The organism is Chlamydiota bacterium, assembly GCA_016178055.1.
Lineage (GTDB): Bacteria > Auribacterota > JACPWU01 > JACPWU01 > JACPWU01 > JACOUC01.
Genome location: JACOUC010000061.1, coordinates 1 through 57,671 on the forward strand (window position 1 = coordinate 1; position 57,671 = coordinate 57,671).

At 42.3% G+C, this 57,671-nt stretch carries 36 protein-coding genes and 1 pseudogene (1 of these 37 running past the window's edge); 9 read left to right on the top strand and 28 right to left on the bottom strand.

Annotation, left to right across the window (positions count from 1 at the left end):
• The 4 genes and pseudogenes from HYS07_08960 to HYS07_08975 form a co-directional block, all read left to right on the top strand.
• On the top strand, nt 1-305 hold a 305-nt coding region (locus tag HYS07_08960; GenBank protein ID MBI1871307.1), incomplete at its 5' end, for a hypothetical protein.
• 852 nt (nt 306-1,157) lie between these two features.
• On the top strand, nt 1,158-2,333 hold the full coding sequence (locus HYS07_08965; GenBank protein MBI1871308.1) for an IS21 family transposase: 1,176 nt from the start codon (nt 1,158-1,160) through the stop codon (nt 2,331-2,333).
• A complete protein-coding gene (locus HYS07_08970) occupies nt 2,330-2,683 on the top strand; it encodes an ATP-binding protein (GenBank protein ID MBI1871309.1) in 354 nt (117 codons plus the stop codon). The genes HYS07_08965 and HYS07_08970 overlap by 4 nt, the downstream gene beginning before the upstream one ends.
• Nucleotides 2,684-3,127: 444 nt before the next feature.
• Nucleotides 3,128-3,356 (top strand): annotated as a pseudogene (locus HYS07_08975) (type II toxin-antitoxin system MqsA family antitoxin).
• Between the two features lie 203 nt (nt 3,357-3,559).
• On the opposite strand, the gene HYS07_08980 reads toward HYS07_08975, so the two are convergent.
• The 5 genes from HYS07_08980 to HYS07_09000 all read right to left on the bottom strand — a co-directional run bounded on the left by HYS07_08980 (nt 3,560) and on the right by HYS07_09000 (nt 10,020).
• A complete protein-coding gene (locus HYS07_08980; protein MBI1871310.1) occupies nt 3,560-5,002 on the bottom strand; it encodes a TolC family protein in 1,443 nt (480 codons plus the stop codon).
• Entirely contained in the window at nt 4,999-5,268 is a 270-nt protein-coding gene (locus HYS07_08985) for a hypothetical protein (GenBank protein ID MBI1871311.1), read from the bottom strand. Before HYS07_08985 ends, HYS07_08980 begins: the two co-directional genes overlap by 4 nt.
• Before the next feature lie 193 nt (nt 5,269-5,461).
• Entirely contained in the window at nt 5,462-6,211 is a 750-nt protein-coding gene (locus HYS07_08990; GenBank protein ID MBI1871312.1) for an efflux RND transporter periplasmic adaptor subunit, read from the bottom strand.
• Entirely contained in the window at nt 6,204-9,317 is a 3,114-nt protein-coding gene (locus HYS07_08995; protein ID MBI1871313.1) for an efflux RND transporter permease subunit, read from the bottom strand. Before HYS07_08995 ends, HYS07_08990 begins: the two co-directional genes overlap by 8 nt.
• 328 nt (nt 9,318-9,645) lie before the next feature.
• Nucleotides 9,646-10,020, bottom strand: coding sequence for a hypothetical protein (locus HYS07_09000; protein MBI1871314.1), 375 nt, complete (start codon nt 10,018-10,020; stop codon nt 9,646-9,648).
• Nucleotides 10,021-10,181: 161 nt separating this feature from the next.
• Here HYS07_09000 and HYS07_09005 point away from each other — a divergent pair, with 161 nt between their 5' ends.
• Nucleotides 10,182-10,619, top strand: coding sequence for a hypothetical protein (locus HYS07_09005; protein ID MBI1871315.1), 438 nt, complete (start codon nt 10,182-10,184; stop codon nt 10,617-10,619).
• Nucleotides 10,620-10,632: 13 nt separating this feature from the next.
• Here HYS07_09005 and HYS07_09010 read toward each other — a convergent pair whose 3' ends face one another.
• The 9 genes from HYS07_09010 to HYS07_09050 form a co-directional block, all read right to left on the bottom strand.
• Nucleotides 10,633-12,159, bottom strand: coding sequence for a NapC/NirT family cytochrome c (locus HYS07_09010; protein MBI1871316.1), 1,527 nt, complete (start codon nt 12,157-12,159; stop codon nt 10,633-10,635).
• 45 nt (nt 12,160-12,204) lie between these two features.
• Nucleotides 12,205-12,528 carry a cytochrome c gene (locus HYS07_09015; protein MBI1871317.1) on the bottom strand — a complete coding sequence of 108 codons (324 nt, stop codon included), beginning with the start codon at nt 12,526-12,528 and terminating at the stop codon, nt 12,205-12,207.
• 73 nt (nt 12,529-12,601) lie between these two features.
• Nucleotides 12,602-13,843: a cytochrome c gene (locus tag HYS07_09020; GenBank protein MBI1871318.1), complete on the bottom strand. Its 1,242-nt coding sequence runs from the start codon at nt 13,841-13,843 to the stop codon at nt 12,602-12,604.
• 19 nt (nt 13,844-13,862) lie between these two features.
• On the bottom strand, nt 13,863-14,513 hold the full coding sequence (locus HYS07_09025) for a hypothetical protein (GenBank protein ID MBI1871319.1): 651 nt from the start codon (nt 14,511-14,513) through the stop codon (nt 13,863-13,865).
• A 98-nt stretch (nt 14,514-14,611) separates the two neighbouring features.
• Nucleotides 14,612-15,589 carry a radical SAM protein gene (locus HYS07_09030; protein MBI1871320.1) on the bottom strand — a complete coding sequence of 326 codons (978 nt, stop codon included), beginning with the start codon at nt 15,587-15,589 and terminating at the stop codon, nt 14,612-14,614.
• A 3-nt stretch (nt 15,590-15,592) separates the two neighbouring features.
• Nucleotides 15,593-16,261, bottom strand: coding sequence for a Crp/Fnr family transcriptional regulator (locus tag HYS07_09035; GenBank protein MBI1871321.1), 669 nt, complete (start codon nt 16,259-16,261; stop codon nt 15,593-15,595).
• Nucleotides 16,262-16,457: 196 nt separating this feature from the next.
• On the bottom strand, nt 16,458-17,111 hold the full coding sequence (locus HYS07_09040) for a Crp/Fnr family transcriptional regulator (protein MBI1871322.1): 654 nt from the start codon (nt 17,109-17,111) through the stop codon (nt 16,458-16,460).
• 105 nt (nt 17,112-17,216) lie between these two features.
• Nucleotides 17,217-18,098, bottom strand: coding sequence for a 2-oxoacid:ferredoxin oxidoreductase subunit beta (locus tag HYS07_09045; protein MBI1871323.1), 882 nt, complete (start codon nt 18,096-18,098; stop codon nt 17,217-17,219).
• Nucleotides 18,082-19,839 carry a 2-oxoacid:acceptor oxidoreductase subunit alpha gene (locus HYS07_09050; protein MBI1871324.1) on the bottom strand — a complete coding sequence of 586 codons (1,758 nt, stop codon included), beginning with the start codon at nt 19,837-19,839 and terminating at the stop codon, nt 18,082-18,084. The genes HYS07_09045 and HYS07_09050 overlap by 17 nt, the downstream gene beginning before the upstream one ends.
• Before the next feature lie 198 nt (nt 19,840-20,037).
• On the opposite strand from HYS07_09050, the gene HYS07_09055 reads away from it, so the two are divergent.
• Entirely contained in the window at nt 20,038-20,259 is a 222-nt protein-coding gene (locus tag HYS07_09055) for a hypothetical protein (GenBank protein MBI1871325.1), read from the top strand.
• Between the two features lie 73 nt (nt 20,260-20,332).
• Here the strand turns inward: HYS07_09055 and HYS07_09060 are convergent, their stop codons facing one another.
• Nucleotides 20,333-20,809, bottom strand: a complete 477-nt coding sequence (locus HYS07_09060; GenBank protein ID MBI1871326.1) for a flavin reductase — start codon at nt 20,807-20,809, stop codon at nt 20,333-20,335.
• A gap of 21 nt (nt 20,810-20,830) precedes the next feature.
• Entirely contained in the window at nt 20,831-21,259 is a 429-nt protein-coding gene (gene mutT / locus HYS07_09065; GenBank protein MBI1871327.1) for an 8-oxo-dGTP diphosphatase MutT, read from the bottom strand.
• A 5-nt stretch (nt 21,260-21,264) separates the two neighbouring features.
• On the opposite strand from mutT, the gene HYS07_09070 reads away from it, so the two are divergent.
• Nucleotides 21,265-22,284: a DHH family phosphoesterase gene (locus tag HYS07_09070; GenBank protein ID MBI1871328.1), complete on the top strand. Its 1,020-nt coding sequence runs from the start codon at nt 21,265-21,267 to the stop codon at nt 22,282-22,284.
• A gap of 125 nt (nt 22,285-22,409) precedes the next feature.
• On the opposite strand, the gene HYS07_09075 is transcribed toward HYS07_09070, so the two are convergent.
• The 9 genes from HYS07_09075 to HYS07_09115 form a co-directional block, all read right to left on the bottom strand.
• The gene (locus HYS07_09075) at nt 22,410-22,679 is read right to left on the bottom strand and encodes a type II toxin-antitoxin system YafQ family toxin (protein MBI1871329.1); all 270 of its coding nucleotides are present in this window, start codon (nt 22,677-22,679) and stop codon (nt 22,410-22,412) included.
• On the bottom strand, nt 22,679-22,939 hold the full coding sequence (locus tag HYS07_09080; GenBank protein ID MBI1871330.1) for a type II toxin-antitoxin system RelB/DinJ family antitoxin: 261 nt from the start codon (nt 22,937-22,939) through the stop codon (nt 22,679-22,681). The genes HYS07_09075 and HYS07_09080 overlap by 1 nt, the downstream gene beginning before the upstream one ends.
• Nucleotides 22,940-23,354: 415 nt before the next feature.
• Complete coding sequence (gene trxB, locus HYS07_09085) at nt 23,355-24,299, bottom strand: thioredoxin-disulfide reductase (GenBank protein MBI1871331.1); 945 nt, start codon at nt 24,297-24,299, stop codon at nt 23,355-23,357.
• A 103-nt stretch (nt 24,300-24,402) separates the two neighbouring features.
• Nucleotides 24,403-29,217, bottom strand: a complete 4,815-nt coding sequence (locus HYS07_09090; protein ID MBI1871332.1) for a hypothetical protein — start codon at nt 29,215-29,217, stop codon at nt 24,403-24,405.
• A gap of 137 nt (nt 29,218-29,354) precedes the next feature.
• The gene (locus tag HYS07_09095; GenBank protein ID MBI1871333.1) at nt 29,355-31,403 is read right to left on the bottom strand and encodes a hypothetical protein; all 2,049 of its coding nucleotides are present in this window, start codon (nt 31,401-31,403) and stop codon (nt 29,355-29,357) included.
• A gap of 166 nt (nt 31,404-31,569) precedes the next feature.
• On the bottom strand, nt 31,570-32,127 hold the full coding sequence (locus tag HYS07_09100; protein ID MBI1871334.1) for a prepilin-type N-terminal cleavage/methylation domain-containing protein: 558 nt from the start codon (nt 32,125-32,127) through the stop codon (nt 31,570-31,572).
• 14 nt (nt 32,128-32,141) lie between these two features.
• Nucleotides 32,142-32,657 (bottom strand): type II secretion system protein, encoded by a 516-nt coding sequence (locus HYS07_09105; GenBank protein MBI1871335.1) that lies wholly within the window; start codon nt 32,655-32,657, stop codon nt 32,142-32,144.
• Nucleotides 32,658-32,836: 179 nt separating this feature from the next.
• Nucleotides 32,837-33,349, bottom strand: a complete 513-nt coding sequence (locus HYS07_09110) for a prepilin-type N-terminal cleavage/methylation domain-containing protein (GenBank protein MBI1871336.1) — start codon at nt 33,347-33,349, stop codon at nt 32,837-32,839.
• Nucleotides 33,350-33,379: 30 nt separating this feature from the next.
• Nucleotides 33,380-33,820, bottom strand: a complete 441-nt coding sequence (locus HYS07_09115) for a type II secretion system protein (protein MBI1871337.1) — start codon at nt 33,818-33,820, stop codon at nt 33,380-33,382.
• Between the two features lie 316 nt (nt 33,821-34,136).
• Here HYS07_09115 and HYS07_09120 point away from each other — a divergent pair, with 316 nt between their 5' ends.
• On the top strand, nt 34,137-35,213 hold the full coding sequence (locus HYS07_09120; GenBank protein ID MBI1871338.1) for a matrixin family metalloprotease: 1,077 nt from the start codon (nt 34,137-34,139) through the stop codon (nt 35,211-35,213).
• An 87-nt stretch (nt 35,214-35,300) separates the two neighbouring features.
• Here the strand turns inward: HYS07_09120 and HYS07_09125 are convergent, their stop codons facing one another.
• Together HYS07_09125 and HYS07_09130 are read right to left on the bottom strand one after the other, a co-directional pair.
• The gene (locus HYS07_09125) at nt 35,301-37,892 is read right to left on the bottom strand and encodes a hypothetical protein (protein MBI1871339.1); all 2,592 of its coding nucleotides are present in this window, start codon (nt 37,890-37,892) and stop codon (nt 35,301-35,303) included.
• Between the two features lie 250 nt (nt 37,893-38,142).
• Nucleotides 38,143-38,436 (bottom strand): hypothetical protein, encoded by a 294-nt coding sequence (locus HYS07_09130; GenBank protein ID MBI1871340.1) that lies wholly within the window; start codon nt 38,434-38,436, stop codon nt 38,143-38,145.
• Between the two features lie 404 nt (nt 38,437-38,840).
• On the opposite strand from HYS07_09130, the gene HYS07_09135 reads away from it, so the two are divergent.
• A complete protein-coding gene (locus HYS07_09135) occupies nt 38,841-40,100 on the top strand; it encodes an ATP-binding protein (GenBank protein ID MBI1871341.1) in 1,260 nt (419 codons plus the stop codon).
• 143 nt (nt 40,101-40,243) lie between these two features.
• On the opposite strand, the gene HYS07_09140 is transcribed toward HYS07_09135, so the two are convergent.
• Nucleotides 40,244-57,671, bottom strand: part of the annotated coding region (locus HYS07_09140) for a hypothetical protein (GenBank protein ID MBI1871342.1) (this coding region is incomplete at its 5' end). The annotated region continues 1,152 nt past the right edge of the window; 17,428 of its 18,580 annotated nt are in view.

The window sequence follows — 57,671 nt, forward strand, 5'->3', positions numbered from 1 at the left end:
CCATCAATCACGATATCAAGTCCCGTGTCACTTATTCTGTCATCATTCCTAAACTCAATCCCGATCAAATCTCTGATTTTATCTTGCGAGAGCTCGATTGCGTTAAACTCGGTCATCATACCTTCTGTGAGGATGCCCTCTGTCTTATCGCCAGGGCCAGCGAGGGTTTCCTTCGCCTCGCTCGTAATCTCTCCCTTTCTTCTCTCATCGAAGCCGTCCGTGACCGAAAAAAACAGGTCGATCTGGAGATCGTTAATCGCGTCCTCATTCAACCCCATTGGAGAAGCTCCCGGGATCTAGCCTAATCAGTCCTCTTTTTTCTTTGTTCCTTTTCTTTTTGTTCTTTGCTCTTACGGTTGGAATGATGACTTGGCTTTTTAAGTCATCATTCCAACCCCCCGCAGGTTGTGTCTCCTCGTTAGATCCCAAAAAATATCACAATGTCATACGCTCAATCGGCCCTATCATCATATCTGCCTTCTCCAAAACTTTTAGCAATTCGGCAAACTCCTCGTTTTACCCCCTCTTTCAAGACCATGACAATTTGGCTCGTTTACGATGTCAATTAAACAAAGCACAGTTAGAAATAATCCTGGTTATTTTTCTGGCCGGTACGAAGAACTTCGCACATGGAGAAAATCCCATCCGAAATATCAAAGTCAGTGGCGGGCTAAAAGACGTGAGATACAAGACAAGATAGCTGATGTAACGAACGTGAAGGCAATACGTTTAATGATACCGGTAAAACTCATACAAGGTGAGATACAAGACGAGATCCGACTTGTACGCCAATGTGGATGCGGGACGTGGGTGGCTGGGAGCATGAGCGAGATACAAGACGAGATGGCGGGTTAATGAGGGATCTTGTACGCTTGGGATCATGATGAGGCAGGCAAGAAGTTATTCGATCGTGGATCACAAGCTTTTGCATGGCGGGTATCTAGCCCGATTGAGCCATCGAGCTTTGGCCCTATATCTATTCCTTGTGGTGGCGGGAAACAGAGAAGGTCGGAGTTTTTACTCTCCTCGCTCAATGATGGAGATCCTGCGCTTAGATTCTGTAGGTTTTTCCCAAGCGCTTAAGGAACTTATTGAATGTCATTTAATCGAATACCGCATCCCCAACTTTTGGGTCAAAACTTTATTGGAGCCTGCTCATGGAAGAAATCATTCAGAAGATCAAATACCTCAAAGAGGTTCAAAACCTTTCGTTCCGCCAGATCGAGAGTCAAACAGGCATTTCTCGAAAGAGATGTTCGAAGATCTATTGCGGAATATTGGGAGAGAAAAGGAGTAAAAATTCTCTGCTGGATCCGTATCGGAGTCTTATTGCGCATTGGTTTAGCGAGTATCCAAGGCTTAAAGCTATTCAGGTTTTTGAACGATTAAGAGAAAGGGGAATAAACGTGAGCTATATGCGAGTGGTGCAATATACTCAAGGATTTAGAAAGAATAAGTCCAAGCTCTATTGGCCTTTAGAATTTCTACCCGGGGAAGAAGCCCAAGTGGATTGGTTCTTTGTAAATCACCCCAAACTTGGGAAACTCTCCGGCTTTGCTTTGATTTTGTCTTATTCCAGGTATCTCTTCGCACATCTATTCCAACGGCATTCCTTTGAATTTTTTATTGAAGGACACCTCATGGCGTTCCAATCCTTTGAGGGATATCCCAGGGCCTTTCGTTACGATAACTTAAAATCCGTCGTCTTGAAGAGAGATCCACTTAAACTTAATCCCAACTTCCTGGATTTCGCTCGCCATTATGGCTTTGAGATTCGCTTGTGTAACGTTGCTGCTGGCAATGAAAAGGGCAGGGTCGAACGCGTCATTCGATCTTTACGGGATACCTTCTTCAATACCGCCAACGATTTGAATACGCTTCAAGCCCTGAACCTTGCTCTTCATGAATGGGTGTTTAAGAAAAACCAAACCGTCCACCGCTCCACAAATCAAATGCCTGAAGCGCTTAAAAGTAAGGAAAATTTGAAGCCTCTGCCCCAAATCCCTTGGCCCAATCTCGTGATTCATCCCCCTAAACAAACAACCAAAACAGGGTTCTTGATCTTTGATGCCAACCGGTATTCCGTCCCGGATTATTTGTGCGGACATGCTCTTTCTTTGAGAACTTTTGTGGATCATATCGAAATCTACGATTCAAAATCAAAACTTTTGATCAATTTGATTGGTTGTTCAACCCCAAAGCCCCAAAACAAGACATCTTCGAGTTTCGTTCCTCAGATTGGATCACTCAAGGTGCCAATCTTGTTCTGGTCGGTGATGCCGGAATTGGAAAGTCCCATATTGCCAAGGCCCTTTGTTATGACGCAATCTTGAAAGGATATTCCACTTATTTTATCACGACCTTTGATTTGGTCTCCAAAGTCAAAAAGGCCGTTCATCCCTCTAATAAAATCGATTATTACGCGAAAATCATCAAAGTCCTATGTCTTGATGAATTAGGTTATGTCTTCCACCCCAAAGAAGATACCGACCTTATCTTCCAAATTATTTCAAAACGTTCGGAGTCTCTTCCCACCATCGTCACCACCAACCTGGCTCCGAAGAACTGGGGATCCATCTTCTCAGGGCCTGCGGCCTCGGCCATCCTGGATCGTTTGAGCTACAACGGTAAGTTCTTTACTTGGGAAGGGAGGTCCTATCGATTGGCTAAAATACGAAAGTAGAATCTTCTTGCATCAACACCGTATCACTCCCTCACAGCTCTGACTTTCAAAAGTCAGTCCAACACCTCTTTCTGCCCGCCCTGGGCCACCCCATTATTATTTCTGGGTCACTTTAAATTATTCCCTACACCCTCGGTTAGCAGCTCTTGATACATTTCCAAGGCAGCCCAAAATCAACACAACTGGCCCCAAACAGCAAATCGAGGTTGTCAATGCCAACAGAATTCTCAAGCCTTTTGCTTTCATCTAAAAAATCCTCGCCTGTCGAAAATCTCTTCTTTCTACTTGATCCTGTTCTCAAATTTTTTTCCAGATTCGAGATGAGAGCCCCCTGACAGCTAGATAGTTGGTAGGCTGGAGGGTTATCCCACCAGCCTACCAACTAACGGTTTATGAACCCAATGTAAAATTATGGGAAAGTGGTTTCGTGAAAAGGAGGGGCCGATGAGCTGCCCATTGTGCAAGGGAAAAATGGTGGAAGGGAAAACAACTCTTCCTTACGAGGATAACGAGAAAATGATCGTCATCAAGGATGTCCCAGCTCTTGTTTGCGAACAGTGCGGAGATAGCTTTATTGAAATGCCCGATTGCTCGTCAAGTAGAAATAATGCTCTCTCAGGCAAAACAAGATGGGCTAACCCTTGGTTTTGTCAGTTACCGCCAAGCTGCTTAATACTGTTTTTCCGCTCCTACTTTTTTCTATAATCCCCTCTTGCTACCTACTTCAAGGGACAATACGAAGCAAAATCTTTTGGATTTGAATGATGCATACACACCCCCCTCCCCTTGAGCTTAAAGTTTTACAAACTCACACAATCCCATTTTGGGGGTGACAGACCCTTTAGGATAAAAACATGATTTAGATCAGGTTGACTTTTATTTCGAATTTTCTCCAGGTAAATTGCCCGTACTCATTAGTAATTCAAATTGGGCCTTGTTGTATTCTGTAATGACATTCAAATAGTCTAATCGGGCCCGGGTTAGGCTTTCTTCGGCTTGAATCACTTCTAACGGAAGTCCGAGTCCTGCCACTTGTCTTTCTTCATTTAAGGCGAGAGACTCCTGGGCGTCTTTGACGCCTTGCTCAGCGATTTTCATCTGTTCTTCTAACGATTGAGATTGATCATAGAAAGACTTCACTTCATGCCCTATTTTTTTCAATACTTGATCCAGTTTTATTTCGGCTGCTCGAGCTTGGGCCGAGAGAAGTTTGCTTCTCCCCATATCTAATAATCCACCCGGACCGATTTTCCATTGAATCATGGCTTGATCAATTTCTTGATCCTCCCAATGACTCGGAACGGAACCAAAACCACCCCAACTCGTTTCCAAATTAATCTCCGGAATCAGAGGCCCCCAGGTCGCTCCCTTTTTTTCATACAGGGTTGCCTGAAGTTTTTCTTTGGCCTCTTCAACTTCTGGCCGCGATTGATGCGCCAGCTTTAAAAGTTTCTCTAAATCTTTTTCAGACACCATTTGAACAGGAATCATTTTTTCTTGAGCCGAATAAAGTTCCACCCGTGGATCTAAATTGAGAAGCAAGATTAATTGATTGGAAGTCTGCTTCAGGGCATTCTGAGCCTTCAACCACTCCAGTTGATTGTGACCCCACTGGGCCTTTACCCTCAGGAGATCTCCTTGAAAACCTCGGCCGTTTGTTACAAGAGCCTCGGTCTCTCTTAATAGTTTTTCTGAAATCTCGACTGAAAGTTTAAGCGTCTGAGCCATTTGATCCTCTTTGACAAGATCAAAATAGGCCTTTGCCGTCTTTAACAAAACCTCTCGTGAAGTTCCTTCAAGGAAAAATTGCGCAGCCTCATATTTCTTTTTCGCAGAAAGGGCTGAAAAGATGGCGTCTCCAAGGGGCCATTTCAAGTTCAGCGCAGCTCCTGCGAAACTATTTTGTTTTTCAACGTTAACAAAATTTCCCTCTGTTCCCTGAGTGAGCCCCTCCAAACGCCAAAAGCGAAATCCAGGACTTAAAACAGGTAAAAAACGCTCCGAGGCCAAAATCGCCTGAGCCTGAGCTTCGTCCAGGGCCGCCCTTGAGGCCGCAATATCCAAGGGACGATTCGTCGCAAGACGCAGGCAAGTATCCAGGTCAATGGGATATCGCGTTTGGCCGTTTGCTGGCTCAAAATCTGATTGTGTATCGGCATCACCGCTTTTTCCCGACACTTGATCATTCGTTTCAGGAACAAGTGACGTTGCCGTACAACCCATCAGAAATGATGCAAAGAAAATAAGCTTGGCCAGTTTTTTTATAAATAAATCCTCCTTCATTTTGATTTTTGCATTTTGATTTTTGATATTTTTCATTTTTGCCCCCTTTTTGTAACCCGCACTAAATCGCCATTAGAAATCAAATTCCTTCCGGAAATAACAACTTCATCCTGATCGCCCAGGCCTTCTGAAACTTCAATCTCAATCCCATTATCAAAACCAGTTTTGATGGGAATTTTTTTCGCTATTCCCTCTTTCACAACAAAGGTGAACATCTTATCTCCCTCTACCAAGAGGGCGGCCGCAGGAAGGGTCAAAACCTGAGCATGTTTTTCAAGTTCAAGCGTCACCCTCGCATACATCCCAGGTCTGATTTTTGGAGGGTCATTCTTAACCCAGATTTTGCAATAGACGCGTGAACCGAGACGCAAGAGCTTGAGCCAGATTGGCCTGAAGAAAACGGAGGCATGCAAAAATTTGCCTGTCGAGTATTTCTGAAGGTCAAGATGGCCAAGATCTTGCGTCGAATTCCGCGGCCTATTGCAAATTCTGGGTTTACACCTTGCTCCCTATTTTCACAAAAGGAACATCCACTTGGGCAATATCGATCCGAACCCTTAAAAGATCCACTTTCATCAGATGAAGCATCTTTGTCGAGCCCGATTGAACAAAGTCTCCCTTATCCACCCAACGGTCCATCAGAACTCCATCAAAGGGGGCCTTAATCGTAGAAAAATTGACAAGCTCTTGAGTCTTCTCCATCGTTGCCTTTAACACAGGATAACGTCCCTTCGTCACTTTCAATTCCGCTCGAGCCATCTCGTACTTTCCTTTCAGCTCATCGACTTGATTCTGAGAAATGAGATTCGGACTTTTTTTAATCAACTCTGCAGCCCTTTCATACTGCGCTCTTTTCCAAGTCCAGTCCGCCTTGGCCTTTTTGATTTCGAGGGGAGCCAGGCCGAGCGCGGCTTTCTGGGCTTCAAACTCCTTCATCAATTCAGGAATTTGAATTTGAGCCAAGACCTGTCCCTCCTTCACCCAAGAGCCGCGATCGACCTCCAAACGGTCGAGATAGCCACTGACATGGCCATAAATGATGACCTCTTGATCCGCCACCACATCTCCAGGAAGAACCAAAATACGACTCATGTCTTTCTTGAGGGGAATTTGCACCTCAACATGAGGTCGTTTTTCCAACTCCGAGGAAACATGATTTTTATCTTTTGAAATCAAAACCTTGATCAAGCCGACACCGACGATCAAAACAAAAAGAACAGCCAAAATAACAATGATTTTACGCATGATTTGCCTCTCTCTTTTTGAACATGGAATATAAAATCGGTAGAATATACGCAGATAAAACGGTCGATGAAAAGACACCGCCAATCACGGCTCGAGCCAGGGGAATATTGGCTCCCCCCGCAATGGCCATAGGGACAAGCCCCAACATCGTCGCCAGTGAAGTCATGAGAATCGGCCTCAAGCGAAGTTTTGAGGCTTGAAGAATGGCGTCATGGACCGTGGCTCCATCCACTAAAAGACGATTCGCAAAATCAACTCTTAAAACCGAAGAGGAAACTTCAATTCCGATGGCCATGATCATCCCCATCAGAGATTGAATGTTGATATGTATCCCCGTTAAAAACAACATCCACAAGACGCCCATGATCCCCAAGGGAACAGCAGACATCACAAGCAAAGGATCTTTCATCGAGCGGAATTGAACCACCATGACGAGATACACAAGCAAAATGGCAAGAATCAATCCAAAGCCTAAATCTCCAAATGAATCCTTCATGCTTTTAACCTCTCCTCGGCTAATCAAACGATAGCCTGAAGGAAGCCTTCCCTCTTTTTCAATTGCGCCCATCACGGTTTCTACCTCTTTGGAAACACTGCCCAAATCCCGCCCTTCTACATCGGCATAAACATCAATCACGCGATTGATGTTATAATGCGTCACCTCTGAAGAAGCAGAGGAGCGCTTTAGATGGACGAGATTGCGCAAGAGAACAGGCTCTCGTTGATGGGGTCCTGTAATCGGAACATTGAGAAGCGTTTCCAAATCCTTGAAATCCTTTTCAGGATATTGGGCGCCTATCCAATAATGGTTTCCGTTTTTCTCATCAATCCAGAAGGATTTTGAAAAACTAATCGATGAATTAAATGCCGTCACGACATTTTTCACCACATCGTCTGGAGAAAGTCCCAGTTCAGCCGTCTTACGCCGATCAATCTCAATTTTAAATTGAGGATAGTCCAGCCGCTCCTGAATCCGAACATCCACGGTCCCTCGAATTTTTTTAATGCGTTTTTTGAGTTCCTCTGCGATCCCGTAAGAAACATGCAAATCATTTCCCTGAACTTGAATATTAATCGGGGCCGACATCCCAAAATTAAGCGCAGAGCGAAGCATGCTATTAGGTTCGAAGGTAAATTCAATTCCGGGATAGTGATCCGTTAGGACTTGGCGCAATTTCTTCATGTAGACTCGGTCGCTCATGGGCCGATGATCAGAAAGTTGAACCAGCATAAAGGCATCCTGCGGCCCAGAATTGGGCGTATAGGCTGCGGGCCAGTCATTTAAAACCCCAATATTGGTAATGAGTTTACGCAGATTTTTTGGGCCGATCTCTTCTCGCACCGTCTCCTCGACCTGAGCAAGAATTCGCTCCATTTCATTGACCTGAGTCCCGGAATTAGCCCTGACCCGAAGGGTCAACTGTCCTGAATCCACTTGAGGAAATAATTCTGTACCCACGAAAAAAATTAAAACGAGCGATGCAAAAAAGGCCACCGCAACAAGGGCCAGTGCCTTTAGCCGAAAAGAAGACAGGACTCCCTCAAGAGACCGCATGTAAATGGCTTGAAGTTTTTCAAACGCATGAGCAAGCCTGCCTGCAATACCTCGCTCTTCTTGAGCATGCAACAATTTTTTGAAAAATCTCGCCGCACAGGCGGGGACAAGGGTCATCGCCATCACATAGGAAGCGGCCATGGCCAGCATCACCGCTAAAGCCAAAGGGGTAAACAAATATTTACCAATCCCCGTCAAAAAAATCACAGGAAAAAAAACAATGCAAACCGTCATCACAATAATCAAAACGGGCTTCGCAACTTCCAGGGCCGCATCCTGGGCCGCAATCGAAGGCTCCTTCCCCATTTTCAAATGCCGCTCTGTATTTTCGAGCACCACAATGGACTGATCGATGAGAAGACCGATGGAAATGGCCAATCCTCCAAGTGTCATAGCATCCACAGAATTCCCTGTAAAATAAAGACCGATTAATGCCGCTAGAATGGAGAGCGGCAAAGAAAGAAGAATAATCCAGGTCGAACGAAAACTTCTCAAAAAAAGTAAAATCATTATTGCGGCAAGCATTGTGCCTATGAGGCCTTCATGGACCAGATTTCGAATCGATTGGCGAACAAAAGTGGATTGATCGAAAACAACTTCGAGATCGACTCCCTTGGGCAATCTTGCATTCAATTCAGGAATCGCCTTACGCACCCCATCTACCACCTTCAGCGTATTGGCGCCGGGCTGGCGGTAAATCGGAACATACAGTTGTCTTTTCCCATCCACGCGAACAATATTAGACTGGAGTTCTGCACTGTCCTGGGCACGGCCAATGTCTTTCAGGAGGACAGGGGCTCGACCGTCTAACTTGATCGGAAATTCATTCAGGCCCGAGGCTTGAGGCACCATCGCATTCGATTCAATCTGATATTCGATGGGCCCCATCCGAGCACTCCCCGTAGGAATGAACACATTAAATTCGTGAATGGCATTGACCACATCCATGGGCGACAATCCCCTCGCCTGAAGTTTTTCTCGATCCACATAGGCTAAGATGCGGCGCAATTTTCCGCCATAGACCGCAGGGGCAATCACTCCAGGAATAGACTGCAGGCGATTGCGAAGCTGAAAATACGCAATGTCATAAAGTTGAGTCTCATTATAAATATCGCTTTTCACACTCATCAAACAAAGGGGAATCGAGGCCGTTGGATCGAAGGGCATCACCATTGGAGGAATGGTTCCCGGCGGAAGATAATAAAGATCGCTCATGGCATACGACGTCACCTGGGTCATCGCCAAATTGGGATCAATCCCCTCCCGAAAAAAATCTTTTACAATGCTCACCCCCAACATGGACTTGGCTTCTTGATGTTCAATTCCAACCGACTGTCCTGTCCAACGCTGCAATCGAGTAGAGATATCCCGCTCAATGGTTTCAGCCGGCATTCCAGGATAAAATGTCACAATCTGAACCGCAGGTGTCTTAAACTGTGGCAAAAGATCCGTCGGAATGCGGCCCATCACGGTCAGGCCCAAAACAAAAATGGCGATTCCCATCACAATCACGCCATAAGGATTTCTTAAAGAATTTCGAATTAAAAACATATATTCTCTCCTGTGTGGTTATTTGAAGCGCTTTCACCTGAAAATAGTCTTTAGTCATTCTTATACAATGACTCATGATAGCTTGTAGTCGCCCGATTTATCGGGCAGTCCATGCAACGGCCCCATAAATGGGGCGACTACAAGAGCGATTTTCATCCCCCTTTGTGTCGACCTCAGTCGGCATGAATGTTTCATAACAAGAGAAGGCCACGTGGGGTAGAAACACTTATAACTCCTTATGAAACCACTCTAATAAATTCGAAAAATGAGAAATAAAAGACTTACAAGAATAGAAGAATCCAGGCAAAGAAAGGACGCTGCCTGAATTTCAAATCAGGAGAGAAGAATGAAGAATAAACAAATGAAAATAGCTGGAAAAAATTTTTGGAGGAGACCGCTCGTTACTTTTCCAATTATTTCTTAAGTACTCAAAAAGATGTACCGCTTCTTTAAATGAGGGAAATATTCTTTTATACTTTTCAAGAGCCGTATTATTTTTTAAAACAATGGCCTTTTCAATGGGAGAATGTGACGGATCGCAATGAGGATGTCCAACCGAGCATAAGGCAGGAACAATTGCCCTAACCTGTTTCCTCCCTGGCTCTGGACAATGAAAATCCACATACCCTACCAGGGAATAGAGAATCACTATTCCCCCAAGAAAACCTATCATGAATTTCTTCATTTTAGAATGGGTATCCATAACACTCCCAATACACGAAAGTCTACTTCCCTTTCATTTTTATATCCAGTTCTATTTTCCTTTTTTATTTTCCTTTAGACGGCCCGTGTCGAATGGTACCATCACCTTGTTACAAAACAGTCTTTTTCAAAATGAAGAGAGTCTATTTCATTGAGGCGTAATTGAAAAAAGGATTAAAGCTTATTTTGGCAGCACTTTTTTTTGCATCTGAAGATCCTCGTCACCTGAATGCGAGAGAAGGATCCAACTTAGAACTGCATTACCTGATTTTCTATGATGATGCCTGGAATGATTTAAGCGAAAAGACAATTAAATCTGGAAACGAAATCACCCTTCAAATGAAATACACCCGTAAAGGTTTCCCAAAAAAATCCAAAACGCGCCTTAAAATTGAGATTTTTGATGCCCAGGGAAATATTGTATTGCAAGATCAAGAAATGCGACCTCAGATGGAAGGGACAAGAAGAGACCGTTACGCCTTTACAATCCCAAAAGGTTCATCCGGTCATTATTTAATCAGTACCACCCTTCAAGTATTCCAAAAGAGGCATGTCCTGGCCAAAATCTCCAGAACCATCCCCTTTGATGTTGTCAAATGATCCTTTCTTGCCCTCATCCCTCATACAAACTTCCCAGATCCGAATGGCATGTGACACAATCCATCTCCTCAGGTTCTATACCCAAATCCACAGGATGTTTGAATTTTTTCGCCTTACCCATGGGTTTATTTTCAGAGCCTGGCCCTTGAGATAAGATCTGATGGCAAGACGAACAATTTTTATCGATGGTCTTTCCTTCTTTTGTTTTTAGGTCTTCATTGCCATGACAGCGAAAACAGCTTTGATGCTCCATGTGACCGATGTTATCCGGATGCGAATCCCAACGGACCTTCATTTCAGGAAATTGGGTATTGCGAAAAATATTTTGAATTTCTGATATAGAAGCCTCTACCCTGTCATTCTCTTTATTCCAAATGTCTGGATATTCCGTTTGATAAAAGTTAGAAATTTTATCATGAATGCTGGTCAAGGCCGCATCGGTGGATTCATAATCTTCACTCAAAACCTTCACGGCCTCCCGTTTAATATAGGGCATTTCTTTATGAAGTCGTGAGGTCACCAAAGCCTCGTTTACAGCGGAAACGGGAGTCGAGAATCGGTGACTGGGCCGATTATGACAATCGATGCAATCAAATTTTCGGATCTCGACATCTTTCATTTTCTCGAATATCAACGGATTTGATTCTGAACGATATTCCTTCACCTCACCTGTAGATTGATGAGTCAATTTTAGCCAAGCAATCTCTTGGCGCTTTTCGTCGCGGGCAATATATTCAATATCATTGTCGGTATTCGTATGCCAGTGAACGCCCGTTTGATCTATGTCTCCGGGGGCTCCGGGCCCACTATCTACCTTCATGAGCATCTTAATAGGCCAATACGTGTTTGATTCATCACCCAGGAAATGGTGAAAAACCTTTTCCTTTGGAGAAAAGAAATGTTGAGGCCAGTGACATTGCTCGCAAGTCTCCCGTGCAGGTCTCAAATTCTTAACAGGGGTGGGTATCGGTTTCGGGTACTTTTCGGTAAAAAGAGAATAAACCTGATAACCTCCTGTAAATTTTGATTTGACATACCACTCGGCCCCCGACCCAATATGGCATTCCACACATTTGACACGCGCATGAGGAGAACGCTGGTAGGTCGTATATTCCGGATTCATCACCGAATGGCAAAGCTTCCCGCAAAATTCTACGGAATCCGTATAGTGATATGATTTGTAAACACCGATCATTGAAGCGATCACAAAAATCGAAGTGCAAATAATAAATACAAGAACCGCATTTCGATGCGTCTTACGCGAAAAGTCTAGATGAAAGGGGTGGGGTTCTCGACTGTCTTTTCCTCTTAATATCCGGCGTCTTTTCCATAACGCCCCCATGGGAATCAGAATGAGCCCTAAGAATAAAAAGGGGGGAAGAACGAGATAAGTCAATAATCCCAAATAAAGGGTTTTATGACTGACGAAGAGATCCGCAAGGTATAAAAGGGTCTCAATACAAAATATAAAAAAGGCGAGGGCCACACCAACGTAAGTGATAACATTGTAAAAATAGATCGAAAAACGATGCGGCTTCATTTTTTGAACGTCTTTCTTTCCGATCCCTTTATCAATGTTGCAGTCCTACTTCTTCGAAAAACTTCGTATGTATTGAACGATATGACTGATCTCATCATCGGGGACTTTTCCCTTAAATGCCGGCATTTTATTTTTTCCATCCCGAATAATAACAGTCAGTTCTTCATCCGTTTTCTTAAGATCCTTCAAGGGCAGAAGTGCTGGATCAATTTTTAAAGCCTTTCCCATCACAGGATTTCCTTCCCCTGTTTTCCCATGGCAAGATTTACACTTTTTGTCATAAATTTCCTGGCCAGGGATAGCGCCCGCGTTTACACAGGTGACAAAAAACATCATGAGCAAGAACCAAAACGCCCATAGAATTCCCATTTTTTGCCTCCCTACGTTAAAAAAAAGCAGGGATGCCCTGATATGAACCAGAGCACCCCCCTTGTATTATTTTTTAGAACATGGACCTGACGTGCACAAGCGCTTCATGCTTCTTGTTTGACTCAGACTCGAGATCAAACCGACCTGTTAAGCCGATGCGCATATTATCCCTGGGGAAATACCAGATTGATGGACTGAGTTTCGTATATTGAAGACTCGTCACATCATCCGAATCCACCCAATCGAATTGCAAGGCAAGATACCATTGGGGGGTTGGCATATATCCCAAAATGGTCGCAATACCCTGAAAATCCGTCTCCTGATCACCTATCTTGGTGAGATTAAAATCATCGTCATGGCCAAAGAGATATGCAAATTGCAAATCCCATTTTTCCAGATAACGAATGTTAAAGGCGCCAGATCCACGCCAGAAATCGTTCTGGGCTTCCCCTGTGTAGGCATCCGTAAGCTCATCCAAAAGATCCTTGGTGTCAGCTCCGATCAATCCCCACAAAGAAACGGAGGATCCTGCAAAATCACCTTCCTGGGCCACAAAGTATTTTAAAGTCCCAAAAAAGTTCTTTTCATCATTCGTATCACGCAGCTTTGCACCATTGGACACACCCAAGGCTCCTACAAAAGGACCGCTCCAGCCATACCATTCCACGGCCGGAACAGGCTGGGCCACAGAAATTGAATCATCGCCTGCCCCATTCGAGCTTTTAACACCTGAAAGCACTTGATGGTTGATATTGGGAATTCCCCTCAGTCTTCCTGTCAAGGCATGAAACTCCATCATGGAAATTTTTCCAGCCTTAACATTCAGGAGCGAAGAGCCCGCAATATTATGGTATCCCAGCTCAAACCAATTGAATTCGATCTCATCCTCTAGTATCTCAGTTTCAATAAAAATAGAGGCATTCTTAAAGATGGTTCCCGCCGTAAAAAGTTGAAGCCAATTCGGATTTCCAATATCAAACAGCGTCTCCTTGCTGGAGCCCTCCGTGCGACTGTTGGTTTTCACCTCGACAGGACTTACAGCGATTCTAATGCCGAAGACATCCGTCAACTCATTGAGATTCAAACGATCTCCAATGATATGTTTGGCCACCTCATCCCCATCTTCCGTTCCGGGCATCTGAAAACCATTCTGTGCAAATTGATCACCGAAGTAATTGAGTCTTGGAAATGCCGTGTGGCAGGTATTGCAGCTGACTCCATACTTCCGTGACCATTGTGAAACAGCCCAACTTTCCTGGACAGAAAAACAAAAGACAAACAATCCCGCTAAAGCAAACAGCAGAATCTTTTTCATCTCACCCCCCTTTTTGCTTTTATTTGTCATCCTTCGTCACAATAAACTCCACTTCATTCAAGCTGTACTTTTGTCCCCAATGAAGACCCGACAGGGTATTGGCACCGATTTGAATCGTGTAAGTTTCCTCTAGATTAGAATCGACCGCCAAAGCTGAGCCCGAAGGCTCCATCGATCTTGCCTTCTTAGGCGGATTAAACCGGCCCGGCCACGCCTCTGGCTCTTCCAATTCGATGGCCTCGGGCACTCCATTTTCATCCAAGATCAAGATATGATCGGCGACAATCCCGACCGCTTCTTTCCCAACCGCTTGATGTTTAAAACATTTTCCCTTAATTAAAACGAAATCTCCAGAACGAAAACGCCGCATTTTATGATTCAGCGACTTGGGCACAAAAACGTATGGAAACAAAACCTTTTCATCCAAGATCAAGCTGTCTTTTTTTTCAAACACAAAAAAACCGGTGTATTTCGATGGATGGCTGATCAAATGAAGCCAGGCGGTACTTTCCCTTGAAAAATAGCATTGAATTTCAATGGTTTGATCCTGTGTAAACCGCTCAGGATGATCCACAAGATCCTGAACATGGATAGAATTTCCAAAGGACGATGCCACACTGAATCCGACAAGACATGTGATAGCAAGTACACTTTTTGTCTTACAATTCATACGTCCTCATCAGATAAAACACATAACCATTGTATCTAATTGATAGACATTGTAAAGAGTACAAGGATGTTCTACTATGATCTTAATCATAAAAATGTTCAGGCCAATTTTTGCTTCGCTTCTCCATTTTTAAAAGGCCATGCAAAAAATTCTTGTCCCTCGTATTTTTTTCGGATCAATTTTCCTTCTTCACACCACCGATTAAGCTCTTGCAAAAGGTCATCTTCACTTCCATGAGTCAAGGATACCAGTTGATTCAATGAGCAGGGCCTTCTCTTCACTGTTTCCAGAACCATTTGAAAATTTACATCATGCCCTGTCCTATCCTGTTTACACCTTGGGGAGCTTCTTTCCGGAGCGTCAGAAAATAGAGACACAGGCCAGAGGAATTGCTGAATCTCTCTCAAACGCTCTTGAGAAAGAGGTTTCGCTTCAGGATACGCGGGTGGACGAGTCACAGTCCCCACATGTACTTGATGCGGCTTAATTCGATCAATCACTTTCTTAAGCAAGTGAATTTCCTCTGGAGAATCATTAACGCCTGAGACCATTAAAATTTCTAACCAAAATTGAACTTCTGGATACTTCTGGCGAAAATCAATCATTCCAGAAATAATAGACTCCACTTCAATTCCGGAACAAGGCTGATCTACTTTCTTAAAAACCTCCGGACTCACAGCGTCTAGAGAAGGAAGCACTATATCTGCCAAGGCTAAATCTTTCTGAACATCCTCATTTCTCATCCATGAGCCATTGGTTAAAACAGCCACTGGTTTAGAAGTTCTTTTCTTTATTTCTTCAATCACCCGACCCAATTGAATTTCTAAAGTCGGCTCTCCTGAGCCTGTGATCGTCACCCCATTAAAATAATTTTTTCCTTGCTCTTCTAAATAATTCTCAAATTCCTCTATCAACCTTCCCAACTGAACAAAGTGCCCCCTTCGATTGACCAAAAGCGTTCCCTTCCCACATTCACAATAAATGCAATCAAAATTACAAATCTTATGAGGAATCACATCCACCCCCAAAGACCATCCCAAACGAGAAGAATAAACAGGACCAAAAAGATATCTCATAGGCTATTTGTCCACTTTCAACCACTGATTTAATTCTGAAATTAATCTAAAAGGCTGGACCACTTTAATGCAAGATCGTTTGATATTGATTAAGCTCTTTTCCCTTAAAGGACGAAAGGTTCGAATAGAGGTTTCTATTCTAGCCCCTATCATTTGAGCCATCTCGCGATGGGTAAAGGGAATTTCATCACCAAAATCTTCCAAAGAGGCAAGAAGGAGTCTGGCCATTCGGTGAGAAACAGGGTCCATCGCACCTCCCAATTTTTGAGCCATACAACGAATTCTTTTGGAACAGATCGAAAGGATTTCACGACAAAAATCCGAATGATGATTCAGGAGATGAACGAAAAGAGGCGTTGGAATCTGAAGCAAAACACATTGAGTCGCGGCAATAGCATCGGCTGCGTAAGGTTCTTGGTCAAAGGCTGAAACACCGCACAAAATCTCACGAGGGGTCATGGTAAAGAGGATGACCGGATGACCCAAAGAACTGCGACGAACTAAATGAACCCAGCCTGTTTTCACCAGCCACACAAAAGAGGATTTTTCCCCCTCTCTAAAAACAATCTCTCCTTTTTCAAAAACCCTTTCTCGTGTTTGCTGAGAAACGTGTGAAAGTTCTTTTTTTGAAAGCACCTGAAAAGGTCGAATTTGACTCAAGAATTGTTCCATAGCATCTCCACACAGATTGGAACAAATCTTAAGAATTTATTGTATGATCGAAATCATAGAAATCCAAAATCCAAAAATAAAATATCAAAATGACAGACCAAAATTTAAAATGTTTCCAATATCACTGCGTGGAAAAATTTTGAGTTTTAGATTGTCATTTTGATTTTTGGATTTTGAATTTTGGATTTTCTAAAGATCATTCCATCACCCTCTCTTTAAGCTTCTGGGGGGCTATCACCTTTGTCATCTTTCGGCCAGATCGAATGATGCCCTCTTTTTTCATCTGGCTTAAAATTCGAATAGCGGTTTCAACGGTGAGACCTGCAATTTCAGCCATTTCCTGACGGGTGAGCGGAATCTCTCCCTTGAATTTCTCTCCAAGAGTAAGAAGGAGCCTGGCCATACGCAGTTCAGCAGGATCAAAAGCCTGGCAGCCCTTCCCTTCCATGTCTCTTAGACGGTCACAGAAAGTGCACATGACCTTATTGGAAAAACGGGGATTTTCCCGCGCCAACTGTCGAAAAAAATCTGAAGGGATACGCAACACAATAGAAGGCTCTATCACCACCGCATCTGATGTGTACGGTTTACCATCCAGTGCAGGCAAACAGCAAAAAATATCCCCCGCGATCATGATACAGGAAGTAATGACTTTGCCATCGTAGGAAACATTCTGAAGATGAACTCGTCCTTCCTTCAGAATCCAAACAGCATTTCCAGGCTCCCCACGGGAAAAAACAAGTTCGCCCTTACTGTAATTTTTTTCTTGAGCGACTTGGGCCAGACGATGAACCTCTTCAGGTCGAAGATTAGAAAAAAAGGAAGAATAGTCCTCAAGATTTTTTTTCAAGATGGCAGAGAAAGTTAAAGTTTATATGAATCTAGAATGATAGCAGCAAACAATAAAAAGATTTGATTTTTTCTGACCGCTGAACGCTATCCCCTAAGCGCTTAATTAAATAAACTCTTTTAGCATCCCTTGAGCTTGTTCAGGAGTCAAACCCAGTTTTTGCTTTGTAGGATTACCGTGCTTTAAAGTGACGTCTTCCTCTTCATAGGTAGGAGCAATGGTCTGATAAAAAACTCCAATAGGGATTTTCTTAGTATCCCACTCATGGGCCCTTTTGAGAGCAGCATCGTAATCACTTCGATCGTGACCCTGATCTTCAAGTTTATAAATATTTTCTCTAAACCAAGGATAGGTATTAACTTTGTTGTAGGTCACACAAGGACTAAAAACATCAATAATCGAAAAACCCTTATGCTTAATCGCTTGAGCCATAATATCGGACAAGTGATTCGCATCTCCAGAAAAACCCCGAGCCACAAATGTTGCACCACAAACCATGGCTAACACCAAGGGATTCAGAGGGGTCTCAATATTTCCGGCAGGCGTGGATTTTGTCTTATGACCTTTTCTTGAGGTGGGAGAGGCTTGACCCGTTGTAAGTCCATAAATCTGATTATCCATCACAATATAAGTAAGATTAATATTGCGTCTCGCGATATGAAGGAAATGGCCAAGACCAATGCCATAGGCATCCCCATCGCCGCCCGTAATCACAACATTGAGATCTGGATTCGCAAGCTTCGCTCCTGTCGCTACAGGGACCGATCTTCCATGGAGGCTATGAAAACCATACGTATGAATAAAACCCGGTAAATTGGAAGAGCAGCCAATCCCTGAAACCACTAAAAGATCTTTCGGCTGGATACACAACTTTGAAACCGCTTTTTGGAGACAATTCAGAACGCCATAGTCACCGCAACCTGGGCACCAATCTGGTTTTGTTTCACTTTTATAAAGGGATACAGGAAGCTCAACGACTTCTGGCATAAGATCTCTCCTTTACTTCACGAACAATGTATAGGGGTTCAAAAGGCTCACCATCATATTTTAAAATAAGGCCATTCGCCTTAAAACCTGTCTCGGCCCTTAAATATCGGGCAAATTGACCGGAATAATTGACTTCCACAATATAAGTTGTTTTTAATTTTTCAAGAATCTTTGAAACGGCTTCCTCCGAAAATGGATGAAGATATTTGAATTGCAATTGATTGGCTCGAATTCCCTCTTTTGCGAGCAAACTAATCGCCTCTTGAATGACACCCTCTGTTGAACCCCAGCCAATCAGCGTAATTTCAGCATCTTCAGGTCCAACAATTTTTGGAAGCGGCCACCGCTCCCAAATGTCATCAAGCTTTCTCATCCGTTTTTCCATCATTTGCTTTCGAATGACTGGATTGGTAAAAACATCACTAATTAAAACACCCTCTTCATCATGTTCATCCGTCGCAGCAACATAAATAGTTCCTTCCGTTCCTGGAAGTGATCGAGGAGAAATTCCTGATTGAGTAAACTCATATCGCTTATATTTGCCTTCTCCATTCCACTTTTGAATCAACTGACCTCGATCAATCGGAAGATCAAATTTAATATCATCTAAATAAACCGTTTCATGATGCTCCGAGAGTATAAGATCAGAAACGATTAAAACCGGACACTGATAAATCTCTGCAAGATTATGGGCTTCTGCAGCCACATAATAACAATCTACAAGATTGGTTGGAGCAATAATAATCCGAGGAAAATCTCCTTGAGAGGCGCCAAAAACCTGATTTAGATCGCCTTGTTCTGTTTTAGTGGGAAGCCCTGTAGAAGGGCCGCCACGCATGACTTCAACAATCACAACAGGCGTTTCAGTCATTCCAGCCTCGCCCACCGCCTCTGTCATGAGGGCAAATCCACCTCCGGAGGTTCCACACATGGACCTGACACCTGCATGGCCTGCCCCAATCGCCATGTTAATGACGGCAATCTCATCCTCCGCCTGCTTCACCACTACACCATATTTTGTACCCCGAGCGACCATATAATGAAGAATGGAAGAAGCTGGGGTCATCGGATAAGCACTATAAAATTTACACCCCGAAGCAATCGCCCCCATCGCGATGAGTTCATTGCCAGTAATAACCATCCTTTTTCTTTTGTCTCCCTTCAGAGACCTACGAAGAGGCTGAAAATTCTTTTGGGCGTATTCATAGCCCAACTTCAACATATGAATATTGATTTCGATAACCTTCTCACCCTTTTTTTCAAAGGTTTCCTTCAATAAATCTGCCGTTACCTTAAAATCAAGACTGGTCAGGGCCAGAAGAGCTCCAAGATCAATAATATTTTGATAAATAGGATTTTTATCTGGAAAGTCTTTTAAGAGTTCAAGCACTGGAATAGGGAAAGCCTTAACACCTTTTTTAAGATGGGATTCGTCAACTTTAATACGATCCGAGTTAAAAATAATTCCACCACCCGCTTCTACTTCTAATGCATGCTGATCAACCGTATCTTGATTAAGCGCAATTGCGACATCCAAATGGTCTCCCTGATTACTCACCTTCCCTTCAGAAGTCCGAAGCCTAAGCCAGACATGCCCTCCTCGAATCACCGATTGATAACTATTATAAACGTAGACATCTAAACCGGATCTGGAGCAAGTCTTAGAAAGGGTATCCCCTGTTGACGCAATTCCATCTCCCGCAGCACCCCCGATCCCAATTGTAATTTCTCGTTCTAACATTGAATAGGCTCCTTTATAGCTCGCTTGCCCAATCTATAACGATCAATTTATTCTTAAAAAACTGCGAGAAGGGTATTTGAAAACCTCTTCTAAATCAAGAAAAAAATCAATTATTTCAACATGCTGGGTCCACATGAATAACTCAAAAACCCTTTTTTAAATTGAAATTTCATTCTGACTCGAAGAGAATCAGCCATTATGAATTCGATACCTCAGTCATCCAAAAATAAAACTTTAGAAATGATTCAGCGATTAAAAAAGAAAATTCCTCATGCTGATTTAATGAACCTCGTCCCAAGAAAGGACTGGATTATCTTTAGCCACCTCCTCATTCTTCATGGAAGGACGACGTGCCAAGCCCGAAAACCTCTTTGCGGAGAATGTGTTCTTGAGAAGCTATGTCCAAAGATTGGGACTTAAAAAACGTAAAATTTAAAAATTAAAATGTAAAATGAAAGAGTTTATTTTCAAATTTCAAATTTCAAATTTTTTATCACCCCCCATAACTCCATCCCGTCTCGCGCAAGGACAAGGGGGGTAAATTATGCTGAACCCCTGCTCCAATGACTTCAGCTACGACCACATGATGATCTCCTTGCCCCACTGTTTCTAAGGCACGACATTCGATATAGGCTGGCACATCCACCAGAATAGGAACCCCTGTCACTCCAGTCCTACAAGCAAAACCATGAATTTTTCCATCCTCAAACACTCCTGGCTTAAAAAATTTCTGGGCAATTTCCTTCTGTCCCTGACCCAAAAAATGGACCACAAACTTCCCACTTTTCTGAACCACTTGATAGGTATGGCTCTCCTTTTCAAGTCCGACCATAATCATCGGTGGATTCATCGAGGCTTGAGAAACCCAAGTCACCGTACATCCTGCTACTTCATTTTCAGCCTTTGATGTCAAAATGTAAACTCCATAAGAAATCATTCGCAATGCCTTCTTTCTCACTTGTGGATCCATAAATTCCTTTCTATTTTAATTTCAGCATTCTCTCTTTTTCAATTTTCGAATCATCTCTACATCCGCTGGAGGAAAATCCTCATATTTCATTTCATCAGCAGTGACCCATTTGAAATCATGACACTCTCTCGTTTTAGGAATTCCTTCTTTGATAGCGCAATGATAAAAATAGAGGACGATTCTGCGTTCAGGATAGATATGAGAAATTTTCCCCGCCATAGAAAGCACTTCAACCTCTAAATTCAATTCCTCCCTAATCTCTCGAACAAGACAACTTTCTAAAGATTCTCCTTTTTCCCTTTTCCCTCCTGGAAATTCCCAAAAAAGTTCTAAATGAGTCCCGGAAAGTCGCTGAGTAATTAAATATTTCCCATCTTTTTTAATGAGTCCCGCACAGACTTCCAGTAAAACCTTTTTCTTGCCTAAATCTTGAAAAGACTCTTTAATCATAGGATATGGATACCCAAGAAAAGCTTCTTGAACTTGAAACAGCATTAAAAGGATGCCATGGGCTATTTATCATGACCCATGATAATCCAGACCCTGACTCCTTATCCAGCGCTGCTACACTGCGTTACATTCTAGCAAAAAAATTTAAAATAAGATCCAAAATCATTTATGGAGGCATTGTCGGACGTGCAGAAAATAAAACAATGGTCCAACTTCTCAAGATTCCGGCCCATCCCATTGCAGGGATTGAGATTGAAAAATACAAACATTTTGCCCTGGTCGACACTCAACCTCGAACAGGAAATAATTCCCTTCCTCACTCGATCAAGCCGTTGATTGTCATTGATCATCATCCGATCAGAAAAACAACGAAAGCTAATTTCTTAGATATTCGAGAAAATTATGGAGCGACGGCTACTATTTTAACTGAATACCTTTTAGAAAGTGGCCTTGAAATTCCAACCTCATTGGCAACAGCTCTCTACTATGGCCTTTCTTCTGAAACCCAACATCTGGGTCGAGAAAGTGAAGCGGTCGATCGAGAGGCCTATCTGACTCTTTTTAATTATACACAAAAAAGAATTCTATCCCGCATTGAACATCCTAAGCTCTCTCGAGATTATTTTTCAAATTTATCCTTAGCCTTAAGAAACGCATTGACCTATCGTAATTCTATCGTGTCGAGACTTGGGATTGTCCAAAATCCTGATCATGTCCCGTACATTGCAGACCTTCTTTTGCAACTCGAACGCATCAGTTGGTCACTGGCCATTGGTGAATATGAGGACAAACTCCTTCTTTCGGTCCGAACAACTCAAGAAAGAGCGAATGCTGGAAAACTCGTTCAAAGACTGGTCCATCCCAAAGGAAAAGCCGGCGGCCACGGCATGATTGCAGGAGGGAAAATTCCTTGCGAAAATATGTCACCCCAAGAAATACTCTTTTTAGAAGACGAGCTCACTCAACGATTTATCAAATTAGTTACGAAACAAGAGGAAGTCGAGTTTAAATCACTGTTGGAATGACAAATACAACTATGAAAACGAGTCCACAGTCAACGGTCCACAGTCTATAGAAATAAATGCCCCCTTTAAATCTGTCGACTATTGACTGTTGACTGTGAACGACACTCTCCATTAATTTTTTACCTTTACCTAAAAAGATCTGAATGAGTCCCTGTTCTTTCAAAAATAACTTGTCCTTCTGTCAGTTTATATATCAACAACCAATCAGGTTCGATATGGCAATCCCTTCTACCTGTAAAAGAACCCCGCAATTTGTGATCTCGGTATTTTGAATCTAGCGATTCCTTTAAAATTAGCTTCTGCAAAACTTCTCTTAGTTGGTTGATATCTTTTCTTCTTTTTTCAAGTTTTTTAATATCCCTTTCAAATTGTCGCGTATAAACAGGTACCAGCATCAAATACCCAAACTCTTAAACATATCCTGTGCATCGCGACAAATGACGAGATCCTTTCCTTGATCTGTGTTTAGAAAGGTTTTAAGGGTTTTTCGATTTGGAACAACGACATCGAATGGAAGACCTTTTCTAAGAGTAAGTTGCTTATAAAATAGCGTGATAGCTTGAGACACAGTGAGTCCCAGTCGGTGTAACAGTCCTTCAGCCTCATTTTTAAGATGAGGTTCTATCCTTGCATGAATGGTAGCAGTTTTATTCATCAAATAACTCCAATTTAAATAAAATGAATGTAGCACAATTGAATCACAATATCAATTCCAATGATTCTTCGAGATCATCATCTGCGATGAAAGTTCTCCCCAGTCCGCCTTCGTTCCACTTCGTCGGACTCCCCTCTCGCGAATGCAAATTTCTCGATATCTTCTTATCCTAAACTCCAGCTAGCGCCTCCAAATACCTCTCCGCGTCCATTGCAGCCATGCATCCGTCGGACCCCAAACAAAGCTTTGGGGTCCTCCCGTGAAAGACAACCTTCGGTTTCCTTTCACGTACTATCCTTCCCTTAAAGGAATCAAAAACTCATTTGGGGAGACCACCTGTTCTCCCCAGTCCGCCTTCGTTCCACTTCGTCGGACTCCCCTCTCGCGGATGCAAATTTCTCGATATCTTCTTATCCTAAACTCCAGCTAGCGCCTCCAAATACCTCTCCGCGTCCATTGCAGCCATGCATCCCGTCCCTGCAGCAGTGACCGCTTGACGGTATTTATGATCTTGGACGTCCCCAGCAGCAAAAATTCCGGGAACATTCGTGGCTGTAGAGCCCGTTTGTGTCTTGATGTATCCCTTTTCATCAAGATCAAGCTGCCCTTTAAACCATCGTGTATTGGGTTCATGACCAATGGCCACAAAGGCACCGTTGAATTTTTTCTCAAAAATTTTATTTCCTTTAATATCCTTTAAACGAATTCCTTTGAGTCCAGTCGTTGGCTCTCCCAAAAATTCCTCAATAACAGCATTCCAAATAAAGTCAATTTTTGGATTTTTTAACGCCCTTTCTTGCATGATCTTAGAAGCCCTCAACTGATCTCGACGGTGAATCACCGTGACTTTAGAGCAAAATCTTGCAAGGAAATTGGCCTCTTCCATGGCCGTATCCCCCCCTCCAATGACAGCCACTTCCTTGCCTCTAAAAAAATAACCGTCACACGTTGCACACGCAGAAACTCCATGTCCCATGAGCTTCTTTTCGGAAGGAATTTCGAGAAGCTTCGCAGAAGCTCCTGTCGAAATAATCAATGTTTGAGTTTTTATTTCATCATTTTCTAAATGGACTGTAAAAGGAGATTGTTTTAAATCAATCGAAGCAATATCACCTGAAATATATTTTGTTCCAAAGCGTTCGGCCTGCTTTCGAAAAAGGACCATGAGCTCAGGTCCCATAATCCCATCCGGAAATCCAGGATAATTTTCTACATCCGTTGTAATGGTTAACTGTCCTCCGGGCTGGGTTCCCTCAACCACCACAGGAAAAAGATTTGCACGGCCTGCATAAATGGCCGCTGTTAAACCTGCCGGACCTGAACCCAAAATCAAAACTTTATAAACTTTGTCATTGGACATAATACACCTCGTTTAGTATTACAAATTAAAGCATTCGAAAACGGCCGTTGGCAAGTAAAGAAATAGACAAGTAATTTTTAAGAAATTTTAAGAGACAAAAAAATTATGGATTGGGATCACTGGAAAGATAGGGATCGTAGTCAATGCTTCCACCACTGACAGGATTTGAGAAATCTGTTGTGTCTGGAGGATTTTCTCCCCACCAATTGTTCTCTGCTTTAATGAGGTAAGAACTATTATTAAGAAAATCATACCCTACATTTTCATAAATAGAATTGTATCCATTGTAGGAGGCGTTATAGGTAGGATCTCCAAAGTTGAGCACGGTCGATGTAGGGGTCATACCTGTTAAATTAAAGGTCATGCCATTCGCTCCATTATTCGCAATAACAGTATCCGCTGCAAGGATGCCAATCTCAGATGCAGAGGACCCACCACGAGGAGTAAGCGCTATATTCATCTTTACTCCATCTCCCCCATTATCAGAAATCAAATTGCCATCCCTTCCACTGTATTGTTTATTTCCATCTTTACTAGAGAACACAATAAAATGGCTGTTGGCACTTTCGTTAATCGTGATCCCATTCCCAAGATTATGGGTCATCACATTATCTGTGAAAGTATGATAAAAGCTTAGGGCATTTACCCCACTTCCGCTTGTCAGATTAAGCTTGGCACCCTCTGCCCCATTACTATCCACCGTGTTTCCTATAAGATTGATGGTTGAATATTCAAAATCATCGAAATCAATAAAAATTCCATTCTCTCGATTACTTGATGTATTATTTCCGATAAAATTAACAGAGGAGCTGCTTCCAGCGGCATAGCCCAAAGCATTATAAAGATTGAGATATACCCCATTTAGATTTCCCGAGATGGTATTTCCTCCAGAGGATAAACCAATATTGATATAAACGGCTCCTTTGTTCGGAAGCGACGTTTTCAGATTTACGTCCAAACCATTTCCTCCATTGTCTTTAAGGGTATTTCCATAGATAGAAGCATTCAAATTATACTGATCATCTGGAGAGAAATCATACTTCATTCCAGCCCCTAAATTGTTTTGAGCCGTATTGCCAGAATCATTCACATAAAAATAACCATTTGAAGAACCTTTCATGTAAAACCCATTCTCACCATTGTTGGTAAAAATATTGTACTCAGTCTTAACAAAACTATTGCCCGATTTAGCCTGAAGGTTAAAATCAATTCCATCCCCTTGATTATCATTTGCGGTATTTTGATAAAGAACGGCATTGATACCCGTATTTCCAACCAAATTGATTTTCATTCCGTCCCCAGGATTATCGTAAACATTGTTCGCATAAAGCCAAAAACTTCCAAAACTTCCTTCTGTTCTTAAATCAATGTCTATTCCATTCTGGCCATTCTCAAACGAAGTGTTATCAAAGGCACCCGTGGAAGAACTGGAAGATCCCACATCTCCCTTAATAGGGTAAATATCGTCATCAGGATTGTCATCTGGACTCACGATTTTAATCCCTGAACCTCCATTGTGACTGGTGGTGCTATTGCTAACATTCATAAACAGATTGTTTGCCTCAAGAATGTCAACATGAACCCCATCCGCTCCATTGCCATCCGCATTTGATCCAGTGTAGAGCACTACATTTCCAGGAGATGAGACACTCATATTCAATCCATTTAACCCATTGCCATCTGTATGATTGTAAAATCCGGTGACTCCTAATGAAACATCCTCCGTAGGTATTTTTGTGGGATCGGAAGGAGCCTCTGATTGAAAATTGGCATAAATGCCATCCTTTCCATTGTTGCTTGCCTCATTGGCTAAAACACCAAAGGATAATAAACCTTTTGAAGTCACATCGAGATTAATTCCATTCAGTTGGTTCCCATCGGCTGTATTATACTCCACGCCTGAAGCCGTATATCCATAAGTAACCGTTCCTTCCGAATGAAGTTTGATGTTTAGCCCGTTCAACGCATTATTGTTGGCTGTATTCCCATTATAAGTATAATCATCTCCTATGAGCGCCTGAAGATTATTTGTGGCATTTGCATTGAAAAGAACGCCATCACCTGCATTTCCACTGGCTTCATTGTTTGTGAACACAACCGCAATATCATTCGCTTTTAAATCTATATTCATCCCCATTGTAGGATTATTGTCTGCCTGACTTGAGCCAATATACGCTGCACCATAATAGGGAGAAATGTCCTCCCCATGAATGGTGTTAGCTCTTACTACCAGATCAATACCAGGACCCCCCTTATTGTCACTCCCGTTCGCATTTGAAAACCTCAACAATAGATCATTCACAGGTTGCTCATCACTTCCTATTCTAGCGACGATTCCTGATTTCCCATTTCTGTCGCCCCCACCTCCGATTTTAGCATTCACATTCCCAGGAGAACTGATCGTGATCAACCCTCCATTTTCCGCATTGTCGTTTCCTCCTCCCGTAATATCAGCATCAATATTCCCGAGTGAGGTGAGTGTAATTTCTGCTCCGTTTTTTCCGTTACTGTTTCCAACGATTCCGCCAGATGCATTGATATAGGTTGAAGAATGAAGCGTAATCTTTGCACCATCTTCTGCGTTGTTTTTGATTTCTGTGTCGTACAAGGTCAAGAAAATATTATCAATATCCGACATGTCAACATTGATCCCATTCTTTCCGTTGTGTTCAATACCTGTAACGGTATATCCCGTATAATTTCCATCGTCATCATACAAATAGGTATATTGTTGATTATAACTGGCGTTGAGTGTCCCTACTCCGTATTTGGAAATATTGACTCTCACACCGTCCGAACCATTTCCAGAAACAGCATTTCCTTGAATACTGCTCGTGAATGTTCCTTCGGTTCCCATTCCTTCTAGAGATATTCTAATTCCTTCTTCATTGTTATTTCGAATCGTATTCCCAGTGATATTCGAAACAAAATCTTTCACGCTGCTGTCTGCAACAAGTAGAATACCCTTGCTATTTCCTTCAATGAGATTATTACAATCAATGGTCACATTCGTTTTATTCTCGCTATAGACACCGACCCGGCGAATGTCATAGGTTTCACCTCCAACGGTGCGATAGATCGGAGCACCTCCCGTGTCAGTATTGATAATGTTAAAACCTGATATTCTGCTGTTGTCGGCCATCGTTACAGTCGGTCCATGACTTTGGCCATCGATGGTGGGTCTTTCTCCCACGAATCCACCTCCTGTGCCATCACATTCAATACACCCAGCCCCAATGAGATTCACTCCCCCTCTCATAATCACATTCTCATAATAGGTGTTTGCATCCTTCACATAAACATATCCTTCCCCATACGCTGCATTAACCCCCTCTTGAATACTATTATAAGGATGTTCGTACGTCCCATCCTCTGTTCCACTTGTGTTCTTTCCATCCACACAACTATCTCCTTCACAGGCCTTATCATCGACCCCATCATCATCTCCTGTGATCTCTCCACACCCTCCACCCGCACAGGGATCCCCAGGCGGCCACACCGTTGTGCCCGGAGGCGTTGTCCCTCCTCCTCCACTCCCATCGTCTCCGTGACCTCCCCCCCCGTCACCATGACCTCCTCCCGTATCGGTGGTTCCCGTTCCTCCGCCGGTACTACTTCCTCCTGCGCTCGAACCGCTACTGCCTCCTCCTACAAAAGTAATATCATCTTGAAGTACTTTCTTAAGCCCTTTTTTCTTAACCTTCTTTTCGACCTTAAATTTTGTTAAATCTTCTCTAAAAGAAGACTCCTCTAAAATCACATTTAAATCACGAATAACCATATCTGTCATTCGGTTCTTGAGAGGCGTTTTCTTTCTCCTAAACATTTCACGAGCTCCCTCAAATGGATTGCGTCCCTGCCCCAGATTCCACATGTCAAATGGAAGACGAACCCTCACACCAAAATAGTAATTGCTCCCATGTAAACTTGCGTCTTCATAATATTCCGCGTCAAAAATCAGCCCCTCCGAAGCCCTCACTTCAAAACGAGCTTTAGGTCCCGCAATATCCTTGCCGTAACTTGAATTAAAGTGATAATAGCCCCCAAATATTCTTGTCTCAGGAAAGTTGTCCGGTAAAGGAAGTTTGACTCCAAGCTCTAAATCATACCCATCCATCGCTCTTTCAAATTGTTCAAATAAATGTGAGGTGGTGGTGGTGGTCGTCGTCTCTGTTCCATTCTGAAGTTCTTGATGACCTGAAAAGTAAGCACTCCCCCAGACTGTTTTCATCGTTGTCTCAGATTCATAAGTCTCCTTTCTTGCAATTAATTCTTCACCATCAAGGGGGAGGTAATAATTAGCCCTGGCATCGACCCACTCCGTTAAAATTTCAACACCAAACCCCAACTGATCAAACCGATTATTATGGCGACTTTCTCGTGTATCATAAAATAAATTTGAGCCCAAAATGATACTTTCCCCAACCATTGTTCTCACTCCCATTCCAACATTTTGCTCATTCTCAGAGTGCTTACTCAAAGAAATTTTTGGATTAAGAAACAAGAACGCGTGATCTGATCCAATCACAGGACTAAAAACGTCTAAGAAGGCATCTGGATCATTCAACGAATCATCTCCATCCAAAAAATTAACTCTTCCACCTAAGGTTAAAACACTTGGAGGTAAGCTAGATTTTTTAATCTCGTGTCCTTGCCAAGAACTCGGTGGATTGCTAACTTTTGCTGTATCTGATCCAGTTTGAACAAGTGATTGAGGGGAAGAATGAGAGAGAGAAACCGGTTGAAGAGTTCCCATAGCCTCAAAATTCGTCCAAACGATATGAGTAAAAATGAGAAATCCCAAAAAAAGTCGTTGAATGGTGTTTTTTCTGTATCTAATTGTATTTAAATAATTTACATCAAATAATGGCTTATAGACCTTGAAAATTATCTTAAAATTACGTACAATTTTAAGCATATATAAACCTTCTCTAAAATGAACTCCCGTAGATAAAGACACGTAAAATCGGTATTTTGTCAAATTTTTGTTCAAAATCCAAGATTTATTTTGCCAAAAATGAGCTTTTTATCAAGAAATATGGCCAGAGGTAGGGGTTACTGAAACAATTCTCGCCAATCAACTTCTTCTAAATTATCCACATGAGTCACTTTACGAACACGATCGTGAGTTCTATCTCCAATAAAATAATCCTGGGTATAATCAAATGGAAGAATGGGCGGCCCTAAAATACTTCCAATCCCAAAATGAAAATCCAAGGCAATTCCACGAGGAGAATTAAGCGTAGCTGTTTTTGGATCAATATTATCCCCGTTGTACGCCGTAGCCCCAGTTCCAGCAATCGTATAAATATTTTCTCCCGCTCCACCATTGACAACTCCTAAAGAGCCAGGAATAATTTTTCGAATCCGATTATTTCCCGTATCGGCAATATAAACATTCCCTTGAAAATCGACTTCAACTGCCTGGGGATTGGTTAATTGTGCAGTCGTAGCAGCGCCCCCATCTCCACTAAAACCACTTGAATTAATACCCGCAACCGTCGTTACACTATCCCCTGAAAAATCAATCACACGAACCTTACTAGGATCTGATCCTGGAGTCCCTGTTTGGGTATCGGCAATATAAATGAGGTTGTCATTGAGTCCAATCGCAACCCCCTCCGGACGTCTAAAGCGAGCCGCTGATCTCGTTGAAGATCCTGCCCCCAAAGGAATATTGCCGGCTGTTCCTGCAGAACTTCCGGCAACAGGCTCTAAGGTTCCTGAATTCACTCGACGAATCCGGTTATTAACGGTATCTACAATGTAAACAATCCCTGTAGAATCAATCGCAACACCACTGGGACTATTTAAAAGAGCAAGCGTTGCAGATCCTCCATCCCCCGTATTTCCAGAAGTTCCAGCACTACTCCCCGCAAAATTGCTAATAATCCCCGTCGATAAATTCACTTGGCGAACTCGATTATTCCCAGTATCCGCAATATAAAGAATGCTTCCCGCTGCATCAATGGCTACATCTTGAGGAGCCCTCAATCGAGCCGAGGTTGCCAGCCCTCCATCCCCTGTATTTCCAGCCGTCCCTGTTCCTGCAACCGTCGTAATAATTCCCGAAATCAAATCAACACGCCGAATCCGGTTATTGCCCGTATCCGCAATATAAAGAAATAGACCCTGGCGATCGACAACCACCCCTTCCGGATTACTGACGCGAGCAGAGGTTGCTTGCCCCCCATCCCCTGAAAATCCGCCTGTCCCTGTTCCTGCCGCCGTTGTGATAAGGCCTGGAAGATTTGAAGAAAGAATCGGAGCCACCACTTGGCGAAAACTCCTCGCCCCATATCCGATGCTGCCTACAGTCCCCACTGTACCTATCGTTGTCAATTCGCATTGTAAAACCCCATGTGAAATCAGAACACCTGCCCCATAAGGAACCGGTGTTGTTCCATGAGTTCCTCTGGATACCCCCGTAAAACTTGTTGATGTCTTTCCTGAATATTCCATCAACTCTTGTTGAAGTCGAAGCGTTCCTGCCTCTAAAAAACCCGATGTCGTTGTTACTGGAATGGTTGTATCTGATAAACCCACAGATGAAGATAAAACCGTTGCCGGATAAACAACTGAACGCTGATAATGAGCCGTCGCAGTCGTCCCATCAGATCCTCGACCCAGTCCCGTAAAACTAGTGGCCGTTTCTCCTGTATAGGTCATGCTTTCTAAATCAATTTGTATCCTTCCTGAAGAAGGAAAAAGAGATGTACTATTCACGGTCACAGAAGTAGAACTTGCAGTCATAAAACTTGAACTTGCATTCGAAATAGAAGTTAAAGGATAGAAAGAAGATACGGTGAAACTTCCCATTCCAAAAGTCGTATCAGAAAAAGAACCGCTGCTGGGAGAAGTACCACTCTCTCCAAAATTTGGGTTGTCGATCAAGTATCTCATGGATAATTGCTGCCCTCCTTCTGCAAGGTAAGCCGCCTGAGCACCCACCTGTTCATTCAGTGTTGAATAAACCCCAGAACCTATCTGAGAAATTAAAACCGTCCCAAAAATTGCAGCCAGAAGAAGGATAAGAACGACGGCAATGAGGGTCAGACCTTTTTCTCGCCTTTCTATTTCGTCAAAAATCTGAACATTATTCATAGTTTATAACTTTTTCCATAGCGATAAACTGGATATCAGAAATCCAAAAATCAAACATCAAAAATCAAAATGACAGATCAAAGATTAAAATATCTTTCAAGACAAAGACACAGATAAATTTTGAATTTTAGTTTGTCATTTTGATTTTTGGATTTTGATTTTTGATTTAAAAAAACAGGTCCCTTGGAAAAATTTGATCTCTAAACGTGTAAGACTCTTCATTCAGGGTCACTGTAAGATCAATACTGATGCAGTAAATATTTATTAAATTTAATACCGTCACAGGCGTTGCCAAAACGGTATTCGTTCGACTGGTGTAGGTCAATGTAAACGCTGTCACATGATCAACAAGAAGAACCCCGTTTCTTAGCAATTGACCACTGGATAAGGCATAAGTGATAGACTCTTGATAAGCATCCGTAAAAGTAAGGGTAGAAATATCGGCCTCAGTAATATTTCCCTTGTGTAATTCTCTGAATTCTCGTTCCATTCTCCAAATCCCAACTCTCCCTAATTCATGAACTTTTAATAGATTCTGAGCAGTCACATAAGCCCGAGTGACCATCCCCATGGGAATGGATACAAATCCAACAAGAATCACCACCAGAACGATGACCACAATGATTTCAATGAGAGTGAAGCCAAAACGTCGTGAGTCGTGAGTTGTGAGTCGTGAGCTAACTCCTAAACTTTTAAGATTTATAAATTTTTTATGATTCATCATAGAGTGCATCAAATTTATCTATTTGAAAATACATTCACTAACTGAACGGAATCGCTTCCCCCATTCCAAGTCACCGTCACCTGAATACGTTTATTGTTGGTAGGGCCCGTGACGGATGTATCTAAATCAGTCGAATTAACATAGATAACTTGAACAGAACGAGCAAATCCGCTAAAGGTTGTTAAGCTGACTCCTTGGGCATTCTGAGGAGGACTTTCTGATAAGCCATTATAATCATCTACATCATCGTAAGAAGTGCTAAGACCCGCAGTATATCGAGACTCTCCAGTATCCGGCCCAATGGTAGATGGAGAAGTCGTCGGCCCTTGCGATCTATTTTCATCCCATTTTTTAGAAGCAATTTCTTCCATTAAATCCTGAGCCAACTGAGTTGCCAAACTCCGGAGCCTAACTTCACTCAGGCTGCTCTTCCAATTCAAAAAATAATACATCACCCCTGGCATGGCGAGTGCCAGAATGCCAATAGCAACGACGATTTCGATGAGGGTTAATCCATTCTGTTTTTTCATAAACTCCATTATGAAAATCCAAAAATTAAACATCAAAAATCAAAATGACAAATCAAAAATCAAAATTTTTCACAAGACTAGACATAAGACACATTTTGGATTTTAATCTGTCATTTTGCATTTTGATTTTTGGATTTTAAATTTATTACAACTTCACCTAAAGATCCACTTTCTCTAATTCAACTCGATGCCGTATACCCCGTCTCTCTTGTCACCGTCACATTAATCGCTCCATTAAGAACAATCAAACCGTCAGATGTTAAAGCAGTCCCACTCCCATTATAGGGTTTACCTCGAGAATCAAAATAGAGGGTGGAGGTGCTTCCAATACTGGCACTTGATAGAGACACTTCAGAATAGACTCCGGTCCCATACTGGACCGTGTAGGTCCCTTGATTTACTGGATCGGTGAGAGGAGTTGAAGGAGTTCCTGAAAACAAAGTATACGCATTCGTCCCTACATTAAAATCGACACCGCAGCGGGTGGACGTGGACATCGCTAGCGCTTGAACATATTGAATATCCGAAACCAATTTTTGGGCAGCGAGAGGAGGTTGAAAAGAAGAAATTCCTCGACTCAGAGGAATCAGTGCAAGAAGGGCAATAACCGTTATAACGATCATAAGTTCAACAAGCGTAAAAGCGAACCCTCTCGAGTCTGTATCACTTTTGAATGATACAACCCTTCTCACCGTTAAACCCCTTTTTTAAACAGGAAAAAATCAGCAACCCGTCGTTGTCGTTGCAACTGTTCCAGCTGGATCTGTATAAGTTAAATTACAGTTCGTTACCGCTGTGGTGAAATTAAAAGTCGCTACACCCGCTGCATAAGTAGCGGTAAATCCATCCGTGCTTTGCAAGGCCGAAGTGATTCCGGCAGATGTTCCCACTGGCACCCCTGCATTGGCCCCAGTTCCTGATGTCACAGTAACAGAGGTTCCATCCATATCAACTGTAGTCGCAGAAGTATTTCCTACCGCTTTATACTTTGCCTTGGCCAGCGAAGTAGCAGAGAGAACGCTTCCCTTCAAACCGTTAATCGCTGCAACCCGAGCATCCGCAGTAACTGTAATAAACCTTGGAATGGCAAAAACAGCGAGAATTGCCAAAATGGTCAAAACAACAATAAGCTCGATGAGCGTAAAGCCTTTCTGACTTTTCATAGGGTGCCACCCCTTTCTAATTGATAGATCCATTCTAGCATCTCGGATCTACCTTGTCAAACCAGGAACTGCAAAAATAATTTTCACAACCTCTTTCCTATAAATAAGTTAAATCAATAATTTTCTCTCTAGTCAATCATACATATGCGCTACAAATCACAAGCTTTAACAAGCCTAGGGCACTCCCTCTCCTCTTACCCCTATTTTTCTTTCTTGTAAAATAATATTAAAACGTTCATGATCTGCTGGGGTTTGTAATTTCATCAAATTGGGTTTCGTTGTGTTTTTTAACGTTCATGTTTAAAAGGAGGTTTGTATGCGTAGAGGGTTAACAACTTTATTGTTGGCGTTTTTTTTAGGATTGGCTTTTTCTCTTCAGGCGCTTTATCTTTCGATTGATCCCCCTGAGCTTTGGGACTCATCCAGTGCCGTCATTATCGGAAAAGTCACAGATTCTCAAGTCCAGGAGGAAGGAACTGGCAATATTGCAACTTATTTTACGATTAGCCTTGAAAAGGTATTTAAAGGAAATATTTCAAAATATCTTTTGCTTCGCTTGCCTGGAGGTGAAATCAATGGTTTTGGTTTATCCGTCTCTGATATTCCTAAGTTGGTTAAAGGCGAACGCCTTCTTTTATTTTTAGGCGAAAATCCTGATCACTCCTTTTATATCTTAGGAGGTTTTCAAGGAAAAATTTCTCTTAAAAATGGAAATGCACTCGAGTGGAACATAACTGAAAAAGAATTGCTTCAGCGTCTTTCATTGGGCTCAGCGGGACTTGTGGGATTAGAATATAATCCTTCCGCCACAACCTCATATGGGATTTGTAAAGACTCTGTAACGGGTAATAAAATTTATTGGACGAGTGGTGCTCCTACGGGAGGTTGGACCATTAATGATAACGATCCGAGTGGTCTTTCCTCTCAACAGCTTCAGGATGCCTATAACGCATCTGCTAATGCATGGAATCAAGCTGGGGCATGTTTTTCATTCGGGTCAGTTACGAATATCATTTCGGATTCGAGTCTAACCTCCAAAAAACAGGATGGAGTGAATGTCCTCACTTTTGGTGTTCCTGAATCAGGAGCTTTTGCAACAACGTACTATTGGTACTATTCCTCGGGTCAACTGATTGAATGTGATACCGTTTTTGATAACACCCTTACCTGGGCTGTCCCTGGCTGTAATAACCGCTCAGCTTACGATCTACAAAATGTTGCCACTCATGAATTCGGTCATTGGTTATGTTTAAATGACCTTACCTCGCGATTAGATATACTCGAAACGATGTTTCTTTACGGGCTCCCCGGAGGATGTCAAAAGCAAACTCTCTATAGTGGTGACATTGCAGGAATTCAGGCAATTTATGGAGCTTGCAAGAAGAAAGATTAAGGAAGATATAGGGATTAAAACAAAGAAGCCGAACTTGTACCCCAAGTTCGGCTTCTTTGTTTTATTAAACAAGCTTCGTGTTTCCCGTTATACTGGAATAACAACACATCCAGCAAGAAGACCTCGACTACTCATAAAATAATACTGATTGCAGGTCAAGTAAATCGTCAATCCGCACGGAAACTGTACTAAGAAACCTGAGGCTGTCGACGGATAATAGCAGTAAGGATAGTAATAGTAAGGATAAGAATAGGTGCAGGTTTCACTGCTTGTTCCTGAGTCAGAATAAGTCGTGTTGTAAGTTGTATTATACGTCGTCGTTGTCGTTCCTGTATCAGATGTGGTTTCTGCTGAAGTTGATGTTGTCGTTGTTCCGGAGGAATCAGTGCTAGTGGTCGTTGACGTTGTGTCGGTTCCTGATGATGAGTCAGTACTCGTGGTTGTTTCACCTGATGAGCCTTCCGTAGTTTCAGAGGAATCAGTGCTAGTGGTCGTTGACGTTGTGTCGGTTCCTGATGATGAGTCAGTACTCGTGGTTGTTTCACCTGAAGAGCCTTCCGTAGTTTCAGAGGAATCAGTGCTGGTGGTCGTTGACGTTGTGTCGGTTCCTGATGATGAGTCAGTACTCGTGGTTGTTTCACCTGATGAGCCTTCCGTAGAAGAAGTTCCTGTGCTTGAAGAAGTTGTCACCTCTCCAGAATGAGTCACACCGGAATCAGACACGGTTGTTGATCCATTGTACGTTCCACTATAAGTTTCCCCTGTCGGAGTTGTGGCTGTTCCTGAAGCTGTGGTCGTATAAGTCCCTGTTTCAGGATTATAAGTGGTTGACCCTTCTGTACTGACAGATCCACCTTCAGAACCTGTTGTAGAACCCGAATGGGAAATACTGTCGTCTGTAACAGTAGTCGTTCCATCATGGGTTGCAGAATAAGTCTCTCCCTCTGGAGTTGTTGCTGTTCCAGATGCTGTAGTTGTATAAGTTCCCGTTTCAGAATCATAAGTGGTCGACCCTTCTGTACTTACAGATCCCCCATTAGGTCCCGTTGTTGTCCCAGAATGAGACCCTCCAGAAGAATTAGCCGTCGTGTAACCCGCATGCCCTGACGCGTAAGTGGTCCCATCAGCTGTTTGCATACCCGCTCCAGTCGTACCCGCATGATAGACTCCCTCACTCGTTAGAGCGGTGCCTCCAACATGTCCTGCAGCGTAGGTCGTCCCATCCGCAGTCGTAGCAACGCCACCCGTAGCTCCAGCATGATAAACACCACTATCAGTTGCAGCTGTAGCACCCGCATGGCCTGCCGCATAGGTCGTTCCACTGGCTGTTGTTCCGGTCACTCCAGCTGCTCCTGCATGATAGACACCACTATCTGTTACGGTGGTAGCACCCGCATGACCTGTTTGAAAACTCCCACCTGCAGCTGTCGTTCCTGAAGTTGTTCCTGCCTGATAATAAGTCCCTGTACTTTCATCATACCCTGCAACTCCACTTGAACTAACACTGCCTCCTTGAGACCCTGTGGCCGAAGCATTGTATTGACCCGTCTCACTGTTATAGGAACCCCCGTAATCAACACTCGCAGTTTCTCCAGACGCTGTCGTATGAGAAACTGTCCCTCCGGTACTGGTGGTACTCCCATCTGTTGTGGTTGAACCATCTACAGTGGTACTCCCTCCGGCTACATTCGTATGTGTGCCACCATAAGAGCCATCATCGGATGAAGTCGACCCCGAGGATGTATTACTTGAAGATGTGGTGCTACTTGACTCGGTCGTAGCGGAAGAAGTTCCAGTACTTCCGGAAGTAGACGTAGACTCAGAACCAGAGCCCGAAGATGAAGTTAATCCTGAAGATCCATCACTCGAAGAGGTTGTACCACTTGTCTCCGTTGTAGCAGAAGAGGTTCCACTGCCTTCTGAAGTTGCACTTTGTTGACTTTGATCCGACTCTTTTTGATTGCCAGAGGACTGATTATTTTGAGACTGTCCTTGAGATTGCTCTCCTCGAGAACCCGAAGAGCTTCCCTGACCAGAAGTGGTCCCTTGCTGATTTTGGTTTCTTCCTTGTTGAGACTGATTTTGGTTAGTCCCTTGCTGAGATTGGCCCCTTCCCTGTCGATTTTGATTTGCTCCTTGTTGGTTTTGTTGACCAAAGCCCTTCTGGTTCTGACCTTGTGATTGTCCTTGGCCTTTACCTTGTTGTCCCTGTTGGTTTCCAAATCGGCCTCCAGAATTCTGACCACTCTGAGAACCTCCTCCATTTCTAGAACCAGAGAAAGGTCCTCCACTGGATTGATTATTTCCCTTGCCTTGAGAAAAAGGACCGCCTCCTTGCCCCCCCGATTTTCCTCCTCCAAATCTAGACGAGCCACTGCCACTGCCCTTGTCACCCTTCTTAGAACCGCTTCCAAGGCTAGATGATTTACTACTCCCTCCACCTGATCCTCTGTTGGCAAAACCGCCACTTCCACCTTCAGAACTTCTATGACCACCTGAGCCTAAGCTTGTTCCACTAGAGCCTCCTCTACTTCCAAAATTTCCTCCGGAACCACCCCCAAAACTCTTTCCTCCACCACCTCCTCCACCTCCCCGTTTAGCTTGAGCAACATCGGAAATGCAAAAAATAAAAGAAACCAAGACCAGCGCTACCATTCCTTTAAAAAAAGAATTTCTCATCTTTGTATATCCCCTTTTCTGCCCCACCAATTCCAAAATTTTTTTAATATGTTTTTACCCTGCCTTATTACTTGTCGTTCAATTTAGAACGATTTTATATTTTACCTTACCACCCTACAAAACCGCAAGATAATACATTCCTACAAGCTAACATTTATCAATATCACATGATTCTTAAAAAAATCAAACACAAATGAACTTTGGGTTCGGTCAGTCCATGCAAAGTCCCATAAATGGGGCGACTGCAAATCTATGGCAAAGCCGTAATTGCTGTTACCTTTTCATTTGCAGAAAGTTGTAGTGAAGCATGAACAATATTCCAACTATAGAGATTAATTTCATCTTGAGTTTGATTCCCTGTATTCCAGGTGATCTGATCTTCGTAAACATATTCTCTAAGAACAACCTCATCGGTCAAGCTGTCAATTAATATATCCGGATGATAAGAGAATAAGGTCACATTCCCGCTTCCGTACGTAAAGTGAATAATCGTCGGCTGTCCATTCCCAATCCCTGCATTAATCGAAGTTCCTTCGGGTTTCACTGCGGTTGCCCAAACTTCATAATTACTCGGAAGAGAACTAAAATTAGTAAAGAACGGGCCTCCATTAATAAAAACATTTTAATGAATGAATTTTTCATATTTTCCTCTCTTTATTCAAAATTTTTATGCTTCAGAGAGTAGACGAAGGATAAGGCTGGAAGGTTACATGGATTTTTAATTAATTCATCTACCTGTATACCAATAAGTTATAAAAACTAATTATTAATTTTATAACTGTACTGCATAAAAAGTTGATTATTTATGCAGTACAGTTATAATAGTGCACACGATCCCACCACCTCCCGATCCCCGGAATGTGGATTAGATGGGGTGGATGCGTAAGGAGGAATTAGAGTGATAATTAAATTATATATCATTGGCTCGAGCCACAGGCAGGTGGTGGGATGAGAGAGATATTGCTTTCACAAAAAAAAGAACGGGACACCCTGCTCCAAAAACCAACCACCGCACGTGAATCGCTCATTCAAACGCGACAGACGATGGACAATCAACTCATCAAAGTCGTGATTGGACCGCGGCGCTCAGGAAAGTCCACATTCGCAATTCAGCTTCTTCGGGAGAAGAATTTCTCTTACATCAATTTTGATGATGAACGACTTCAAAACATCACGGACACAGATGATCTTCTTCAAAATATGATTGCTGTGTACGGACAAACTCCTTTCATTTTTTTTGACGAAATACAAAATCTACCTCGCTGGGAACTCCTGGTGAATCGTTTGCAACGGCAAGGGCTCCGCCTCATCATCACGGGTTCCAACTCGCAACTTTTGAGTGGTGAACTAGCGACTCATTTAACAGGGCGATATCTTGAACACACCCTCCTGCCCTTTTCGTTTGGAGAATTTCTTTCTGCAAAAAAAATTGATCCCAAACCGTTATCTCAAACAAAACAAGATCAAGGGGTTATTCTCAAACATCTGGATGACTTTTTTTTGCAAGGAGGATTCCCTGAGATTGTCGTTGATGGCATCAGCCCTTCACCTTACCTCAAAACCCTCTACGAAAACATTCTCTTCAAAGATATTGTGAAACGCTACAAGGTCCGTTTCATCAAGCAGCTCAGCGATCTGGGCAACTATTTGATGACCAATCATTGCGGTCACATGACCTACACAAGTCTGATGAAATTTTTGAACCTCAAAAGCGTTCACACACTTCAAAACTTTACCGAATACCTCTGCCGCACCTATTTGATTTTTTTGGTGAACCGCTTTTCCCCAACACTCAAGACACAGATCAAGAGTTCCAAAAAGGTTTACGGGTTTGACCAGGGAATGATCGGCGCCGTTAAATTTCAAAATTTTGACGATAGAACGAAGATCTTGGAAAATATTGTGGCCATTGAACTGGCTCGCAGAAAAAGTGAATTTTTTTACTATTTCACTCGTAACAATAAAGAGGTAGATTTCCTGGTTAAAAAAGGATTTGAAGCTGAACAGTTAATACAGGTTTGCTATGACCTCACCGTTCCCTCAACAAGACAACGAGAAATTCAAGCCTTAATAACCGCAAGCGAAGAGGTGGGGTGTAACGACCTGGTCATTCTCACAAGATCTCAAAAAGGAATCGAAACAGTGGAGAAAAAAGAAGTTCGTTTGATCCCTGTCTGGGAATGGTTGCTCTCGTCTCCTTCCCTGTAATTCCAATGATCCTTCGAGATCATCGTGTGCAATGAAAGTTCTCACTATCATGTTTTTTTGTAGTCGCCCGATTTATCCCCCCACCAATCTATCCAACCATGCAACGGCCCCATAAATGGGGCGACTACAAAATGAGGTAAAAATCACATCATGGTCAGACGAACCTTAGAGTTTTTACCAAGCTCATCATAGGCTTTTAAGAGAGAGGTTTGTCTTTTGAGGAGTTTTAATTCCTTGCGTTCGTCAATCAGGCCATGAATTTCGAGGGCCTCTTCCTTAGATAGGCCCAACTCCATTATTTGCTCGACAGTCAATAATTCTGGGTGATCAAGCATCAGCACCCAAATGGACTGAGCAAGTGTTGTAAGATGATCCGTATAAACTCGGCGTATCTTTTCAGCCTCTAAATAAGGTTCGCACAATTCTTTCTTATTTTTATGCGCCAAAAATCGAATCTGTTCCTGAGGCTGAACTTCCGGATGAAGACGAAGAACCCCTGCTATAACAGCTTCTGAAACACCTTCCTGAATGCTTCCAAGATCAATCACTTGATCCTCACGAAGAGAAAATCGTTTTTTAATTTGATCCAGACTTGCAGCGTTACGTGTAGAGTTAAAAAAGACCATTTGCACAGAATGCTTTAAGCGTGCGAGAACTTCCGAAAGCTCTATAGCATCTTGATCAACCATTAAATCAAGATCCACCAAAATATATTGAGGAAATTTGCGGTCTAAACTTTTAGCTTTTGCTTCCAGGAGAGGTAAAAATGGATCTGACTCAACGACTTTTCTCCTCAAGGCTAAGCGTCTAAAAACATTTCTCACCTCTCCCCGATCCGGAATCAAAGCCGAAGCAACTGCCGTTTTTTGCGGACCTAATTCTTCATCTATCACGGGCGGAAAAGGAGTTAAAGAATCTTCTACTCTCTGGGCTTGAAAATTAAACTCAAGTTCTTCACTCGATGAAACTGCCTTTGATTGTTTTTCTAAATTTGAAATCGCTCCCAATAAATTTTCACCCTCTTCAACAGACGCTAAACGAGAATATTCAGCTAAAACTTTTTCTCCGAGCAAAGCAGCTGAAATATTTTCTTGAGTATAATCTGGAGCTCTAGATTTTATTCTATCCAAAACTATTTGCGCCACATCTGCTAGGAATCTTTCCTCTTCGCCAGACTTGACACCTGATCCGCTCGCAAAATACCCGTCCATCGCATGACCCAATCTTATCAAAACATCCTCAACAGAATGATGGTCAACATAATCATTGAATTCAGAAAGATTGCTAAAGCCAAGGCAAGAAACGGGCTCGCGGCTTAAAACATTTTGATCCATTGCACTCATAAAATGATCAAGAGTACTCTCCTTAATTTCTTCATCAATCTGAATTAATGTTTTTTCTTTTAACAGGGATGAATTGTTTTGTGAAATAAGCGTGTCTATTTTTTCTATCATTTCTGCCATGATATCTGCCACCTGATTTCCAAAAAAATGGACGAGACGATCAGCACAGTAGGATTGAATAGCAGAAGGGACTAAAAGGCTGCGATAGATTTCCCTTTGTGATTCTTCTATAGAAAAATCAACATTCTCTAGAGCTATAAAAAATTTGTCTAAGACAACGTTGATTTGTGATTGCGTCAAGATGGTCAAGTCCTGTGACCCTATTTTCTCATTCCACAATCGCTCAAAAATCTCATGGGCATGGATTTGTCGGGCAATGGCCGTCTGACGATCCTGAGGAAGTTTAGCTAAACGTTGTGAAAAAGTCTGTGTTACATAAGGCGTGCCATCACGACCTCTTAAAACATAGGCTTGAGCACTTTTTCCATCAAGACCCGTAAATGTAATGTAAGGATCCCCCTCAGTATAAGAAGCGATCCAGCCATCAGATTTAAATTCTGAAAAATCAATCTGACTCATAGAGAGGGCTGAAAGATGATGCGGCCCATTTTCAGGAGTGACACCACGACTACGAGCATAACTTAAAAATGCATCGACGACCGTTTCAGAAACGGGTGATTGATCCCGAAGTGTCCGGGTAGAGGGTCGCCTTCTTTTTCCTTTCTTATATTTTGAACTTCTAGCAGGCTTATCAGTACTTTCAAGCTCTTCCCCTTTTAAAGGAGTATTAATTTGAGATATTAGACCGTTCTCTCTCCACTCTGGAACAATCTTGCGCCACTCAGGACGAATAAGGCTTTGAACCAGTGTTTCAAATTCTTCTGGAGTTATAATTCTAAATCCCAATAGGTAATAGATTTCCTCCTCATACTCCTCTTTGCTGAGTTGTAACGCACGGATCACTCTGTGAATCAACGCATAACGTAATTCTCGAATGGTAGAGGTTTCCTGGGCTCCTGACATTTTCGCAAAGACCAATCCATGAGCATTCTTTTGAAGAAAAATGCTCACCCCTCTTTCATGACCACGCTTAACATAGTCCTCACCATAGATTGCGCGAGACAAAAGAATCATCGCTCGTAGAGTTGTACAACGCCGATTCAGGTCCCCTCCCAAGATTTCGGTTATTTGAATGTCTTTTCCTCTTCTTATGAGTTCAAAACGATCTCCGTTTTTAACTTGTTCACGTAAGTTAGCATATCGTCTATCCACTCGATGTACAACTTTCGTCTTAATTACTCTGACAAAATCCTCATAATTTTTAGAAACAAGGGGACTGGCAAGTAAATCGATCACAATGGGTTTCCTGCTATCATCTTCAGGATGAATCATTCTGAGTGGGACAATGGTTTCAATGTTATTTTCAAACTTCAGTACAATGTAGGCACGATTTTTCTTCTCAACCTTCTTTCTTAATGTTTTGTAATTTTGGCGCAAATCGTCCGACACTTGGTCAACCGTTTCTTGGAAATCAACGAGATTCCTTGTCATTGTCAATTCATAGAGACGATGGTTTGCAGGCCCATAATCTGCGTAAGCGACCATGTCAGGAGTCAAAATCTGGACTTCAGCATAGATGCTCTTTGAAGAACCTGGAATATTCACGGGTATATCAATGTGAAGGCTTTCAAGTCCAGATCGCCGATGTCTTGCAATCTGATCATCATAAGCCCGTCTCTGTGAAAAAACAGGAAGCGAAGAAATAGCATAGGCTGTCGGAATATCCTTTACAACAATCATGAGTCGAATCACATCGTACATTTCATCAACGCCCTTATGACGATATTGGACTTTTCTTTGGATAGCATAAGGACCTTTGAGCCCTCCTTTAGCGCTTACAATATTTGCCTTCTCTCCAGTGTATTCTGCCTTAATCTTTTTCAGAAGTTCTTTGGGAAGTGTCACTTCTGCATAGCGTCTCAAGCGATCATCGTAAGGAACACCCATCACCTTTTCAACTTCTTGAAGAATACTTTCATGTTGATCAGGTTGAATATGTCGAAAAGCCAAATCTTTAAAAATCATTTCTAGGGGTTCTTGACTCACCTTACCTCTCTTTCCAACTTGCGCTAATTTCATATTCAAATCCCCCGCCAGAGAGGCCCAGATATAGACCATTTCCTCAAATTTTCTTTTTTTCTCTTCAGGCTCAAGTTTTTCTCCGGTCAGGCCTTCAAGAACCGCCAGTTGATGTGCCATAAGAAGTTCGAAGGCTTCAGGACGATCGATCATACTGACCACCATGTCTTTAAAATCCTGAACATAGTAAGGCCCAATATGTGATTCTCTATCTGATTTAAGGTGGCCTTGGTAGGGAATTGTCCTCATCCTATTCACAGGGCCGACGATTTTTTTGATTTTTTCAAACCAATCTCCCAAAGGAGATGGACCATTGGTTTTAAGTTTAGATTCTGGAATTTCTAATAGTAAAGCGGCTGCAATTAACTCTGGATTTTTTTCCATCTGGCTAACGCGATACACCCTGCGAATAGCACGAGAGAGGTCCCCCACTTTTCCATGCTGGCTATAATAATCAAATGCAAATTCAAAAACTTCCTTCAATTCTATAAGATTTTCAGGCGTCAACAGTAAACCCAATCCAAAGAGAGCAGCCTGTCCTGAATAGTGTTCACTGTATTCAGAAAGAATATATTCAGTTTGAGGCGCCTTACCCTTTCTTAAGAAAAGGCCTGGGATCAGAATTCCCTGATGAATAAGAGCTTGAACCCGAGAAGCAGGTAAAAAGCGCTTATTATGACCTTGACCATGAACAACGACAAAATCCCCTTGGTCAACTTTAAGAGCAAGAAAATGGGTGAACGCCTCGCGATTGACCGATAAACCCTTTTGAACAAGACTTTGATATAACATTGTCGCTGTGGGAGGATTAAAAGTTTGCGGCCTTGTATAAGAGCTAAATATTTCATCAAATAGGATAAATTCGTCAAGGCTACTTAAGAGAATTTGATCGTCTAAATCCAAAAGAGATGCTACAGAAGAACCCTCTAAAAAAGCTGTCTCAACTTTTTCAACGAGTTCTGCGAGAATATCTGCAACAGCTTCATGAGAAAGCTGTGCAAGCTTTTTCTCAATGAAACTTTTCATAGCATCCACTTTAAATAGAGATCGATAAGAGCTTTGATGAGGTCCAGAAGAAGAGAAACCTAATTTTTCCATTTCATTAAAGAAACGATTTAAAATAACATCTATTTTCGCTTGACTAACATCATTCAAGGATCCTTCACGCATCTCTTCATTCCATAATTTTTCAAAAATCTCATGGGCATGGATCTGACGGGCAATGGCTGTTTGACGATCCTGAGGCATTTCAGACAAACGTTGTGAAAGAGTCTGAGTTATATGAGATACGCCATCATAACCTCTTAAGACATAGGCCTGAGCACTTTTTCCATCAGGGCTGGTAAATGTAATATAAAGATCCCCTGGATCATAAGAAGCCGTCCAGCCTTCGGAATTAAATCTAGAAAAATCGATTTTGTTCAGAGAAAGGGCTAAAAGATGATACAGCCCACTTTCTGGAGCTGCGCCATGATTTTTCACATAACTCAAAAACGCATCGACTACTTTTTCAGAAACCGGGGATTGATCGTGGAGGGTGCGAGTGGAGGGGGAAGTTAATTCATTGTATCTGTGAAGTAATGCACTCCTTGCCCTTTGATACTCTAAAGTTTTTCTTCCAACAGATGAGAAATGGATGATATCTTCAAGAAGTTTTAAATCTTCAGGTGTTTCAATAAAGCGTGCCTTTCTAGTTATATCCAAAAGAAGGGCCTTTCCAATAGCCCTCATGTCGCTTGGATCTAAGAAGCGTCTCACCGAAGGCAAATGACCTTTAAAAACTCTGTGAATGGCTATGCCTACTTCTTGGAAACCTACTGTCCTGTAAGTTTTCCATTCTTTTCTTGGGTCTACCATCCTCAACTCCGGATAAAGGATTTCAACCCCTTTGAATTTCGGTTCTTGATAGGGCCCTACCAACATTCCCAATATCTGATCTCTTATCATTTCAGTAGGATTCTTCGGTCCAGAACTTGCTACCAAAAGATTTCCCGGCCCTTTCAAAACTCCAGGACGATGATGTGGGATGATGTCCATTTCCCCAAGATCTACAAAATAGACATCCTGAACGCTCACCCCGTTTTCATCGCGCTCTGCAATCATGATATTGGCGGGTTTCGGATCTTCTAGATAAATCCCTTCTTCCACCATCATTCTAACAAGTTGAGTCAGAATAGAAACACCTGTAGAGCGCCACCTCCTCTTCCACTCTAAAACATCCTCGCCTGTCCTCCTCTCCATATATGCATCAAGGCGCGAATATCCAATATATTCCTCAGTTGTCACCCGATTAATCCTCTCCGGATACTCATCATGAATTTTTGGATGAAAAACGCCGAAAGTACTCACGCCTCTTCGTCTTGTTGAGGAAGAATAATACTGATGGCGCAGCATTTCCCTTTTTAGATATCGAAAGCCGACTAACCGAGGTAGAAAAAGCTGAAAGGGTTTGATTGCCTTAAAGACAACCGGAAGAATGCGACCACCCCTTAATTTTACATCGGCCCTAAAACTCATCTTCCAAGCACCTTCCCCAATAAAGAAGATGTCAATATTTTCAATTTCACTAAAATCCAAAGTCTTCATTCCATAGAGAATAAATAGTGTTTCGGCAAGAATATCCGTCTCTAGAATAGATTTTTTAATGTCAGAGATTGCCCTTTCGAAAATCTCTCGATAAGTTTTTTTTGCTCGATCGATCACACCCCCCTCTAGCTGAAGAATCCGATCTTGAAATTCGTATTCCTGGAAGGCACGATCAATGTCTATTTCTAAAAACCTTATCTTCCCTTCCAGTGCTTCTGACTCAAAATGGATTGAGTTCAAAACATTTGGGAGATGATCCACAAAATAGTTCAGCACGTTATTGGCCAGAGTTCTGATTCTAATGGGCTTGGTTTCAGAATCTGCATAGGCGTCGCACAAAAAATCATCTGAGAAAAGGGTCCACCACGCAACCTCAGAGCGAAAGTCGACAAAAAAGCCGGGATTGGTGAATGATTGCTCTCGAATGACATGGAAGAAATCGGCAATGATTTGTTTCCTTGCCCTTGGATATTGAGAATGAACATGGTGCTGTGCTCTTAGAAATTTGAGGATATAGGTCTTGCAGCGATTGGAGAGGGGAATTTCTTTTAAATATTTGACGATTTGGCGCCGATCTATCTTTCCCTCATACCTCGGATCAATCATGACACTTAAAAAGGCATTGATGACGGGGAGCCAACGGGTTCTCTCTTCATGGGATAGATCTTTCCTCCACTTTGCTTTAAGCTCTGATACCCTGCCATCATCCCCTTGCGAAGCCTTTTCTTGAACGCCAAAAATCTCTACCAGACTGTCAATAAGGGTCGAGCCATATTGTCTGATAAATCGTTCATGGTAAGGGCGGCAAATGCCATGATGCTTTATAATCAGGGCCTTGGGATCCACTTGAATGTGGTGGAGTTCAGGATAGATTTCTTGAATGATGCCTTGAATTTCTTCAGGGGTTGCGTGAGGGGCTAAGGCCAAACCCATTAAAAAGGCTTCCAGTTGAAGACGATTAAAATAATGAATCACTTCTTTGGAGATCGCTATTGAATTTGCTGGGATATCTTTTAGGGTGGATGGAGGCGCTAACGCATTGAAACCAAAGATGCAATCCTTTGGGTTGTGTCTTCCTTCTGGGATGACAACAGGGAAAAGGACGATTTTGCTTTTTGTTAAGTCGTCGAGAGCTTGCGTAAGTTTCTCAGCAAAGACGTGGCCTTTGTATTTTTTCAAAAGTTCTATCTTCCAAGACTGGGTATCAGGAAGGATATCTTCGAGCTTCGATTCTTCAAACTCGATTTTAAGAGGGGCCTTGACTCCAGGCCCTCCTGGCGGTACCGAAGGTCTTCTTTCTCTCCCATTGGCAAAATCCTTGATTCTATGCCCGAGAGGATTCCAGTCATCACTTCCCATGTCCCAAAAAACCTTTTTAGCCCTCGTCTCTAGATTAGGAATCCGAGGATAGTGCGCATGAAAGATAACAGGCATGAGGAGTCGTATCAATTGATGATGAGGACCCATAAAGTGAAAGAATTCGTGGCATAGTGCTTCATCGACTATCGATGTTTCATCTTGATGACGATTTAGAAAGTCTAGATTGAAAAAGAGATGGCCTTTCTCACCGATTTTCTTCCAATGTCCAATGTGATTTGGATTATTTCTAAAGGCATGGGCATGGGTAAGGTCAAAATTGCGTATGATATCAGTCATAAAATCTATAAAGTCACCTAAACTCATGTTTCTTAAGGATTGAGAAAGGGGATCACGGCTATGATCAATCCGATCCAACTCGGCGTCAATGGCCTTTATTTTTTCAGATAATCTTGATTTCGACCACCCCTCCCTTTGCCTCGTCTTCGAAGGGATTGCGTGGTAGGAGCTTTCAAAAAATTTTCGCTGAGCGAGTAAAAATTCCCGATAGCCTCTACTATTTGTAAACTTGTCTTTGACTGCATATCGCCTCAAGCCTTCTTGAAATCGTTGAATGATGATTTCTTTTCTTTCGGCAATGAGTTTACGAAGAGCTTTGTCATCCTCTGAAGAAGGACGGTTCACAATGCTATTCCAAGGGGGTTCATGATGATCGCGATGTTTTCGGCGCCTCATTTGAATGGCACTGTAATGATGGACATCCGCCAGTTCAGCAACTTTGACAAGATGTGGATCATGGACGGCAAAAGACGGGATAGAACCCTCATCTCCTGGAAGCAATTTCCTTAAATCCTCCGAAGAAAACAATGAGGAATCAAGACTGACCAAACGCAGATTGCCCACGAGTTGATCTTCAACCCCCAGTTCTTTTAAAAGGGAGACGATTAACCTTGAAGCCAGGATCAGATCTCTTCTCTGACTTTCAAGGGCATGATGATGAGGGGGTAAGATGAGGACATTACTCGGTTGAGATATAGGATCATCATTGTTCTCAAAGGATAAAACAATATTTCCATGAGGCTCTTCGCCTTGGGAGAGAAAAGAGGGGTTCTTGGCCAAAAGTGCGTGAGAGTTACGAAAAGAATATTGACCTGTCAAATCCGCTTCAAAAGGAGTAGCCAATACCATTTCTAGTGTATCACCTCGAAAGCGATAGATTGCGATAACTTCCAAGTATGAATTTTTAGATGGGTATGCATGGGTTTTATTAGCCCCATCCTTTCGAACAAACTCAGGAATGATTTGAGCCAATTGAACGGTAGCTTGATCAATGGGCATTCTGTAATACACCTGATTGAGTGAGGTCTCCAGCTTAATGTCTGGTTTCAACTCGATTAAAATGATGTCTCGATCTTGAGGATTGACGCAGCGCCAGACTTTCTGGATTGCCCGCATTCGAAAAAGTTCCATGGCATGCTCTTCATCAATAATCATCGTCCCATTCGTCGTCAGAAAAAAACCTCTTTCTCGAAATAAGGGTGGTAAGTCCTCTAGGGTTAAATTTATTTCTTGAGCGCCTTGACCCAAGGATTGAAGAGGTCTTGTGATCCTTGCTGCGTCCACATTTAAAGCATAATAAGGCCTCACCCCCTCTGGACTGGCCTGGCTTTTCTCAACAGGTATAAAGATATTGACGTTGTGAAAGGGCGTTCTCCAAAAATAGAGTTCAAGCATGATGCGAGGTTGATCGGAAGCGTTACGTATGGTATGGATTGAACCCGGACCTCGTGTCACAATTCCAACTTTGCCAGAATCTAGTTCATGTTCTTCCAATTTCTGTAATCTCAAAACTTGACCATCCCAACCTTTTCCAAATTTATTTAGGGATGACGCTTCTTTTAATTGATAAACCGTTTCCTTCATTCCAGCCCCTAAAGGACAAGTCAAACCTAAGGCACCTCCATGATTATGAATTCGAGTTTCTCCACCTGGAGCCCAGACATGAGCAAAGATTCCAAATTTTTCGGACATACATACACCATTACGATGATAATCTTCATCCCCTTGGGGATAGTCAATAAGGTAAGGAAGAAATACATTTAAAAGATCATGATGCTGAGCGACCCATTTTTCAATGATCGGAGCACTAACTTGGGCAAAGGCTTGTTGGTCTTGGCTGTGAATTTTAGCTTTTGGATCTTGTACTTGTAATTGCCGTCCAAATTCATGACTTTGTAAAGCCTCTTGTAATTGTGTTTCTAAACCGCCAAAAATAGATTTTAGAATTTCTTTTTTTGTTTCGGATTCTGTTAAAGAACTTTCTTCAGGAGGATTTTGCTCCAAATCTTTGGCTAAAAGCCAAGCATTAGGCCAAAAATGGTCTGGTCTAAGAATATCTTTTGCTGCCAAAGTTGCATAATAAATTTTATTTTTACCTTTAAGAGAAAGTTTTTGCATCAACTGCATAAACTGAACAGGTTCTAATTCAAACGCATACTGAAAAAGCTTTGTGGTTAATGTAGCTTCTTCATTATTTAAAATTCGACTAAGCGTCCCCATTTTATCTTCTTCAAGAGCCCTGCGATTAAGCTCGTCTTCAAAATTAGGCTCGCCTTTTAAATTGACTAATTGACAGGGGCGAACCTCACGAACCCCCATTTGCGAAAAGAATTGATAGGCCTTCTGGAGTGTGGTCCCCGTTGTATAACAATCATCCAGAAAAATCACACGCTTTCCTTTGAGAGCTTCCGTGTCATCAACAGAAAAACCATTAAAAACATTTGTTCTAGAAGGGAGATCTAACCCCGCATACTGAGCTGTCTCAGGAGCACGATCTGTTCTTAAAGGAACCAGTGTGATTCCAAATTCTTGAGCTACCTTTTCAGCAACCAGCCGAATTGGACTTGGAATATCAAAACCTTGAGGACTAGCAATCACCCATTCTTCACCTGGATGCAGACGATCACCTAATTCTCTACGAATTCTTTCAATCATTCTTTGTGCCCAGTATTCAACTTCATCCGGGTCTCCCAACTTCATCAGGGAGTACGATGTCTGTGTTTCCACTGTATTTCCCTGTTCAAACGTCTCCAGAGCCATGTATCCCCTGGAAATTTCTTCCAGCCACTCCGTAGGTTGATCCTCCTCGATTTTCTGATTTCCAAAATTAATGGATTCAATTTTTTGATCAACTTCTACTGAAATAGCCTCTAAAATCTTCTGGGGATCTTCATCCGCCATTCTTTTGACAAGATCAACGGCCCAGCCTGTACTTCCATCCTCGCTCCTTGCTTCACACCCCAACCGATGGAAATAAACATCCATGGCCCTCACCCGCATCTCCCATAATCCATTACGATCTAAAGTCTTTATAATCCAAGTTCGTAAATCGCCATGATTAAGCTCTTGATCTGAAAGACCCAGAACAATTTCCCCAAATCTTCGCCATAATCTCAACTCAACAAGCTCATGCGCCACCGTCGACCAATCTTTCGCATATACACTATTTCGTGAAAGCCCTGCATGGCCAACAACTTCTTCAAAATCTTCACCGATAAAAATTTGTTCTTTTTTATCTGTTACATAGTCGGGCGAAAGTATTTTTTTTGTCTTCTCATCTCTATTTTGACTAAATGATTTTAAATTTACTTCTGATTTTAGTTCCACAAGCAATGTCCCCTTCAAAAATCCATCTCTTTTCTCCCAGCATCTTAAAATATTACTTCTTAGAGCGCGAACCTGATTAATTGAAACAATCGCCGTATCAGCTGTCGTAATAATCGGCCCCCTTGCCAAACCCCTTGCCAAATTTTCTTCAGTTACAGGGATTTCTTCAGCCTCTTCTCTTAAAGTAACAAATAAAGATTGCTTCACTAAATCTAGAGGAAGCTTCATCACGCTATACTTTCCCTCTTCATTTTCAACAGGAATAAAAACTTTCATATGAGAGAGTGGAATTTCTCCCCAAATATAAATCTCAAGCATAAAACACGTTTTATTCACTGTATTCTGAATCTGGTGAATCGTATCAGTACTAGGTAAAAGGGAATCCACCTCTCCTGGGACAACGAACTTTTCTTCTTTTTGAATCAGAGAAGTCGTATTGACACTTTGATCATGGTTTAAAAATCGCCTCTCAAACAATCCTGGCGTGAGTGAACAGACAAAACCTAAAGCATCGCCATGATCGTGAATGAAGGTGTTTTCCAGAGGATTGAACGAATGAATAAAAATCCAAATTTGAGAAGAAAATTTTATTGAATACCAACCATGGACCTCTTTTTTAGAGTCATGAACAGTTTGAATAAGTGGAAGTAGTTCTGTGATTTCACTTCGGTGATTTTGAATCCATGATTGGATAACAGGGGTCGCTAACTCTGCAAATTTTTGCTGATTCGGACGTGTGATGGTTTTCAAACGCATTTTCTGAAAAAGCTTACTTGGAATGAGAAGACGGTATAATTCATCTTCCAAACCTTTAAATAAAATTTTTGTACGCCTTCTGATTCGTTTTTCAAACGCCTTCTCCACTTGATCGTTTGCAACCCCATGCTCTTTACCCACTCCAACAGCGTTGATAGAAAGATCAGGGATAGACGATAAGGTTGAAGTTTGACCTGTGGCATGGTAGACTTCCGGAAGAGGAGCAAGTACCCTATGAAAGCGGTTTTTGAAGCGGTAGAACGTCTGGTAGATACGCTGACGCCCAGTGAAAAATTCAGGATCTATAAAAAAATTGAGCCATCGACTCACGAAGAACGCCTCGACATCCTCTTGAAGCGGATTCGACGACGTGCTTCTAAGTCTCCTATCTCTGACCGAGAGTTGAAACAAATGTGCGATGAAGTCCGTCAAGAACTCTATCGAGAACGTTCCAAAACTCGTCGTTGACACCAACGTTCCAATCATGCCCCCAAATTGTTTTCCTGCCTGGCTCGAAGGTGGTTGAGCATCTGAAATCTTAGCAGAACCTGACGCAAAAGTGAGTCTCCCTACCGTAATCGTGGTAAGACCTTTATCAGGACGAGGAATTGGGGTGTATTCCCATTGGAGCCCTGCAGCCTGTGCAGCGGCCTTAAATTCTTCAACACATACCGTGTATTGCCTGGAATATCCATGGCTTGCCTTATAAGAAATAGCTAAAGTTTTCCCTAGAAAATCTCTGACTCGTCTTGGATCTACGCCATGGAGCTCTGGGGAAATTAAACCAAATCGGCCAATGAATGGAGCCCAGCTTTTAAGATGGTTAATAAGATTTTGTTGGAGTTCTAGAGGAGGAAGGGGTCGCCCATCTTGATCCACATAAGCCCCTTTTTCTACGCTTTCGATAGAAGGATCAACTGAGTCAGGTCTTTCATAAGGTCGATTATGATCCAGGAATGATCTAACATGGAGAAATTGAGAAAGGTCTAGCCCGCATTTCTCATCAGATTTCGTCACGAGAGCGTCGAGTCCGCTTTGGATGCGAGGAAGACGACCGAGACCATACGAGGCATACTTTGCAGTATGTTGAGTGTGGCCGACCGAGTCTGACGAAGCAGACGAGGCGGAATCGGCGCTCGCAGTAGAAATGTGATGAGAAATGCGGGCTAGGCTATATTTCTCTTGAACATCTCGTGCAAGATCATTGGGTCGAATGATATTTCCAAAAACGACGTGATAGAATTTTTCAGGAATACGTGCAGCCTTCAAATTCTTTAAAGTAGATTTTCGTGAAGCCTCGTTATAGTCTGCTCCAATCAGAATAAGATGATAATCTTCATATTTTTTCTTTAATGCTTGATATTCATCACATGGGTGAGTCTTACAACCTTTTAGCTTTCTATCAAAATCCTCTATTTTTTTAGCTTTGATCTTCTCAACCAAATGATAAAGATGAATTAAAAAAGTTCCGTCGCCACACCCCATATCAGCAATGCCTTTAGGCCATTCTTCAATCGGGTGGCTAAAAATCTCACGAACCATCACATCTATTTTCTTAAAATAGGTTTCATGTGCCCCGCCACTTCCCCAAACATTCATGGCACGATTCACATGGCTCTCACTCCCATCAGGATTCCGAGGAAAAAGTTCACTGAAAGGCTTTCCTGTTATTAAATCTTTTAGTTTCACAAATGTAGCCAAATAAGAAGTCGTAACGCCATAAGATCGAGTCAAAGAAGCCGCACAAATTCCTCTATCTGTCATTGACCATCGGTCATCTTTTTTCTCCATCCAACCTAATTGGGCAAAAAAATCAAACGTGGATTGAAGATGATGGGCTTCCCCTAATTTTTTTAAATCCTCTGAATGAACTCCCCAACTTCCCTCTTGGAAGAAATCAAAGGGGATTTCTGCAAGCTGCCGATCCCGTTCACAAATAGGTTCAAAAAAGCCACGCCTTCCCAGAGCAACCATCATGGGACCTGCCAGCATGCCGTTAAAATGCCCAATCATCTGGAAGCGAATTTTTTGACGGGCTGGATCTGTTTCAGAAGGCAAATTCCAATTATTTTTAGCAAATTCGACTAATTGAGCCAGATTATTTTTTAAGTCATCTTGAGGTGGGGCCCGTCCGAATAAATATTCATCCATATTGGCTGCAACAGGCAGAAAATCTGTAAGGCGCTGATCATTCTCTGCGATCATTTGAAGGGCAACACGCCCTTCTTCTGTTAAGGTAACCGTCATCTGGTGGCTTGCGGGTTCTCCATCTCGATTAAGCCAACCCATCATTTCTAATATTTCGAGAGTTACCTGAAGGTCTCCGCTTTTCTCAGGTGTTAAACCTTTCTTGGGGCCACTGCGAGGAGCCGAAGGCGACAAAGCAGTCTCATCGATGGAAGACGAGATCGCTCCCGCCTCGCCTCGCAATGACAAAACTGAAGAATTAATATGATTAATAATTTCCTGAACGGTGACCGATTTATTTACATCATATCTTTGCAGAAACTCCAAAACCCCTAATTCCTTCAATGCCTGAACTGTTGGAACAAGTCCCATCCCATCTTGATGGACAAAAATTTGACTTTGAATTTCGGGTCTTTCAGTTTTTAAAAGTTCACTAACACGCTCTTTTAATTTTAAACGAGGATCTAATTCTTTTTTTAATTTTAAAAATTGACGAAGATCCACTACAAAATGAGGGATAAAAAGGCTGATGGCAAGATTGAGAGTGATGATGCCCTCATAAGAAAGAGGCATCGGTAAAATAATAGAAAGAACTGCAAAAAGAAGAAAAAGAGGGGTCAGAAAAAAGAGGGTGTAAAGCGTGTATTGAGTAATGCTCGATCGGACTTCCCCAATAGAAGAAAGAATAAGCGATTTTGCCCAGAGATATTTTCTCTCTTTTAAGAGCTCTATAAGGCGAAGAAAGGGAATATGTAGAAAATGCCACAGAACCATCAAACCCAATGCTATTGCCACGATCGGCGGACTTAACCCAAAAAGAAGTCCAGAAAGATAGGCTACGCCGTTAGCCAGAAAAACAACAAAAAGAACCTTTTCAATAAATGCGGGCATAAAGGCCTGGCCTACCCACCCGTGACCGACCCAATCATAAAATTCTTGAAGCCATGGCCATCGGCCAGCTACTCCTAATATCATCATGGAACGACGAGTACGTTTTAACGAGCCGTCGATTAAACTATTGCTGACACCGCCCAAGAGTTTTTCTGCGCTTACCCAACCTCCTTGGGCCTCTCTCAAAGCTCTTCCAATCACCTCGTCCACAGCCGCTAAAAACTCTGGATTATTTTGATGATACTTATGTCTCATCAATGCATAAACACTCTCATATCCCAGCGACTCAGCAACTGCCCGAAGATTTGGAATTCCATCTCCGTAAAGTTCTGTGCACTTTCTTCTGAAACGCCCTGCTTCATCGTAAGGAAGAGAATCAACATCAACTTTTAAACGTTTAATAAAGCTGGCCAAGCTTGGCTCTGAAAGCCCTAATCTCTCTGCAGCATGTTTAACCACTCCTCCTTGATCAATCAAGACTTGCTCAATTTTTCGCGTTAATACTTCTGAGACTATTGAACTATTTCCATATCTCCTCATAAAACTTCTTACACTGGTCGTAATCTTTCCCTCACTCCGAAATCTCTCTTCATCAAACGTACCGCCAAACCCCAATTTAGCCATTGCAAAATCAATTCGGTCTTGTTTTCTTGAAGGAAGATCTCGAAAGGCCTGCTCCAATTTCTGGCCAATACCCCTATCTCTAGAAGCGACCTGAAGCGAGGGGGACATCTCCCCTCTTTTCAAAGAAACACCTAATTTTCTAGCCCATTCTGAAAATTTTGTCCTGGTTAACCCCACCAAAGGCGCAGCTCTTTTCACCTGACCATTTACCAACTCTAAAACTTCTTCAAATAAATTTCTTAAAACTCTCCTCACTTCCGTGTCTTCCCCATACTTCTCGGAAAATTTTTCAAAATCTCTCCAACCCATATCCAATAAAGCAGATAGAAGATTAAAAGAAGTCAGTTGATCAACTTCACTTGCACTGCGCTTTCCAAGAGGCCCCCTAGCACGAATCTCCTCTCGTTTCATTTGTTGCAAAACCTCTTCTAATCTTTTTCCTTCACGGGTAGGAAGTGCGCTCTTTTCAATTTCCAACTCATTCATCCAAGTATAGAGAAAACCCCATGGAACCCCTAAACGTCTTGCACAAGCTTTCAGATTAAGCCCTGAATCCTCAAGAGCATGTTCAAAATAATCCTTCATTATTTCATTAAAACCCTGAGTATCTTGGCAACCCCTTTTAAAAGCAACACGATCGAGATACCCCATCGTCTGCATCAATCTCTTGAAATCATAAGATTTGCTGGCTGTCTGTTGATTCACAGCAACTCTTAAGCGCTCAATTCCACTACGTTCAAGCTTGCTAGCATCAATTTGATAAGATGTAATGGCATCACGCACAAACCCGTCTGAAACCCCAAGATATTGAGCAATCACGGGAGGAGAATTTCCCTTTGCCGCAATGGCTTCTTCAATCAAATGCTTCATCAATGCATCATAATCTGATCCTCCAAAATGATGGGAAAAAGCATTCAAATCTGCAAAACCCAATGATGAAACAGCACGAGCCAAAACTCGATCCTGAGATCGACTCTGGACTTTGATAACAGCTTCCTCTAACCTTGGAATGGCCTGAAGATCAATTTTGTTTAAATCGACAAGACCTAATTTCAAAATACCTTCCTTCTTATATCCAAGAACCCTTTCAAAAAACTCGTCTTTTCCCAAACATTGATAATAAATACCCTCAAGGGTCTTTCCCAAATAGCGTTGGGTTTGTTTTTTCAAACGAAATCTTTTTGCCTCTTGAATCACATCATTTAAATTTTCAAAGTCTTTTTCTGCTAAGAGAGATTTTAAAGTCTTATTTTTCCCTTTTACTCTGATTTGACTCACCCATATCAAAAAAGACAAGCGATGGGTTGCATGATCGCCTAATAAAGCCAATACAGACTGAAAACTTTTCTCATCTCTAAAACCCTCATAAAGTCCTACGAGGGTGTCAGACGCCCTTCGATACTGCTTTTGAGAAATTAATTTGGGCATACTCCTCATCTCTTTTTCAAAGGCGGCTCTTAACTTTGCTCGTGCCCCGTTATATTGACGAGTCAGAGAACCCGGTCTAGGCTTTAGCCTTTTACCTTCTTTAGCTTCTATTGAATCTAAAATTGATTTTGCTTGAATCAGCTTTCCATCCCTTATCCACCCTTCTACATCTTCAATACGCTCTGTGATTCCCTCATTTCCTGATGGATAAATGGGCACAGCATCTGAATTCGGGCTTGCAGATAGAGTAAGGGTGAGTCTATTCCCTGTCTTGACGCAAACTCCCCCTGGAATGTTAAATTTCTTTCTACTCACCAAAGGAGTTCCTCTATCTTTAAGACGACTAAGATGATTGATAACAGATATGAAGTCCAATTGAGAACCCTGTGTCACCACTATATTTGAAATTCCATGAAATGTAAAAATTTCAACGATTTCTCGAGGTATCATGAAACTAGATTTGAGAGTGGATCCCTCTATCTGAATCCCCGCCATAAGTAGGACTTCACCATTCAATTGAGGAATTTGAATGGAAAGATTCCCTTGAAAATATTTTCTTCTTAACACCGCGAGATTGGTAGCAAAAGATACGGCACCAGACACGTTAGCAACCGACATAAGAGGTAATTTGAAA

Coding starts and splice junctions, on each gene's coding strand:
- HYS07_08965 (MBI1871308.1), top strand. CDS start 1,158: ATGGAAGAAATCATTCAGAAGATCAAATACCTCAAAGAGGTTCAAAAC.
- HYS07_08980 (MBI1871310.1), bottom strand. CDS start 5,002: ATGAAAAATATCAAAAATCAAAATGCAAAAATCAAAATGAAGGAGGAT.
- HYS07_08985 (MBI1871311.1), bottom strand. CDS start 5,268: ATGTATGCGAGGGTGACGCTTGAACTTGAAAAACATGCTCAGGTTTTG.
- HYS07_08990 (MBI1871312.1), bottom strand. CDS start 6,211: ATGCGTAAAATCATTGTTATTTTGGCTGTTCTTTTTGTTTTGATCGTC.
- HYS07_08995 (MBI1871313.1), bottom strand. CDS start 9,317: ATGTTTTTAATTCGAAATTCTTTAAGAAATCCTTATGGCGTGATTGTG.
- HYS07_09000 (MBI1871314.1), bottom strand. CDS start 10,020: ATGGATACCCATTCTAAAATGAAGAAATTCATGATAGGTTTTCTTGGG.
- HYS07_09010 (MBI1871316.1), bottom strand. CDS start 12,159: ATGAAGCCGCATCGTTTTTCGATCTATTTTTACAATGTTATCACTTAC.
- HYS07_09015 (MBI1871317.1), bottom strand. CDS start 12,528: ATGGGAATTCTATGGGCGTTTTGGTTCTTGCTCATGATGTTTTTTGTC.
- HYS07_09020 (MBI1871318.1), bottom strand. CDS start 13,843: ATGAAAAAGATTCTGCTGTTTGCTTTAGCGGGATTGTTTGTCTTTTGT.
- HYS07_09025 (MBI1871319.1), bottom strand. CDS start 14,513: ATGAATTGTAAGACAAAAAGTGTACTTGCTATCACATGTCTTGTCGGA.
- HYS07_09030 (MBI1871320.1), bottom strand. CDS start 15,589: ATGAGATATCTTTTTGGTCCTGTTTATTCTTCTCGTTTGGGATGGTCT.
- HYS07_09035 (MBI1871321.1), bottom strand. CDS start 16,261: ATGGAACAATTCTTGAGTCAAATTCGACCTTTTCAGGTGCTTTCAAAA.
- HYS07_09045 (MBI1871323.1), bottom strand. CDS start 18,098: ATGCCAGAAGTCGTTGAGCTTCCTGTATCCCTTTATAAAAGTGAAACA.
- HYS07_09050 (MBI1871324.1), bottom strand. CDS start 19,839: ATGTTAGAACGAGAAATTACAATTGGGATCGGGGGTGCTGCGGGAGAT.
- HYS07_09055 (MBI1871325.1), top strand. CDS start 20,038: ATGAATTCGATACCTCAGTCATCCAAAAATAAAACTTTAGAAATGATT.
- HYS07_09060 (MBI1871326.1), bottom strand. CDS start 20,809: ATGGATCCACAAGTGAGAAAGAAGGCATTGCGAATGATTTCTTATGGA.
- mutT (MBI1871327.1), bottom strand. CDS start 21,259: ATGATTAAAGAGTCTTTTCAAGATTTAGGCAAGAAAAAGGTTTTACTG.
- HYS07_09070 (MBI1871328.1), top strand. CDS start 21,265: ATGGATACCCAAGAAAAGCTTCTTGAACTTGAAACAGCATTAAAAGGA.
- HYS07_09075 (MBI1871329.1), bottom strand. CDS start 22,679: ATGCTGGTACCTGTTTATACGCGACAATTTGAAAGGGATATTAAAAAA.
- HYS07_09080 (MBI1871330.1), bottom strand. CDS start 22,939: ATGAATAAAACTGCTACCATTCATGCAAGGATAGAACCTCATCTTAAA.
- trxB (MBI1871331.1), bottom strand. CDS start 24,299: ATGTCCAATGACAAAGTTTATAAAGTTTTGATTTTGGGTTCAGGTCCG.
- HYS07_09090 (MBI1871332.1), bottom strand. CDS start 29,217: ATGCTTAAAATTGTACGTAATTTTAAGATAATTTTCAAGGTCTATAAG.
- HYS07_09095 (MBI1871333.1), bottom strand. CDS start 31,403: ATGAATAATGTTCAGATTTTTGACGAAATAGAAAGGCGAGAAAAAGGT.
- HYS07_09100 (MBI1871334.1), bottom strand. CDS start 32,127: ATGATGAATCATAAAAAATTTATAAATCTTAAAAGTTTAGGAGTTAGC.
- HYS07_09105 (MBI1871335.1), bottom strand. CDS start 32,657: ATGAAAAAACAGAATGGATTAACCCTCATCGAAATCGTCGTTGCTATT.
- HYS07_09115 (MBI1871337.1), bottom strand. CDS start 33,820: ATGAAAAGTCAGAAAGGCTTTACGCTCATCGAGCTTATTGTTGTTTTG.
- HYS07_09120 (MBI1871338.1), top strand. CDS start 34,137: ATGCGTAGAGGGTTAACAACTTTATTGTTGGCGTTTTTTTTAGGATTG.
- HYS07_09125 (MBI1871339.1), bottom strand. CDS start 37,892: ATGAGAAATTCTTTTTTTAAAGGAATGGTAGCGCTGGTCTTGGTTTCT.
- HYS07_09135 (MBI1871341.1), top strand. CDS start 38,841: ATGAGAGAGATATTGCTTTCACAAAAAAAAGAACGGGACACCCTGCTC.